Source organism: Leclercia sp. Marseille-Q4284 (assembly GCF_916618945.1).
Classification (GTDB): domain Bacteria; phylum Pseudomonadota; class Gammaproteobacteria; order Enterobacterales; family Enterobacteriaceae; genus Enterobacter; species Enterobacter tamurae.
In genome coordinates, this window is record NZ_CAKAKG010000001.1 from 1,264,134 (window position 1) to 1,320,815 (window position 56,682).

56 protein-coding genes, 1 pseudogene and 1 riboswitch (2 of these 58 running past the window's edge) are annotated in these 56,682 nt (G+C 57.3%); of the genes and pseudogenes, 33 read left to right on the forward strand and 24 right to left on the reverse strand.

Features of this window, described 5'->3' with window-relative positions; translation table 11 throughout:
• Positions 1-1,248 carry the 3' portion of a carboxy terminal-processing peptidase gene (gene prc, locus LG383_RS05850; protein ID WP_106993299.1) on the forward strand. 801 nt of this gene lie to the left of the window's left edge, so the window shows 1,248 of its 2,049 coding nt (coding positions 802-2,049); its start codon lies off the left edge, out of view; the stop codon is at positions 1,246-1,248.
• 194 nt (positions 1,249-1,442) lie between these two features.
• The gene (gene htpX, locus LG383_RS05855) at positions 1,443-2,324 is read left to right on the forward strand and encodes a protease HtpX (RefSeq protein WP_106993298.1); all 882 of its coding nucleotides are present in this window, start codon (positions 1,443-1,445) and stop codon (positions 2,322-2,324) included.
• A 47-nt stretch (positions 2,325-2,371) separates the two neighbouring features.
• On the opposite strand, the gene LG383_RS05860 is transcribed toward htpX, so the two are convergent.
• Positions 2,372-3,745: an MFS transporter gene (locus LG383_RS05860; protein ID WP_225758547.1), complete on the reverse strand. Its 1,374-nt coding sequence runs from the start codon at positions 3,743-3,745 to the stop codon at positions 2,372-2,374.
• A 178-nt stretch (positions 3,746-3,923) separates the two neighbouring features.
• Between LG383_RS05860 and kdgR the strand changes: the two genes are divergently transcribed.
• On the forward strand, positions 3,924-4,715 hold the full coding sequence (gene kdgR, locus LG383_RS05865; protein WP_106993296.1) for a DNA-binding transcriptional regulator KdgR: 792 nt from the start codon (positions 3,924-3,926) through the stop codon (positions 4,713-4,715).
• A 54-nt stretch (positions 4,716-4,769) separates the two neighbouring features.
• Here kdgR and LG383_RS05870 read toward each other — a convergent pair whose 3' ends face one another.
• Positions 4,770-5,009 carry a YobH family protein gene (locus LG383_RS05870; protein WP_106993295.1) on the reverse strand — a complete coding sequence of 80 codons (240 nt, stop codon included), beginning with the start codon at positions 5,007-5,009 and terminating at the stop codon, positions 4,770-4,772.
• A gap of 158 nt (positions 5,010-5,167) precedes the next feature.
• On the opposite strand from LG383_RS05870, the gene mgrB reads away from it, so the two are divergent.
• From mgrB to rlmA, 7 genes and pseudogenes are all read left to right on the forward strand, one after another.
• Entirely contained in the window at positions 5,168-5,311 is a 144-nt protein-coding gene (gene mgrB, locus LG383_RS05875) for a PhoP/PhoQ regulator MgrB (protein WP_103180034.1), read from the forward strand.
• Between the two features lie 73 nt (positions 5,312-5,384).
• Positions 5,385-5,675: a YebO family protein gene (locus LG383_RS05880; RefSeq protein ID WP_106993294.1), complete on the forward strand. Its 291-nt coding sequence runs from the start codon at positions 5,385-5,387 to the stop codon at positions 5,673-5,675.
• A 19-nt stretch (positions 5,676-5,694) separates the two neighbouring features.
• Positions 5,695-6,684: an MBL fold metallo-hydrolase gene (locus tag LG383_RS05885; protein ID WP_225758548.1), complete on the forward strand. Its 990-nt coding sequence runs from the start codon at positions 5,695-5,697 to the stop codon at positions 6,682-6,684.
• 527 nt (positions 6,685-7,211) lie between these two features.
• A pseudogene (locus LG383_RS05890) lies at positions 7,212-7,356 on the forward strand (DUF2627 domain-containing protein).
• Between the two features lie 12 nt (positions 7,357-7,368).
• Positions 7,369-7,578 carry a transcription antiterminator/RNA stability regulator CspE gene (gene cspE, locus LG383_RS05895; protein ID WP_001062678.1) on the forward strand — a complete coding sequence of 70 codons (210 nt, stop codon included), beginning with the start codon at positions 7,369-7,371 and terminating at the stop codon, positions 7,576-7,578.
• A gap of 217 nt (positions 7,579-7,795) precedes the next feature.
• Positions 7,796-9,514, forward strand: a complete 1,719-nt coding sequence (gene ftsI, locus LG383_RS05900) for a peptidoglycan glycosyltransferase FtsI (protein ID WP_225758549.1) — start codon at positions 7,796-7,798, stop codon at positions 9,512-9,514.
• Between the two features lie 63 nt (positions 9,515-9,577).
• Positions 9,578-10,393: a 23S rRNA (guanine(745)-N(1))-methyltransferase gene (gene rlmA / locus LG383_RS05905; protein ID WP_106993290.1), complete on the forward strand. Its 816-nt coding sequence runs from the start codon at positions 9,578-9,580 to the stop codon at positions 10,391-10,393.
• On the opposite strand, the gene mntP is transcribed toward rlmA, so the two are convergent.
• The 5 genes from mntP to manX all read right to left on the reverse strand — a co-directional run bounded on the left by mntP (position 10,390) and on the right by manX (position 14,541).
• Entirely contained in the window at positions 10,390-10,953 is a 564-nt protein-coding gene (mntP, locus tag LG383_RS05910) for a manganese efflux pump MntP (RefSeq protein WP_106993561.1), read from the reverse strand. The genes rlmA and mntP overlap by 4 nt on opposite strands.
• 10 nt (positions 10,954-10,963) lie before the next feature.
• A riboswitch (yybP-ykoY riboswitch) is annotated at positions 10,964-11,146 on the reverse strand.
• Positions 11,147-11,343: 197 nt separating this feature from the next.
• The gene (locus LG383_RS05915) at positions 11,344-11,802 is read right to left on the reverse strand and encodes a DUF986 family protein (RefSeq protein WP_225758550.1); all 459 of its coding nucleotides are present in this window, start codon (positions 11,800-11,802) and stop codon (positions 11,344-11,346) included.
• Between the two features lie 56 nt (positions 11,803-11,858).
• The gene (locus LG383_RS05920; RefSeq protein WP_039030789.1) at positions 11,859-12,710 is read right to left on the reverse strand and encodes a PTS mannose transporter subunit IID; all 852 of its coding nucleotides are present in this window, start codon (positions 12,708-12,710) and stop codon (positions 11,859-11,861) included.
• Between the two features lie 12 nt (positions 12,711-12,722).
• On the reverse strand, positions 12,723-13,520 hold the full coding sequence (locus tag LG383_RS05925) for a PTS mannose/fructose/sorbose transporter subunit IIC (RefSeq protein ID WP_106993287.1): 798 nt from the start codon (positions 13,518-13,520) through the stop codon (positions 12,723-12,725).
• Positions 13,521-13,566: 46 nt separating this feature from the next.
• Positions 13,567-14,541, reverse strand: coding sequence for a PTS mannose transporter subunit IIAB (gene manX / locus LG383_RS05930; protein WP_106993286.1), 975 nt, complete (start codon positions 14,539-14,541; stop codon positions 13,567-13,569).
• Positions 14,542-15,004: 463 nt separating this feature from the next.
• On the opposite strand from manX, the gene yoaE reads away from it, so the two are divergent.
• Complete coding sequence (yoaE, locus tag LG383_RS05935; RefSeq protein WP_225758551.1) at positions 15,005-16,564, forward strand: TerC family protein; 1,560 nt, start codon at positions 15,005-15,007, stop codon at positions 16,562-16,564.
• On the opposite strand, the gene LG383_RS05940 is transcribed toward yoaE, so the two are convergent.
• From LG383_RS05940 to pabB, 4 genes are all read right to left on the reverse strand, one after another.
• Positions 16,565-18,157 carry an EAL domain-containing protein gene (locus LG383_RS05940; protein WP_225758552.1) on the reverse strand — a complete coding sequence of 531 codons (1,593 nt, stop codon included), beginning with the start codon at positions 18,155-18,157 and terminating at the stop codon, positions 16,565-16,567. It abuts the gene before it with no gap.
• A gap of 164 nt (positions 18,158-18,321) precedes the next feature.
• The gene (sdaA, locus tag LG383_RS05945; RefSeq protein ID WP_106993283.1) at positions 18,322-19,686 is read right to left on the reverse strand and encodes an L-serine ammonia-lyase; all 1,365 of its coding nucleotides are present in this window, start codon (positions 19,684-19,686) and stop codon (positions 18,322-18,324) included.
• 183 nt (positions 19,687-19,869) lie between these two features.
• Positions 19,870-20,448 carry a CoA pyrophosphatase gene (locus LG383_RS05950; RefSeq protein WP_106993282.1) on the reverse strand — a complete coding sequence of 193 codons (579 nt, stop codon included), beginning with the start codon at positions 20,446-20,448 and terminating at the stop codon, positions 19,870-19,872.
• 3 nt (positions 20,449-20,451) lie between these two features.
• Entirely contained in the window at positions 20,452-21,804 is a 1,353-nt protein-coding gene (pabB, locus tag LG383_RS05955; protein WP_225758553.1) for an aminodeoxychorismate synthase component 1, read from the reverse strand.
• A 61-nt stretch (positions 21,805-21,865) separates the two neighbouring features.
• Here pabB and LG383_RS05960 point away from each other — a divergent pair, with 61 nt between their 5' ends.
• Positions 21,866-22,051, forward strand: a complete 186-nt coding sequence (locus LG383_RS05960; protein WP_166182766.1) for a YoaH family protein — start codon at positions 21,866-21,868, stop codon at positions 22,049-22,051.
• A 5-nt stretch (positions 22,052-22,056) separates the two neighbouring features.
• Here the strand turns inward: LG383_RS05960 and LG383_RS05965 are convergent, their stop codons facing one another.
• A complete protein-coding gene (locus tag LG383_RS05965; protein WP_225758554.1) occupies positions 22,057-22,401 on the reverse strand; it encodes a RidA family protein in 345 nt (114 codons plus the stop codon).
• Positions 22,402-22,528: 127 nt separating this feature from the next.
• On the opposite strand from LG383_RS05965, the gene LG383_RS05970 reads away from it, so the two are divergent.
• The 5 genes from LG383_RS05970 (at position 22,529) to rnd (ending at position 28,924) form a co-directional block, all read left to right on the forward strand.
• Positions 22,529-24,439 (forward strand): ATP-dependent DNA helicase, encoded by a 1,911-nt coding sequence (locus tag LG383_RS05970; protein ID WP_106993278.1) that lies wholly within the window; start codon positions 22,529-22,531, stop codon positions 24,437-24,439.
• Positions 24,440-24,505: 66 nt separating this feature from the next.
• On the forward strand, positions 24,506-25,201 hold the full coding sequence (gene tsaB / locus LG383_RS05975; protein ID WP_106993277.1) for a tRNA (adenosine(37)-N6)-threonylcarbamoyltransferase complex dimerization subunit type 1 TsaB: 696 nt from the start codon (positions 24,506-24,508) through the stop codon (positions 25,199-25,201).
• Between the two features lie 37 nt (positions 25,202-25,238).
• Entirely contained in the window at positions 25,239-25,832 is a 594-nt protein-coding gene (locus LG383_RS05980; RefSeq protein WP_225758555.1) for a Slp family lipoprotein, read from the forward strand.
• 204 nt (positions 25,833-26,036) lie between these two features.
• Positions 26,037-27,722, forward strand: a complete 1,686-nt coding sequence (gene fadD, locus LG383_RS05985) for a long-chain-fatty-acid--CoA ligase FadD (RefSeq protein ID WP_146145510.1) — start codon at positions 26,037-26,039, stop codon at positions 27,720-27,722.
• Between the two features lie 74 nt (positions 27,723-27,796).
• Entirely contained in the window at positions 27,797-28,924 is a 1,128-nt protein-coding gene (rnd, locus tag LG383_RS05990) for a ribonuclease D (protein ID WP_106993560.1), read from the forward strand.
• 59 nt (positions 28,925-28,983) lie between these two features.
• On the opposite strand, the gene minE is transcribed toward rnd, so the two are convergent.
• Genes minE through minC form a run of 3 tightly spaced genes read right to left on the reverse strand, consistent with a single transcriptional unit; the run spans position 28,984 to position 30,785 of the window.
• Positions 28,984-29,253, reverse strand: coding sequence for a cell division topological specificity factor MinE (gene minE / locus LG383_RS05995; protein WP_032611475.1), 270 nt, complete (start codon positions 29,251-29,253; stop codon positions 28,984-28,986).
• Between the two features lie 3 nt (positions 29,254-29,256).
• Positions 29,257-30,069, reverse strand: coding sequence for a septum site-determining protein MinD (gene minD, locus LG383_RS06000; protein ID WP_106993274.1), 813 nt, complete (start codon positions 30,067-30,069; stop codon positions 29,257-29,259).
• A 23-nt stretch (positions 30,070-30,092) separates the two neighbouring features.
• Positions 30,093-30,785, reverse strand: a complete 693-nt coding sequence (gene minC, locus LG383_RS06005; RefSeq protein WP_106993273.1) for a septum site-determining protein MinC — start codon at positions 30,783-30,785, stop codon at positions 30,093-30,095.
• Between the two features lie 125 nt (positions 30,786-30,910).
• Here minC and LG383_RS06010 point away from each other — a divergent pair, with 125 nt between their 5' ends.
• The 3 genes from LG383_RS06010 (at position 30,911) to LG383_RS06020 (ending at position 32,430) form a co-directional block, all read left to right on the forward strand.
• Entirely contained in the window at positions 30,911-31,186 is a 276-nt protein-coding gene (locus LG383_RS06010) for a YcgL domain-containing protein (RefSeq protein WP_166182762.1), read from the forward strand.
• Positions 31,187-31,233: 47 nt separating this feature from the next.
• Positions 31,234-31,893 (forward strand): fumarylacetoacetate hydrolase family protein, encoded by a 660-nt coding sequence (locus tag LG383_RS06015; protein ID WP_106993271.1) that lies wholly within the window; start codon positions 31,234-31,236, stop codon positions 31,891-31,893.
• 93 nt (positions 31,894-31,986) lie between these two features.
• Positions 31,987-32,430 carry a YcgN family cysteine cluster protein gene (locus tag LG383_RS06020; protein ID WP_106993270.1) on the forward strand — a complete coding sequence of 148 codons (444 nt, stop codon included), beginning with the start codon at positions 31,987-31,989 and terminating at the stop codon, positions 32,428-32,430.
• A 104-nt stretch (positions 32,431-32,534) separates the two neighbouring features.
• On the opposite strand, the gene dsbB is transcribed toward LG383_RS06020, so the two are convergent.
• Together dsbB and nhaB are read right to left on the reverse strand one after the other, a co-directional pair.
• Positions 32,535-33,065 (reverse strand): disulfide bond formation protein DsbB, encoded by a 531-nt coding sequence (gene dsbB / locus LG383_RS06025; protein WP_106993269.1) that lies wholly within the window; start codon positions 33,063-33,065, stop codon positions 32,535-32,537.
• 142 nt (positions 33,066-33,207) lie between these two features.
• The gene (gene nhaB, locus LG383_RS06030; RefSeq protein WP_225758556.1) at positions 33,208-34,746 is read right to left on the reverse strand and encodes a sodium/proton antiporter NhaB; all 1,539 of its coding nucleotides are present in this window, start codon (positions 34,744-34,746) and stop codon (positions 33,208-33,210) included.
• Positions 34,747-34,943: 197 nt separating this feature from the next.
• Between nhaB and fadR the strand changes: the two genes are divergently transcribed.
• Positions 34,944-35,663, forward strand: a complete 720-nt coding sequence (fadR, locus tag LG383_RS06035; protein WP_106993267.1) for a fatty acid metabolism transcriptional regulator FadR — start codon at positions 34,944-34,946, stop codon at positions 35,661-35,663.
• A 119-nt stretch (positions 35,664-35,782) separates the two neighbouring features.
• Here the strand turns inward: fadR and LG383_RS06040 are convergent, their stop codons facing one another.
• Positions 35,783-37,315, reverse strand: a complete 1,533-nt coding sequence (locus LG383_RS06040) for a SpoVR family protein (RefSeq protein WP_106993266.1) — start codon at positions 37,313-37,315, stop codon at positions 35,783-35,785.
• Positions 37,316-37,638: 323 nt separating this feature from the next.
• On the opposite strand from LG383_RS06040, the gene LG383_RS06045 reads away from it, so the two are divergent.
• Together LG383_RS06045 and dadX are read left to right on the forward strand one after the other, a co-directional pair.
• Complete coding sequence (locus LG383_RS06045; protein WP_166182760.1) at positions 37,639-38,937, forward strand: D-amino acid dehydrogenase; 1,299 nt, start codon at positions 37,639-37,641, stop codon at positions 38,935-38,937.
• Positions 38,938-38,949: 12 nt separating this feature from the next.
• Positions 38,950-40,020, forward strand: a complete 1,071-nt coding sequence (dadX, locus tag LG383_RS06050; RefSeq protein WP_225758557.1) for a catabolic alanine racemase DadX — start codon at positions 38,950-38,952, stop codon at positions 40,018-40,020.
• 98 nt (positions 40,021-40,118) lie between these two features.
• Here dadX and LG383_RS06055 read toward each other — a convergent pair whose 3' ends face one another.
• Positions 40,119-41,852 carry a potassium/proton antiporter gene (locus LG383_RS06055; protein WP_166182758.1) on the reverse strand — a complete coding sequence of 578 codons (1,734 nt, stop codon included), beginning with the start codon at positions 41,850-41,852 and terminating at the stop codon, positions 40,119-40,121.
• Between the two features lie 98 nt (positions 41,853-41,950).
• Positions 41,951-42,865 carry a muramoyltetrapeptide carboxypeptidase gene (ldcA, locus tag LG383_RS06060; protein ID WP_106993262.1) on the reverse strand — a complete coding sequence of 305 codons (915 nt, stop codon included), beginning with the start codon at positions 42,863-42,865 and terminating at the stop codon, positions 41,951-41,953.
• 113 nt (positions 42,866-42,978) lie between these two features.
• Here ldcA and emtA point away from each other — a divergent pair, with 113 nt between their 5' ends.
• The gene (gene emtA, locus LG383_RS06065) at positions 42,979-43,590 is read left to right on the forward strand and encodes a membrane-bound lytic murein transglycosylase EmtA (protein ID WP_106993261.1); all 612 of its coding nucleotides are present in this window, start codon (positions 42,979-42,981) and stop codon (positions 43,588-43,590) included.
• A gap of 36 nt (positions 43,591-43,626) precedes the next feature.
• Here emtA and LG383_RS06070 read toward each other — a convergent pair whose 3' ends face one another.
• On the reverse strand, positions 43,627-44,358 hold the full coding sequence (locus LG383_RS06070; RefSeq protein ID WP_106993260.1) for a flagellar brake protein: 732 nt from the start codon (positions 44,356-44,358) through the stop codon (positions 43,627-43,629).
• A gap of 207 nt (positions 44,359-44,565) precedes the next feature.
• Here LG383_RS06070 and LG383_RS06075 point away from each other — a divergent pair, with 207 nt between their 5' ends.
• Positions 44,566-44,820, forward strand: a complete 255-nt coding sequence (locus LG383_RS06075) for a GlsB/YeaQ/YmgE family stress response membrane protein (RefSeq protein ID WP_106993259.1) — start codon at positions 44,566-44,568, stop codon at positions 44,818-44,820.
• Between the two features lie 99 nt (positions 44,821-44,919).
• Here LG383_RS06075 and LG383_RS06080 read toward each other — a convergent pair whose 3' ends face one another.
• Positions 44,920-46,683, reverse strand: a complete 1,764-nt coding sequence (locus LG383_RS06080) for an alpha,alpha-trehalase (protein ID WP_225758558.1) — start codon at positions 46,681-46,683, stop codon at positions 44,920-44,922.
• Positions 46,684-46,911: 228 nt separating this feature from the next.
• On the opposite strand from LG383_RS06080, the gene LG383_RS06085 reads away from it, so the two are divergent.
• The 3 genes from LG383_RS06085 (at position 46,912) to LG383_RS06095 (ending at position 49,436) form a co-directional block, all read left to right on the forward strand.
• Entirely contained in the window at positions 46,912-47,709 is a 798-nt protein-coding gene (locus LG383_RS06085; RefSeq protein WP_106993257.1) for an OBAP family protein, read from the forward strand.
• Between the two features lie 12 nt (positions 47,710-47,721).
• Positions 47,722-48,558 (forward strand): MBL fold metallo-hydrolase, encoded by an 837-nt coding sequence (locus LG383_RS06090; RefSeq protein WP_225758559.1) that lies wholly within the window; start codon positions 47,722-47,724, stop codon positions 48,556-48,558.
• A 128-nt stretch (positions 48,559-48,686) separates the two neighbouring features.
• The gene (locus tag LG383_RS06095; protein WP_225758560.1) at positions 48,687-49,436 is read left to right on the forward strand and encodes a phage antirepressor KilAC domain-containing protein; all 750 of its coding nucleotides are present in this window, start codon (positions 48,687-48,689) and stop codon (positions 49,434-49,436) included.
• An 11-nt stretch (positions 49,437-49,447) separates the two neighbouring features.
• Here LG383_RS06095 and LG383_RS06100 read toward each other — a convergent pair whose 3' ends face one another.
• Entirely contained in the window at positions 49,448-50,404 is a 957-nt protein-coding gene (locus LG383_RS06100; RefSeq protein ID WP_225758561.1) for an AraC family transcriptional regulator, read from the reverse strand.
• 115 nt (positions 50,405-50,519) lie between these two features.
• On the opposite strand from LG383_RS06100, the gene LG383_RS06105 reads away from it, so the two are divergent.
• Positions 50,520-51,716, forward strand: a complete 1,197-nt coding sequence (locus tag LG383_RS06105; RefSeq protein ID WP_106993253.1) for an MFS transporter — start codon at positions 50,520-50,522, stop codon at positions 51,714-51,716.
• Positions 51,717-51,800: 84 nt separating this feature from the next.
• On the opposite strand, the gene hpaX is transcribed toward LG383_RS06105, so the two are convergent.
• Positions 51,801-53,183, reverse strand: a complete 1,383-nt coding sequence (hpaX, locus tag LG383_RS06110) for a 4-hydroxyphenylacetate permease (protein ID WP_225758562.1) — start codon at positions 53,181-53,183, stop codon at positions 51,801-51,803.
• Positions 53,184-53,461: 278 nt separating this feature from the next.
• Here hpaX and LG383_RS06115 point away from each other — a divergent pair, with 278 nt between their 5' ends.
• The 4 genes from LG383_RS06115 to LG383_RS06130 all read left to right on the forward strand — a co-directional run.
• Positions 53,462-53,926: a MarR family winged helix-turn-helix transcriptional regulator gene (locus tag LG383_RS06115; protein WP_166182752.1), complete on the forward strand. Its 465-nt coding sequence runs from the start codon at positions 53,462-53,464 to the stop codon at positions 53,924-53,926.
• 334 nt (positions 53,927-54,260) lie between these two features.
• A complete protein-coding gene (locus LG383_RS06120) occupies positions 54,261-55,385 on the forward strand; it encodes an amidase (protein WP_225758563.1) in 1,125 nt (374 codons plus the stop codon).
• Between the two features lie 106 nt (positions 55,386-55,491).
• Complete coding sequence (locus LG383_RS06125; protein WP_225758564.1) at positions 55,492-56,619, forward strand: acyl-CoA dehydrogenase family protein; 1,128 nt, start codon at positions 55,492-55,494, stop codon at positions 56,617-56,619.
• Between the two features lie 21 nt (positions 56,620-56,640).
• Positions 56,641-56,682 carry the 5' end (the start) of an IacB protein gene (locus tag LG383_RS06130; protein ID WP_225758565.1) on the forward strand. It continues 315 nt past the right edge of the window, so only the first 42 of its 357 coding nucleotides appear in the window; it begins with the start codon at positions 56,641-56,643; the stop codon falls past the right edge of the window.

Genomic DNA, 56,682 nt, shown 5'->3' on the forward strand with positions numbered 1-56,682 from the left:
GGCCCGGCCGCCAAGAGCAAGGCGATAAGCGTCGGCGATCGCATTGTGGGTGTCGGTCAGGTTGGCCAGACGATGGTCGATGTCATCGGCTGGCGTCTGGATGATGTGGTTGCCCTGATCAAGGGGCCGAAAGGCAGCAAAGTCCGTCTGGAAATTCTGCCTGCCGGTAAAGGCACCAAGACCCGTATCGTTACCCTGACCCGCGAGCGTATCCGCCTGGAAGATCGCGCGGTGAAAATGACGGTGAAAACCGTGGGTAAAGACAAGGTCGGCGTGCTGGATATCCCTGGTTTCTACGTTGGCCTGACGGATGACGTCAAGGTTCAGCTGCAGAAGCTGGAAAAACAAAACGTTAAGAGTGTAATTATCGATCTACGTACCAACGGCGGCGGCGCCCTGACTGAAGCGGTTTCGCTTTCAGGCCTGTTTATTCCGTCCGGTCCGGTGGTACAGGTACGCGACAACAACGGTAAAGTGCGTGAAGATGCCGATACCGATGGTGTTGTTTACTATAAAGGTCCGCTGGTGGTGCTGGTCGATCGCTTCAGCGCCTCGGCATCCGAAATCTTTGCCGCCGCGATGCAGGATTACAATCGTGCTCTGGTGGTTGGCGAACCGACCTTTGGTAAAGGTACGGTGCAGCAGTATCGTTCCCTGAACCGCATTTACGATCAGATGCTGCGCCCGGAATGGCCGGCGCTGGGCTCGGTACAGTACACCATTCAGAAGTTCTATCGTGTGAATGGCGGCAGTACCCAGCGTAAAGGCGTGACCCCGGATATCATCATGCCGACCGGGACCGAAGAGACGGAAACGGGTGAGAAGTTCGAAGATAACGCGTTGCCGTGGGATAGCGTTAACGCTGCCACCTACGTGAAGTCAGGCGATATTACCCAGTTTGGTCCGGCGCTGTTGAAACAGCACGACGAACGCATCGCCAAAGATCCTGAGTTCCAGTACATCATGAAGGATATTGCCCGTTTCAACGCCCTGAAAGCGAAACGCAATATCGTCTCTCTGAACTACGCTCAGCGTCTGAAGGAGAACGAAGAGGATGATGCAACACGTCTGGCGCGTATCAATGACCGCTTCAAACGTGAAGGTAAGCCACTTCTGAAAAAACTGGATGACCTGCCGAAGGATTACCAGGAGCCCGATCCGTATCTTGATGAGACGGTGAAGATCGCCATTGACCTGGCGCAACTGGAAAAAGACCATCCTGCCGGAAACCCCGCCCCGGCGAAATAATCCCCCAGACAGGCACAAGAAATTGTGCCTGTTTTTTTGTTAACAGCATTCTGCCGTCAGCCAGTCATTTCATTATGTAAAGTTGTGTCTTTCTGGTGACTTACGCCCTTCCAACGCTTGAAAATACGCTGAATACCCATACGATGTGGGTAATCGCATAGTGCGTTTTGTTAAATCGAGGTTAAAAGAATATTATGATGCGAATCGGGCTCTTCCTGCTCACCAACCTTGCGGTGATGGTGGTGTTCGGGCTGGTACTTAGCCTGACAGGAATTCAGTCGAGCAGCATTCAGGGCTTGCTGATCATGGCGCTGCTGTTTGGTTTTGGTGGCTCATTTGTCTCGCTGCTGATGTCCAAGTGGATGGCGCTCAAGTCCGTGGGTGGCGAGGTTATTGAACAGCCGCGTAACGATATGGAACACTGGCTGATGACCACCGTGGCGAATCAGTCTCGCCAGGCGGGCATTAAAATGCCACAGGTGGCGATTTATCACGCTCCGGATATCAACGCTTTTGCTACCGGTGCGCGTCGCGACGCCTCTCTGGTTGCGGTCAGTACCGGCCTGTTGCAAAACATGAGCCGCGACGAAGCCGAGGCGGTTATTGCCCATGAGATCAGCCACATCGCTAACGGCGATATGGTAACCATGACCCTGGTGCAGGGCGTGGTGAACACCTTCGTTATCTTTATCTCACGTATTATCGCGCAGATTGCCGCAGGCTTTATGGGCGGGGATCGTGAGGAAGGCGAAGCAAGTAACGGCAACCCGCTGATCTACTTTGCGGTCTCAATGGTGCTGGAACTGGTGTTTGGTATTCTGGCGAGCATTATCACCATGTGGTTCTCCCGTCACCGTGAGTTCCATGCGGATGCGGGCTCTGCCAAACTGGTGGGCCGCGAGAAGATGATTGCCGCGCTGCAGCGTCTGAAAACCAGCTATGAGCCGCAGGAGGCTTCCAGCATGATGGCGTTCTGCATCAACGGTAAATCGAAATCGCTGAGCGAACTGTTCATGTCTCACCCACCGCTGGACAAGCGTATCGAAGCGCTGCGTAGCGGCGATTACCTGAAGTAACGGCTTCGGCCACGAATAAAAAAGCGCGTCTTCGGACGCGCTTTTTTTTATGCCTGCGAACGTGGCTGCGTCACCCGCAATCCGCTGATGATGGCCGCGACGGTAGCCAGCGTGCCGGCGGTCAGCAGCGCCAGGTGCGTGCCGCTTTGCCCGGCCAGATTAAACATTAAGGCTACCAGCGCCGCACCGGTACTTTGTCCCAGCAGGCGCGCCGTGCCCAGCATTCCGCTGGCCCCGCCGCTGCGATGACGGGGGGCGGCGGTAATAATGGTATGGTTGTTCGGCGACTGGAACAGACCAAAACCCGCCCCGCACAGCATCATCCGCCAGATGATATCCAGATCCTGTGGTGCTGCGGGCAGCAGGGCGAGAGCAAAAAGCCCGGTTGCCATTATCACCATCCCCAGCGCGCCCAGTAGTCCCGCATGCACACGCTCAATCAGATAGCCTGCCAATGGGGCCATCACCATGGTGGCCAGCGGCCAGGGGGTTAACAGCAGACCGGTTTCCACTTCCGAGCGGCCAATCACGCTCTGCAGAAAGAAGGGCAGAGAGACCATGGCCAGCATCTGCGCGCAGAAGGAGCAGATCGAGGTGCCGATGGAGAGCGAAAAGAGCGGGATTCGCAGCAGATCCACCGGCAACAACGGCACCGGCAGGGCCAGCTGACGGCGCACGAACAAGAAACCCACCACCAGCAGCGCCACCACCTCGCCAGCGATCAACCTCAGGGATTGCCCCTGGGCGAAACCGCTCAGGGCGGTGATCAGCAGGCCAAAGGTAAGGGCGTTCATTATCGCGCTCGGCAGGTCGAATTTAGGCATGCTGCTTTTTGGGCCGTTGGCGGGTAAGTAGCGCAGGGCGAACAGCAGGGCCACGATCCCCAGCGGGACGTTGATTAAGAACAGCCACTGCCAGGAGGCCACCGAGAGGATCGCTGCGGCAATGGTCGGGCCCGCTGCCGAGGAGACGGCGACAATAAAGGAGTTGATCCCCATTCCCCGGCCCAGATGTCGCTGCGGGTAGATAAGCCGAATCAGCGCGGTATTAACGCTCATCAGCGCCGCGCCGCCAAATCCCTGAGCGATGCGTGCCAGAGTCAGGGTGTGCAATGTGTCCGAAAGGGCGCAGAACAGGGAGGTCAGGGTAAAGACCGCCAGTCCGCACTGATAAACCCGGCGGTAGCCAAACATGTCCCCCAGAAACGAGAACGACAGCAGGGAGATGACAATCGCTATCTGGTAGGCGTTAACGATCCAGATCGAACTGGCAGGGGAAGCATTCAGGTCGCTGGCGATAGTCGGCAGGGCGACGTTGGCAATGGCACCATCCAGTACGGCCATTGAAATACCGATGATAATGGTCGCAATCGCACCATAGCGCTGCGGTAACGGCAGGCCATCTGTGAGGGTTTTTATCATGAGAATGAATGAGCAATAGGGGTTATTATTAACAGGGTAACGATATTAACACTGTTATTTCGGTTATATGTCGCAGATTTGTAACCAGGTTCGCCAGGATTGATTGCAGCAATGCGGCGGCGAATTTATAATAAAAACCGGTTCTGAATTTTATAAAACACTTGCGTTGAGGTGATTAATGGCAATCGCGGATTTGGATAAACAGCCAGATTCTGTTTCTTCTGTGTTAAAGGTGTTCGGCATCTTGCAGGCGCTTGGCGAAGAGCGCGAAATTGGTATTACTGAGCTGTCCCAGCGTGTGATGATGTCAAAAAGCACCGTTTACCGCTTTTTGCAGACCATGAAATCACTGGGTTATGTTGCACAGGAAGGCGAGTCTGAAAAATACTCCCTGACCCTGAAGCTTTTTGAACTGGGCGCACGCGCGCTGCAGAACGTCGATCTGATCCGTAGCGCTGATATTCAGATGCGCGAACTCTCTCGTCTGACGAAAGAGACGGTGCACCTCGGTGCGCTGGATGAAGACAGCATTGTCTACATCCATAAGATCGACTCCATGTATAACCTGCGCATGTATTCACGCATTGGTCGCCGCAACCCGCTGTACAGTACCGCTATCGGTAAAGTCCTGCTGGCCTGGCGCGACCGTGAAGAAGTGAAGCAGATCCTCGAGAACGTCGAGTATAAACGCAGCACTGAACGCACCATCACCACCACCGACGAGCTGTTAGCGGTGCTGGATAAAGTGCGTGAGCAGGGTTATGGCGAAGATAACCAGGAGCAGGAAGAAGGCTTGCGCTGCATCGGCGTACCGGTATTCGACCGCTTCGGTGTGGTGATCGCTGGCCTGAGTATCTCCTTCCCGACGCTGCGTTTCTCTGAAGAGCATCTGCACGAATATGTGGAAATGCTGCACACGGCGGCGCGGAAGATTTCTGAGCAGATGGGTTACAACGACTATCCGTTCTGAGTTGTTCCTGCATAAAAAAACGCTGCCATCTGGCAGCGTTTTTTATGCTTTGCGTTAGCCGTTATCGACCACGATTTCGCTCTTTCGCAGCAGCGGGCAGCGGGAGAGACCGATGATACCGCTATCAGAGTGAATATACTGCGCGGTGCTGAACCCGCGCGCGGTGAGGTACTGGCATTGAATCCCCAGCCCGGCAGCATTCTCTTTACTGCCTGTCAGCACGCCGTAGCCTGCGAGCAGTAAACCTGTCCAGATCAATGCTATAACAATCAGTGTGCGAATAAAAAAGCGCATTATTGCCTCATTTTTTTAATGACTGCCGCCCAGCCTAACCCATACTTTCACGTTAACAAGTCTATGATTCCGAAAGGCTCGTCTTCACGTTACAGTTAGGCATGGTTTAAGTTGTGCATGATAACCTGGCATCAGGCAGTTATGGGACGGAGAGTGGAGTGAAAAAAATACGCTGGGTGATTCTGGTGCTGGTATTGGTGGCCTGTGTGTTGCTCTGGACGCAGACCATCAACGTGATGTGTGACCAGGATGTACAGTTCTTTAGCGGTATTTGTTCTATCAATAAGTTTATCCCCTGGTAACAGGCATTTTTATCGCAAATGATTTCCTTCCTTAACGCGAGTGGTAATATGAGCGTTTTTATTGGGGGGTGAAATGGGTGAGTTAGTGAATTCCGGGATGCTTAATGTGGTATCTCTGGCGATCTCGGTGGTATTGCTGGTAGTGGGGCTGGTGGTGTGGTTTTTCGTCAACCGTGCAAGCTCCCGTACCAATGAGCAAATTGAACTGCTGGAAACATTAGTCGATTTGCAGAAACGACAGAACGCGCTGCTGCGCCGCCTGTGCGAAGCCAATGAACCGGAAGAGAAAGAAGCACCAAAAGCGGCAGAAGAGACGGCTAACAGCCAGGACGATGACTTTATTCGTCTGGTAGCTGAACGCTAACCAGTCAGGGGAGGTGAGTATGGCCTGGAGCAATCCTTGGTATAACGCCTCCCTCGCGCATCATACCCCGCAGGGTTTTCGCAATACTGATGGATCTGAGCACCAGCCCGGCGATGTCGAACGCTGGCAGAAAGAACGCAAAGCCGCCGGCCTGCCGAAACCGCCCGAACAGGGCTACGATCGGTTTATCCGCCAGTGGTGGCAACCTGTCACCCTGAATACCCATGAAGAAGACGGCGTCTGGTGGTTGGGTCATGCCAGCCTGCTGCTGCGTCTGAACGGGAAGTATATTCTCACCGATCCGGTTTTTTCCCGTCGCGCCTCCCCGGTCTCCTTTGCCGGACCTGTCAGAAAAACGCCGTCGGTGATGAGCGTCAAGGCACTCCCGCCGCTCGATGCGTTGGTCATCTCCCATAATCATTTTGATCACCTGGACTCGGCCACGATCCGCCAGCTTCTGCGACGTTTTCCGCAGCTCACCTTTTTTGTGCCATTGGGCCTGGGGGAGTGGTGCCGTCGGCGCGGGGCCAGGCAGGTCGTCGAGCTGGACTGGTGGCAAAGCTACGTCTTTGAGGGGATGGTGTTCACCGCCGTCCCGGCACAGCACTGGAGTATGCGCACCCTGTGGGATCGCAACCGCTCGCTATGGTGTGGCTGGGTCTTTGAGGGGCAAAAACAGCGTTTCTGGTTCAGCGGCGATACCGGCTACACCCCGGAGCTGCTGACCATACCGCAACGGCTGGGAAAACTGGATACCATTGCGATACCCATTGGCGCATATGCACCACGCTGGTTCATGGCGGTTCATCATATGGATCCGCAGTCGGCGGTGGCGCTCTGGCAAAAGCTGGGCATGCCGAAGGCGATCCCGATCCACTGGGGCGTATTTGAGCTGACGGACGAATCGCTGGATGAACCGGTGAGAGAGCTCTCTCAGGCCCTGAGGGATTTATCGCTGCCGGACGATAACTTTCAGCCCTTACGAATTGGTCAATATTTATCCATATAAACTATTATGTGTTCGGTTAGTACATATTCCGTATTAAACCGACGCGGATCATATTTTATTTTAATCGAAACGTTTTGATTGCCTTTTTTTGAAGCAGGTTCATAAAAATATCATTATTTTGGTGCATAGCGACAATCAACGTTGCGGTGTATATAAGTTAAACAAGCGAAGCGCTCGATGCTGTTTTTTTTGACGTAAACAAATGCCTGCCGTTACGATTAAATGAGCATAACTTCGTACCAAATGTTCTAACGTAAATAACCGCATCACGAAATCGGCCTCGCTTGCTGGACGATATGAAGTTAATGGTCTAAGGTAAAAAAGTCTTTGATAACAGCGTCTACCCTGACGGTTACTGATCGAGCAACATACGGGCTATGTATACACGTAAGTGCATTACTGTGCAGATTGTGGCAAATCAGTCCCTGAATTTGTGCGGCTGATCGAGACACGTTTAAAAATGGCTTGCCATTATTTAAGTTGTGTGTGATAACACGGTTTGGGTCAAACGAGGTACAGTTCTGTTTATGTGTGGCATTTTCAGTAAAGAAGTCCTGAGTAAACACGTTGTCGTTGAATACCGCTTCTCTGCCGAACCTTATATTAGTGCCTCATGCAGTAATGTCTCAGTTTTATCTCAGTGAATGCCCGCGGGCGAAGAAAACATTCTAAGGAATTTTGCAAATGGCAAAGATTAAAGGTCAAGTTAAGTGGTTCAACGAGTCTAAAGGTTTTGGTTTCATTACTCCTGCTGACGGCAGCAAAGATGTGTTCGTACACTTCTCTGCAATCCAGGGTAACGGCTTCAAAACTCTGGCTGAAGGCCAGAACGTTGAGTTCGAAATTCAGGACGGCCAGAAAGGTCCGGCTGCTGTTAACGTAACCGCTATCTGATCGAACACCTGCCTAATCTGAAGCGTTTCGACGTTTCAGTTGCAGAGATAAAGCCTCGCCTGTGCGGGGCTTTTTAATGCATTTTTTTCAAAGTGTTACCACCTGCGTCTCTGTTTGCAGTTTGTTGCAAAGCTGCGAGAGTATTAGCATTGTTTTCCCCATCAGGGTGCAAATTTGCCGTTAAATCAGGGCGTTGTTATTCAGCCCTGGAGCTCTGGTGAAAAAGAAACCCTTCAATCCCGCAGCAAACTTCACCCCAATACGTTTTGCCCTTCTCTGTCTGGCCATCTTTGGCAGCCTGGTCTTCCTGCTGGGGCGCGTCGCCTGGTTGCAGATTGTTAAACCGGACCCGCTGGTCAAGCAGGAGGATATGCGCTCACTGCGGGAAGTCGCTATTAACGCCCCGAGAGGGATGATTGTCGACAGGGAAGGGCGGCCGCTGGCGGTGAGCGTGCCGGTGCAGGCGGTATGGGCCGATCCGCAAACGGTACTGGCGAAAGGCGGGGTCGGGTATGACGATCGCTGGCAGGCGTTGGCCAGTGCGCTGCATTTGTCGCTCAGCAACCTTGCCGCGCGGATCAACAGCAATCCTCATGGACGTTTTATCTATCTGGCTCGCCAGGTGGATCCCGCTCAGGCCCAGTGGATCGAAAAACTGCATCTGCCGGGTATCAGCCTGCGCGATGAGTCCCGACGGTTTTACCCGGCCGGACACGTGGCGGCCAACCTGATCGGCTTTACCAACATCGACGGGCAGGGAATCGAAGGGATCGAGAAAAGTTTCAACACGCAGCTCACCGGCAAGCCCGGCCTGCGCCGCGTCCGCGAAGATCGCTTTGGTCATGTGATCGAGAATATTACTGAAGTCCCGCCAGTTCCGGCCCATAACATTCAGCTGAGCATTGACGAGCGGTTACAGACTATCACCGAAGATGCGCTGGATAATGCCGTGGCGTGGAACAAGGCGGAGTCGGGCGCGGCAGTGCTGATCAACGTCCAGACCGGGGAGATCCTCGCTATGGCCAGCTTTCCGGACTTCAATCCCAATAACCGTGACGGCGCGACGCTGAATGATTTTCGTAATCGCGCCATCAGCGACACCTTCGAGCCGGGCTCCACCGTCAAGCCGCTGGTGCTGATGACCGCGCTGCAGCAAGGGCTGGTGCAGCCGGACAGCGTTATCGACACCCATCCCTACACCCTGGCCGGACACCGCATCCGCGATGTTGGTTATTACCCGGAGCTGACGCTGACCGGCATCCTGCAAAAATCGAGCGATACCGGCGTGTCCCGCCTCTCGCTGGCGATGCCGATCCAGCGGCTGCTGGATACCTATCATGGGTTCGGCTTTGGTCGCTCTACCGGCCTCGGTTTAACTGGGGAGAGCAGCGGCCTGCTGCCTGAGCGTAAATTCTGGAGTCAGCTCGATCGCGCTACCTTTGCCTTTGGCTATGGCCTGATGGTCACTCCGCTCCAGCTGGCCCACGTCTACGCCACCATTGGCAGCAATGGCCTGGAACGTCCGCTCTCCATCACCCGTATCGATCCGCCGGTTATCGGCACTCAGGTGATGCCCGCATCCATTGTGCAGGAGGTGGAGCACATGATGGAGAGCGTGGCGCTGCCCGGCGGCGGTGGGGTTAAAGCGGCGGTGCGTGATTACCGGGTGGCGGTGAAAACCGGTACCGCGAAGAAAATTGATGACGGTGGCAACTATGTTGATAAATACGTGGCCTATACCACCGGCGTGGCCCCGGCCAGCCGTCCGGTGTTTGCCCTCGCGGTGGTGATCAACGATCCGCAAAACGGGGCCTATTATGGCGGGGCAGTCTCGGCACCGGTGTTCAGCCAGATAATGGGTGACGTGCTGCGCATCGAAAACATCAAACCTGACGGCTTACCGGCCGATTCCAGCCATCTCATCGTAATGCGTTAAGGCCGTTTTATAGCGGGGCGATTAGCGGTACACTTTCGCCCTTTATGATTGCCCGGAGTTCCCATGACATTCTGCTGTCCTCTTTGCCACGCGCCGCTGGCGCAAACGGATAAAAGTTACGCCTGCCCGCAGGGGCATCGGTACGATATGGCGAAAGAGGGCTATGTCAATCTGCTCCCGGTGCAGCACAAGCGTTCCCGCGATCCGGGCGACAGCGCAGAGATGATGCAGGCGCGCAGAGCCTTTCTCGACGCTGGTCATTATCAGCCCCTGCGCGATGCAGTCGCCGGTAAGCTGGCGACCTTACTGCCCGATAGCGCAACGTCGATTCTTGATATCGGCTGTGGGGAAGGGTATTACACCGCCGCTTTTGCCGATACTGCAGCGACAAAGGGTGCCGGAACCTTTGGTCTGGACGTCTCTAAATCCGCCATTCGTGCCGCAGCTAAACGCTATTCGCAGGTCACCTTTTGCGTGGCGTCCAGCCACCGTCTGCCGTTTGAAGAGAGCAGCATGGATGCGGTAATCCGCATTTACGCCCCCTGCAAAGGGGAAGAGCTGGCCCGGGTGGTGAAAGAGGGCGGCTGGGTGATTACCGTTACGCCGGGTCCGCGTCACCTGATGGAGCTGAAAGGGCTGATTTACAGCGACGTTCTGCTGCATGCCCCGCACTCAGAACAGCTGGCAGGTTTTGCGCTCCGGGAGGAGCAGTCGCTGGCGTATAACATGTCGTTGAGCGGAACAGAGGCGGTGGCGCTGTTACAGATGACGCCGTTTGCGTGGCGGGCAAAACCGGAGGTGTGGGAGACGCTGGCAAAACAGGAACTATTTAGCTGCCAGACCGATTTTAGCATCCACTGCTGGCAGCGCGTCTGTTAACCGGCGAAGTGGCTCCACATGATTTGAGCCCCAATACCCATTAACACCACACCGCCGAGGATCTCGGCGCGTTTGCCTAACAGCGGGCCGATAAAGCGGCCGATCATCATCCCCAGGGTGGACATGATTAAGGTCGCGCAGCCAATCGCCAGCGCGGTAGCGATGATGTTCACCTGCAAAAACGCCAGCCCCACGCCAACCGCCATTGCATCAAGACTGGTGGCGATTGCCGTCGTCACCAGCAGCCAGAAGCCGTGGCGGTGAACGGGCTGGTCTTCATCGACATCATTACGAATGCCTTCGATAACCATACGCCCGCCGAGAAAGGTCAGCAGGATAAAGGCGATCCAGTGGTTCCACTCCAGCACGAACTGGCTGGCGAGCATCCCCAGACCCCAGCCGATCAGCGGCGTCAGGGTTTCAATCGCACCGAAGATAAGGCCGGTACGCAGGGCTTCAGAGAATTTGGGTTTGTGGAGCGTGGCACCTTTCCCCATGGAAGCAGCAAATGCATCCATAGACATACCAAAGGCCAGAAGAAGGGTTGCAGAGAGGTTCATCAGCGCGTCCAGACCGGGAATATCCATATGACACATCACTGCCCCCAGTAAACAGCAGTTGATGCATCTATGGTCTCGCCTGATCCCTCTGCCTGACGCAGAAACAATCCGTACGTGCCACGTTTTGCAACGAGTATGTTGACACGTACATTTCCGGTATACCGGAAATCGGCTACTCCCCAACGACGGGCGCAACCTTAACATATTTTGAGAAGTTAAAACAACAGCCGGAAAGTATTATTCGTCAGGCTTGATGATAACGATTTTCATTTAGATTTTGATGTGAAAATAACGTTAATAATATGACGTGTATTACATCATCGAATATAGCTTTGGCTATATGACTGGATAAATTCATCGTCAAAATATAGCCAGTGCTATTATTTTATCTCATTGAATTTTAACGATTAATTTGTATATTTTCTCCAGGTCGTCAATATTCTTGACCCGAACGAGCAGGCGCCGCTGCTCTAATTGCATCACCAGCACGCCGTCTTCCGATAAATTCATCTCTTTAATACGGTTATATTCTATCCAGACATTGGCGAAAAAGAATCCAGTGGATTTGAAGATTATTTTCGGCACCCGCATCCAGAACAGATAAAACGCCATTAATGCCAGAGCGCATAATAACCATGTGGTTAATAAAGCCCCCTGGCTCATCACGTTGTTATAAATCAGGATCATCAGCAGGCCGGCAAAGATGACGGCATCAACGCGGCCGCGACGCAGCAGGGGGATGGTCAGCAGGGTCGCGCCGTGGCGGCGGGGCATGATCAATTCGTCGTAGATGGCATACGCCAGAAGGGCAACAATAAAGACAACCAGTACGATGTCCGTGACCGTCATTCATCCTCCGGATAAAAAAACGGGGGCGTACATGCCCCCGGTGTATTCAGTAAAACTTACAGACCCAGCAGACCGATAGCGTAACCCACGATACCGATAACGAAGAAGCCGACGATGATCCACAGCGCATTGACTTTCTTACGCAGCAGCCACATACAGGCGAAGGTTAACAGCAGCGGAACCAGGCCCGGCATCAGCTGGTCAAGGATGGTCTGCACGGTGGTGACGCGAGTCTGGCCATCCTGGCCGGTGATGGTTGACACCACCAGCGGGATGTTGACGTGCGTCCACTTGTTCACCAGCGCCCCCATGACAAACAGGCCGAGGATTGACGCCCCCTCAGTCAGTTTCTGCAGGAAGCCGCCGCCCATATCCTGAACGATATCCACCCCTTTACGGTAGCCGTAGGCCACGCCGTAGTAACGGGTCGCCAGACGCACCACGTTGAACAGGATAAAGAACAGCAGAGGACCGAGCAGGCTACCGCTCATGGCAATACCGGCACCCAACGCCGCGAAGACCGGACGCACGGTACCCCAGAAGATGGGGTCGCCTACGCCCGCCAGCGGCCCCATCAGACCCACTTTGATACCGTTGATGGCACCATCGTCGATCTCGGCCCCGTTTGCGCGCTGCTCTTCCATCGCCAGGGTTACGCCCAGTACCGGGGCTGCAACGTAAGGATGGGTGTTAAAGAATTCCAGGTGACGCTTAATCGCCTGACGACGCGCTTCGTTATTTTCCGGATACAGACGTTTAATCGCCGGCACCATCGAGAAGCAGAAGCCCAGCGCCTGCATACGTTCGAAGTTCCATGAACCCTGGAACAGGTTAGAACGGATGAACACGCCACGAATATCCCCTGGAGTCAGTTTTTTCTGAGGGGTAGTTTTAGTCATATCAACCATGTCGCTCACCTGCTAGTCCAGTTCGTTATCAAGATCGTTATTACCAGCAACCTGTGCACCACCGGCTACGCGGTTATATTTCGGGCTCAGCTGGATATAGAGGATAGCCATGACCGCACCAATCACACCCAGTGCCACCAGGTTGAAGTTGGTAAATGCCGCGGTAACAAAGCCGAGGTAGAAGAACGGCATCAGGTAGCCTGCGCGCATCATGTTGATGACCATCGCATAACCCACCACCACGATCATGCCGCCGGCAATGTTCAGACCGCCGGTCACCACCTCAGGAATGGCGTTCAGCATGCTCTGGACTTCGCTGGTACCCACAGAAATCGCCACGATAACCGCCGGGATAGCGATACGCATCGCCTGCAGGAACAGGGACGAGACGTGGATCCAGGAGAGTGCCGTCAGGTTGCCATTCTCCGCCGCCTTATCAGCCGCATGCTGGAACGCAACGGTGATGGTACGCACGATGATGGTCAGAACCTGGCCTGCCGCCGCCAGCGGGATAGCCAGCGCGATACCGGCACCGATATTTTGATGGCCGGCGATAACCAGAACGGTAGAGATGATGGAGGCGAGGGCCGCATCCGGTGCCACTGCCGCACCGATGTTCATCCAGCCAAGGGCGATCATTTCCAGGGTACCACCGATGATGATACCGGTTTTCATATCCCCGAGAACGGCGCCGATTAAGGTACAGGCAACCAGCGGACGGTGAAACTGAAATTCATCAAGTACGGATTCCATACCCGCTATACACGCGACGATGAACACCAGCACAATCTGAAGAGTGGTAATCTCCATTGTACTTCTCCTATGACATAAGCTTTATGTGAAAATCAGCGCAGGGTTATTTCCCGACTTTGCCGATCAAATCCATCATTTTCAGTTTCTGATCGGTGGAAACTTTACGGGCCTCAAGTTCAATACCGCGGGCATTGAGTTTCTTAAAGGCTTCGATATCTTTCTCATCGACTGAAATCGCGTTGTTCACCTGGGTTTTACCCTGACGGAACGCCATACCCCCAATGTTGACAGACGTAATATTTACGCCGCCTTCGACAACGCGTTCAACGTCGGTCGGATTGGTAAACAGCAGCATGATGCGCTCGCCCGCATATTTCGGGTTGTTATAGACGCGGATCATTTTGGCGACGTCCACCACATGGGCGGTCACGCCCGGCGGCGCCACCTGGGTGAGGAGGGTTTTACGCACCGTATCAGCGGCCACTTCATCGCTGACCACGATGATACGCTGGACGTTGGTCTCTTTGGTCCAGCGTGTCGCAACCTGACCATGAATCAGTCGGTCGTCGATACGCGCAAGGCCTATCTGCATGTAATCGTTCGGGCCCATGGGCTTCAGCGGGGCGGCGGCTTTAGGGGCAGCAGTGGCGGCAACCGGTGCAGCTTTCGCAACCTCAACCGGTTTCGCTTTCAGCGCTTTCACGCCTTCGCGACCGGTTTCGACCGCCAGCGCCACCAGCTCGTCAAAGCTCGGGTTGTCGTCGCGTGCCATCAGGGTCTCAACCAGCATCGGAATATTGACCCCGGCGACCACTTCATACTGGTCTTTATCGACAACAATGCGGCTGGCGGCGTTAAACGGGCTACCACCCCATGTGTCAACAAGGAACAATACGCCGCTGCTGGTATCCAGTCTGGAGAGTTGAGCCGTGTATTTCTCTATCAGTGTCTCGGCGTTTTCACCGGGAACGAAATCGATCCAGCCGACGTTTTCCTGTTCGCCTAAAAGCATTTCTGCGGTTTTAAGTAACTGCTCTGCAGCCCAACCATGTGTGCCTATAACAATAGCAATAGTCACTTGCTACCTCCTTTTATTATCGTTAATGCCCATCATGAGTCAGGACATTAGAGATCATCTTCGAAAGAACGAATCGATTCAGATAAGGGTTAGAGTTCAATTTACTAAGACTTACGCGATTTATTTTAGACAGTGAAAAAATAATTTATGTGATGAAGATCCGTAATTTAGCCTAAGCCAATGAGATATTTCTGCGATCAAAAAAAGCGCTGAAACATCTGTTTGCAAAGGAAAGTAAATCTTTGCCATAAAGCCCATGTCTCTGATATGTTTAGCGTCCGTTTACTTGTCAGGAGTATTGGGCAGTAGCCCACTGTATGGACCGTCACCGACGCCAGTCACACATCCGGCCAACTCTGGCCAGCCTTACCGGCGACTCTCGCCACTCACTGTTTACGCCTTCTACCGTTTCGCCCGCATCTGTCGCGGCGCCGTTTTGCCATTCCTTTAGCAGGAGCTTGTCATGGAATTCTTAATGGACCCGCAAATCTGGGTGGGATTGCTCACGCTGGTGGTACTTGAGATCGTTCTCGGCATCGATAACCTGGTGTTTATTGCCATCCTTGCGGATAAACTGCCGCCTAAACAACGGGATAAAGCACGTTTAATCGGCCTTTCTTTAGCGCTGATCATGCGTCTTGCGCTGCTGTCGGTCATCTCGTGGATGGTAACGCTGACCAAACCCCTGTTCACTGTCTTCGATTTCACCTTCTCAGGGCGTGACCTGATCATGCTGGTGGGGGGGCTATTCTTGCTCTTCAAAGCCACAACCGAACTTCATGAACGGCTGGAAAACCGCCAGCATGACGACGGACACGGCAAAGGCTACGCCAGTTTCTGGGTGGTGGTCATGCAAATCGTGGTGCTGGATGCCGTCTTCTCCCTCGACGCGGTGATTACCGCTGTCGGTATGGTGAACCACCTGCCGGTGATGATGGCTGCTGTGATCATTGCGATGGCGGTGATGCTGCTCGCCTCGAAGCCGTTGACACGATTCGTGAACGAGCATCCGACCGTGGTGGTGCTCTGTCTGAGCTTCCTGCTGATGATTGGTCTGAGCCTGGTGGCAGAAGGTTTCGGCTTCCATATTCCGAAAGGCTATCTGTACGCCGCAATTGGTTTCTCGATCATTATAGAGATGTTTAACCAGATTGCCCGCCGCAACTTTATTCGCCAGCAGTCGAATCAGCCGCTGCGTGCCCGTACCGCTGATGCGATTCTGCGTCTGATGGGCGGCCGCCGTGAAGCCAAAGCGCAGCAGGACAACGATAACCATGCTCCGGTGCCGGTGCCTGAAGGCGCCTTTGTGGAAGAAGAACGCTATATGATCAACGGCGTGCTGTCGCTGGCCTCGCGCTCCCTGCGCGGGATCATGACCCCGCGCGGTGAGATCAGCTGGGTTGATGCCAGCCTGAGCGTGGAAGAAATCCGCCAGCAGCTGCTCTCCTCCCCGCACAGCCTGTTCCCGGTGTGTCGCGGTGAGCTGGATGAGATCATCGGTATTGTGCGTGCTAAAGAGATGCTGGTGGCGCTGGAAGAGGGGGCGAACGTTGAAGCCATTGCGGCCGCCTCGCCTGCCATCGTGGTGCCGGAGACCCTCGACCCGATCAATCTGCTGGGCGTGCTGCGTCGTGCCCGGGGTAGCTTTGTGATCGTGACCAACGAGTTTGGCGTGGTGCAGGGTCTGGTGACGCCGCTGGACGTCCTGGAAGCGATTGCCGGTGAGTTCCCGGATGCTGACGAAACGCCGGAAATCATCAACGACAATGATGGCTGGCTGGTAAAAGGCACCACCGACCTGCATGCGCTGCAACATACGCTGGGTCTGGAACATCTGACCAACAACGATGATGATATCGCGACGGTGGCGGGTCTGGTGATTGCCGTTAACGGTCAGATCCCGCGTGCCGGTGATGTGCTCGAATTGCCGCCGCTGAAGATAACCATCGTGACCGCCAATGATTACCGCGTTGACCTGGTGCGCATTGTTAAAGAGCAGTCTGGCCACGACGAAGACGAGTAATCAGGGTAACGACGGCATCATGTTCCCGTTGTGAGAGGCTGGCGGAGGTGAACTCTCCGCCAGCCACTGCGGGAAATCCCGCAGCGGCATTGGCCGCGCATACAGGAATCCCTGCAGAATTTCGACGCCGTGCAGGCGTAGATGCTTCGCCTGGTCGCAGGTCTCCACCCCTTCCGCCACCAGCTCAATGTTCAGACGCTGGGCCAGGGCAATAATAATATCCGTCACCGTCGAGTTAACGGCATCGGTGCCAATCGCGGCGGTGAAGGATTTATCTATTTTCAGCACTTCCGGATTGAGTTTTTCCAGCCACGACAGCGAGCTGTTGCCGGTGCCGAAATCATCGATCGCCAGCTTGACCCCTTTCTGATGCAGGGCCTCCACAATGTTGTAATCCATCTCCAGCAGGGTATCGCGCTCGGTGAGCTCAATCACCAGCTGCTGCGCGGGCTCGGCGCTGAACCAGACGCTGTTAAGATCGTGGAGAAGCACCCCGTCGCGAAAATGTTTGGCCGCCACGTTGATGCCAATATGAAACCCCGACGCGGTGGGAAACATCGCCAGATGGCTGACGGTTTCGATCAGCACGTAGCGGGTCAGGGGGACAATCAGGTTATGCTCCTCCGCCAGCGGGATAAAAATATCCGGGGCGATCCACCCCTGCCGCGGGTTATTCCAGCGCAGAAGAATTTCTACCCCCACGCAGTCCTGCTTTTTGGCATCGATCAGCGGCTGGCAGAACAGCTCAAACTCTCCGGCAGCCAGCCCATAATTAATCTCCCGGGTGAAACTCATGCGGCTGGCGGTGGCAAGCCAGGCGATATAGCCCACCAGCATGGTGAATATCACTGCCAGGGGCAGCTGTGAGGGCAGGTTTCTCAGGGCCAGATCCGTCGGGCCAGGGCCGTTCACCGTGATGGTGAACGGGAAATTGCTGGAGGCCTGCTGAAACACCGTCTCGTCGCTGTCAAACACCAGCGCATCCGAGAGCTGGCGGTCATAGTTCAGATGCTTACCGCCGACGCTGAGGTTAACGTCGTTGATAATGGGCAGCTGGGGCTCCAGCAGCAGTCTGGCAATAAGATCGATATTCACAATCTCTATCACCCCATCATCGACCTGGCCCGGCACCGGATACCACTGGATAAGCACCGGACTGCCCTGCAGCAGGGCATGGTCGGTGGTAAGGAGCAGTAAAGGCTGAGAAGCGGGCAGCCGGGGCTGGAACTGGCTGATGGGGATATCGCGGTTTCCGAACATGCTGGAGCAGTAGAGAATACCGTCCTTGATCAGACCAATCGAGCGCACGGTTTGCAGGGAGGCGGCCTGTTTACGCAGTAAAAAATTGACCTCCACGCAGGGCAGGCCGATCAGCGGCTGCACCACGTCGCGCCCGGTCTCCAGCGGCAGCAGGATCTTATCCAGGGTCTCAACTGCATGCGACACGAAAGCGGCGGTAGACTGTTGATTTAAATTACGCTGCGAAATAAAGCCGATGATGAGTGAGCAGATGAGAGTGGAGAAGGACAGCACCAGGCAGACGATAATCCGTTTGCGGCGATAATTTTTAATTATCCTGTGAGCTGTTTGCATGCCACGGCCACCCGAAAAGCCACTGGCGCCAATGCCCGTGGCAACTCAGCTAGTGTAGTGGTCATTATTTCAGGTAACGAGAAAAGTGCATGAAATTCGCCCATCTGTATCAGATGGGCGAAGGGGGTATGAAAGACGAAAGTTGCAGCAGGGCAGTCAGAGGATTAGTCGCACTGCACCTTAATCGCCAGGCCGCCGCGGGAGGTTTCGCGGTATTTGGCGTTCATGTCTTTGCCGGTTTCGTACATGGTTTCGATTACCTTATCCAGCGAGACGCGCGGTTCGCTGGTGCGGCGCATCGCCATGCGGGAGGCGTTAATCGCTTTCACCGAGGCAATCGCGTTACGTTCGATACACGGCACCTGCACCTGACCGGCAACCGGGTCGCAGGTCAGACCGAGGTTATGCTCCATGCCGATCTCTGCCGCCACGCACACCTGTTCCGGGCTGGCGCCCAGCAGCTCAGCCAGACCGGCAGCCGCCATTGAGCAGGCCACGCCGACTTCACCCTGACAGCCGACTTCGGCGCCGGAGATGGAGGCGTTCATCTTATACAGCGCACCCACCGCGCCGGCGGCGAGGAAGTAGCGAATGTAGATATCCGGGCTCACCGATTCGATAAAGTGATCGTAGTAGGCCAGTACCGCCGGAACGATCCCGCAGGCACCGTTGGTCGGGGCCGTGACCACACGTCCGCCAGCGGCATTCTCTTCGTTTACCGCCAGGGCAAACATGTTCACCCAGTCGATGACGTTCATCGGATCGTTGGAATACTTGTCGGTGGTGACCAGCATCCGGCGCAGGGCAGAGGCGCGACGCGGTACGCGCAGCGGACCCGGCAACACGCCTTCGGTATTGATGCCGCGATCGATACAGGCGCGCATGGTCTGCCAGACGTTAGCAAAATAGTCTTCAATCTCTTTCTTGCTGTGCAGCGCCAGTTCGTTCTGCATCACCATGCCGGAGAGGGACAGGCCGGTCTCGTGGCAGTAATCCAGCATCTCTTTCGCTGACTTGAACGGGTAAGGCACGTTCACGTCGCCCGCCGTGTCTTTGCCAAAATGCTCTTCGTCGACAATAAAGCCGCCGCCGATGGAGTAATAGGTTTTGCTGTAGACCACTTTGTCGCCGCTGAAGGCGTGGATCTGCATCCCGTTCTCATGCAACGAGAGGTTGTCGCTGCGAAAACGCATGCCGTCGTCCTGCGGGAAATCCACTTCCTGCCGGCCATTCGCCAGCAACAGACGACCGCGCGTTTCCACGTCGCGGATAAACGCCGGAATGGCGTCAATATCTACGGTGTCCGGCATATTTCCGGCCAGACCCATAATAATGGCGATATCGGTGTGGTGGCCTTTACCCGTTAACGACAGTGAACCGTATACGTCCACCGCCACGCGGGTAATGCTGTCCAGTAATCCTTTTTCGACCAGGTCATCGACGAACTGTTTACCGGCCTTCATCGGCCCTACAGTGTGGGAAGAAGAGGGACCAATCCCCACTTTGAACATGTCGAATATACTAATCACTTTAACACTCCTGACAGGGTTACCGGGTTTCCAGTAACGATGTAATAACTTCGCATAGTGTAAGAGGGAAGCCCGTCGTCAGCTCAACTATTCACATGAATTAAACTAATGGCCAACGCGGAATTAACTAATAGCGGGAGGCGGATCGCAAAGGTGCAAAAAAGAGGCGAATGTAAAGTATAGTCAAGGTTTCAGGCCGATCTGCAGCGCCAGCTCGCGAATAATTCCCGCGGTCATGCCCCAGACAAAATAATGCTGATACCAGGAGAGCCATACCCGATGATCGTGGCCACGACGATGAATATCCAGGGGATGATAACGGCTCAGACGCAGGGCTTCGGCGAGCGGCATTTCGAACACCGACTCCACTTCATCGACGCTGGCATGATAGGGCAGGTTGGGAGGAATAATGCCCACCACCGGCGTCACCTGAAAACCGGTCACGCTGTCCACCGGCGGCAGGACGCCAATCACTTCGACCTTGTGCGGCGGAATAGCCACTTCTTCCTCGGCTTCACGCAGAGCAGCGGCAATTAACGAGGCGTCGGTGCTGTCCACCGCGCCGCCAGGAAACGCCACCTGACCGGCATGTTTGCGCATCTGCGCGGAACGTCGGGTCAGCAACAGGCCCGGCTGCTCCCGACGCACCACCGGGATCAGCACCGCCGCCTGACGCTGGTTTAACGACGTGCTGTTCACCTGTGGACGCAAAAGCTGAAAACGCGATAAAAAATTGTCGAGAGTCAGATCGTGGGTATTCACCAGTTAGCGCTCCAGTTGTTGCAGAATACGATTCACTTTATCAAAGGTTTCCTGATATTCCGCTGCGGCCTGGCTGTCAGCCACGATCCCGCCGCCTGCGGAACAGTAAATTTGTCCATCCACTGCCGTCAGGGTACGAATGGTAATGCTGGTATCCATGCCGCCGCACAGACTGAGATAGCCGATGCTGCCGCACCAGGCGTTACGGCGGTGAGGCTCCAGCTCGTCGATGATCTCCATCGCCCGCACCTTAGGCGCGCCGGTGATCGATCCGCCGGGGAAGGCGGCGCGCAGCAGATCGCAGGCGGTCTGCGTTGGCGGCAGCCGGGCGGTAATGGTGCTTACCAGGTGATGAACGGCCGGGAAGGGCTCGACCACGAACAGCTCCGGCACCCGCACGCTTCCCGGCTCCGCCACCCGGCCAATGTCATTGCGCATCAGATCGACAATCATCAGGTTCTCGGCTCTGTCTTTCGGCGAGGCGGCGAGTTTCTCCGCCTGCTGACGATCGGCGTCCGCATCCGCGAGGCGCGGCAGGGTGCCTTTGATCGGGCGGGTCTGGATGACGCCCTCCGCCAGATGGATAAACCGCTCCGGTGAGAGGCTCAGGATAGCTCCCTCTTCGAGACGCAAAAAGGCACTAAACGGGGCGCGGTTGTTGGCATTCAGCCGGGTAAAGGCCTGCCACTCGTCGCCCTCATAGCGGGCCTGAAAACGCTGGGCCAGATTGACCTGATAACAGTCGCCGCTGTGCAAAAAGGCCTGCACGCGATCGAATTTTTGATGGTACTCCGCCGCGGACATATTGGCCTGCCAGCCGGAGGTCAGCCGGAACGCGGGCGCATTAGCGGGCACGCGTTGTGATTCGAGCCACGCCAGCCGGGCTTCTGCGTCGCCATGACAGACCAGCGACACCTGCTGTTTGCGATGATCGACAACGATCGCCCAGTCGTACAGGCCGACGGCCATGTCCGCCAGGGTAATATCACGCCCGGCTCGTTCCGGCAGCTGTTCGAAGCGGCGACCGAGGTCGTAGCCGAACAACCCCAGCGCGCCGCCCTGGAAGGGCAGGTCCCGGTTCGGCGAGCAGGGCAGGCCCATCTCATCCATAGCCTGCTGAAGCAAACTCAACGGGCAGGCGTCCGAGTGAACACCGTCAATCAGCGTATCCGCCCCGTGAGTTACCAGGGTGGTGCGCGGGTCGGCCACCAGAATGTCAAAGCGGCTGTAGGGATGATCCGCATGGCCGGAATGCAGCAGCATCGCCCACGGCAGAGAGCTTAGCGGCGCAAACCAGAATTCTGCGGCATCCGGGTGCCAGGGTAATGTCAAAACAGTGGGGGATAACGGGTTCATGGGTGGTAGACTACCGGGCAGCGTGAAATAATTAGCGCTGATAATTTAGCAGGAGTTGACGATGTTTGCAGGTTTACCTTCACTGAGCCACGACCAGCAGCAAAAGGCCGTCGAGCGTATTCAGGAGCTGATGTCCCAGGGGATGAGCAGCGGGCAGGCCATTACCCAGGTGGCAAACGAGTTGCGCGCCACCCATACCGGCGAGCGGATCGTGGCGCGTTTTGAAGATGAGGATGAAGAAGAGTAACGCCCTTACACTGCGGCGATAATCTTAATCTCCACCTTATACTGCGGTTTCATCAGTGTCGCCTGTACCGTGCAACGTACAGGCGCGTGACCTGCCACCACCCACTCATCCCAGGCTTTGTTCATCGCCGCGAAATCATCTTTGTTCGCCAGGAAAATCGTCGCATCCAGAATGTGCGATTTGTCGCTGCCCTGTTTTTCCAGTACCGCGTCGATCTGCGCCAGGGTATTGGCGGTCTGCTCATAAGCCTCGGCATCCAGATTGGCCGGGACGCCGGTGTAGTACAGGGTCTGGTTGTGGATCACCACATCTGACCAGCGGGCTTCGGCATCAATGCGCACAATTGTCATTTACGTTTCCTCGTGAGTGTCTGTTTCAGCAGGCAAGACTGCCATATTGTTTTGCCTGCGTCACTCTCGACTGGCGCCAGGGCGAGTGGCCTGACATAATCCCCTGTGCAAAAATACAGGGGGCAGAGTGGCAGACGATTTCGCAGCAGACGGACAGTTAGCAAAGGCAATTCCCGGCTTTAAGCCGCGCGAACCGCAGCGTCAGATGGCGCACGCGGTAGCCGAGGCAATCGACAGCGCCCGGCCGCTGGTGGTAGAAGCGGGCACCGGCACCGGTAAAACCTATGCCTACCTCGCGCCCGCGCTGCGTGCCAAAAAGAAAGTGATCATCTCCACCGGATCAAAGGCGTTGCAGGATCAGCTCTACAGCCGCGACCTGCCTACCGTGGCTAAAGCCCTGAAGTATAAAGGTCGTCTGGCCCTGCTGAAAGGGCGCTCCAACTACCTCTGTATTGAACGACTCGACCAGCAGGCGCTGGCCGGGGGCGATCTGCCGGTGCAGACGCTCAGCGATGTGATCATCCTGCGCACCTGGGCTAACCAGACCCTCGACGGAGACATCAGCACCTGCGCCAGCGTGGCCGAAGACTCCGCCGTCTGGCCACTGGTCACCAGCACCAATGACAACTGTCTCGGCAGCGACTGCCCGCTCTACAAAGACTGTTTTGTGGTCAAAGCGCGTAAAACGGCGATGGATGCCGACGTGGTGGTGGTCAACCACCACCTGTTCCTCGCGGATATGGTGGTGAAGGAGAGCGGCTTTGGTGAGCTGATCCCCGAGGCTGACGTATTGATCTTCGATGAAGCCCATCAGCTCCCGGATATCGCCAGCCAGTATTTCGGTCAGTCCCTCTCCAGCCGCCAGCTGCTGGACCTGGCGAAAGATTTCACTATCGCCTACCGCACCGAACTGAAAGATACCCAGCAGCTGCAGAAGTGCGCCGACCGGCTGGCGCAAAGCACTCAGGATTTCCGTATGCAGCTCGGCGATCCGGGCTATCGCGGCAACCTGCGCGAACTGCTGGCCGATCAGCATATTCAGCGGGCGCTGCTGCTGCTCGACGACGCCCTCGAGCTCTGCTACGACGTGGCGAAGCTCTCCCTTGGCCGTTCCGCACTGCTGGATGCCGCCTTCGAGCGCGCCACGCTCTACCGCACCCGCCTGAAACGGCTGAAAGAGTTTAACCAGCCAGGCTACAGCTACTGGTACGAATGCAACTCGCGCCATTTCACCCTCGCCCTGACGCCGCTCACCGTGGCCGATAAATTCCAGGAGGTGATGGCGCAAAAACCGGGCAGCTGGATCTTTACCTCCGCTACGCTGTCGGTGAACGACGATCTGCACCACTTCACCGAACGTCTCGGCATCGCAGAGGCCAAATCCCTGCTGCTGCCGAGCCCGTTTGATTACGCCACCCAGGCGCTGCTCTGCGTACCGCGTAATCTGCCGCTGCCTAATCAGCCCGGCGCCGCCCGCCATCTGGCGGCGATGCTCAAGCCGATGATCGAGGCCAACAACGGCCGCTGCTTTATGCTCTGTACCTCCCACGCCATGATGCGCGATCTGGCGGAGCAGTTCCGCGCCACCATGACCCTGCCGGTGCTGTTGCAGGGTGAAACCAGCAAAGGCCAGCTGCTCCAGCAGTTTGTCACCGCCGGCAACGCTCTGCTGGTGGCGACCAGCAGCTTCTGGGAAGGGGTGGACGTGCGCGGTGACGCCCTGTCGCTGGTGATCATCGACAAACTGCCTTTCACCTCGCCGGACGATCCGCTCCTGAAGGCGCGAATGGAAGATTGCCGTCTGCGCGGGGGCGATCCCTTTGATGAGGTGCAGCTTCCGGACGCGGTGATCACCCTCAAGCAGGGGGTGGGGCGCCTGATCCGCGACGTGGACGATCGCGGGGTGCTGGTGATCTGCGATAACCGGCTGGTGATGCGCCCGTACGGGGCCACTTTTATCGCCAGCCTGCCGCCGGCGCCGCGTACCCGGGATATCGATCGCGCAGTGCGTTTCCTGGCGGCGTCTGAGGCGGAGTAATTTACTGGCGGATGTGTTAAAATGCGCGCCTTTTTGTGACTGACCCTTGCGAGAGCGCGACAACACATGCGAATTCTGGCTATTGATACCGCCACAGAGGCCTGCTCTGTTGCCCTGTGGAACGACGGTAAACTCTGTGCTCATTTCGAAGAGTGCCCCCGGGAACATACCCAACGTATCCTGCCTTTGGTGAAGATGATCCTCACCGAGGGCAACACCTCCCTGAATAACCTCGATGCCCTGGCCTATGGCCGTGGCCCGGGCAGCTTTACCGGTGTGCGCATCGGGATTGGCATTGCCCAGGGACTGGCACTGGGTGCCGAACTGCCGATGATTGGCGTGTCGACCCTTGCTACCATGGCCGAGGGTGCCTGGCGCAATACCGGTGCTACCCGCGTGCTGGCCGCCATCGACGCCCGGATGGGCGAAGTTTACTGGGCCGAGTACACCCGCGATGAGCAGGGCGTCTGGCACGGGGAAGAGAGTGAAGCGGTGCTCACCCCGGACGCAGCAGGCGAACGCATGAAGCAGCTTTCCGGTGAGTGGGCAACCGTCGGCACCGGCTGGCCGGCCTGGCCGGATATGGCCAACGACAGCGGTCTGACCCTGGTGGACGGTAACGTGTTGTTGCCTGCCGCGGAAGATATGCTGCCTATCGCCCGTCAGCTGCTGGCCGCAGGAAACACCGTGGCGGTCGAGAAGGCCGAGCCGGTTTATTTGCGAAACACCGTAGCGTGGAAGAAACTTCCGGGCCGGGAGTGAATCTCAGTATCAGAGCCTGAGAAAAAGGAGTCGCATCATGGCGGTTCAAAAATATGTTGTTCGTCTGCTGACCGTCGGGGCCTTTGCCCTGGCATTAACAGGATGTGTCTCTGTCCCTGATGCGATCAAGGGCAGCAGCCCGACGCCGCAGCAGGATCTGGTCCGGGTGATGAACGCGCCGGAGCTGTATGTCGGCCAGGAAGCACGCTTCGGCGGTAAAGTGGTGGAGGTGTTGAACCAGCAGGGGAAAACCCGTCTGGAAATCGCCACCGTTCCGCTGGACAGCGGCGCGCGACCGGTGCTGGGTGAAGCCTCGCGCGGGCGTATCTATGCCGATGTGAACGGTTTCCTCGACCCGGTGGATTTCCGTGGTCAGCTGATCACCGTCGTCGGTACGATCACCGGCACGGAGCAGGGCAAAGTTGGCAACACGCCGTATAAATTTATGACCCTGCAGGCCAACGGCTATAAACGCTGGCGGGTAGTGCAGCAGGTGGTGATGCCGCCGCAGCCGATCGATCCCTTCTACTGGGGCCCGCATCCGTGGCGCTATGGATATGGCTACGGCTATGGCGGCTGGCCAGGTTACGGTCCCGGACCGGCTCAGGTTCGGACGGTAGTAACAGAGTAACTCCCTGTTAAGACTGAAGAAGAAACAGCGGCCTGGCCGCTGTTTCGTTTTTTTTATGTCCATAACAAAAATAAATAGTGACGCGCTTCGCAACCTTAAATCCGGGCAATAAATAAACTGGTACGCTGAGTTAATATTATGTTAACGACTTGTTTATTAACCGGGGCTGTGATGACGACGAACACGCATTTCAGAGGTGATGTAGTGAAGAAGGTTTGGCTTAACCGTTATCCTGCGGATGTGCCTGCAGAGATAAATCCTGACCGTTATCAATCCCTGGTTGAACTGTTTGAAAACTCCGTGACGCGCTACGCCGATCAGCCTGCGTTTGTGAACATGGGTGAGGTGATGACCTTCCGTAAGCTGGAAGAGCGCAGCCGGGCATTTGCGGCCTACCTGCAACAGGGTTTAGGCCTGAAGAAAGGTGACCGGGTAGCGCTGATGATGCCTAACCTGCTGCAGTATCCGGTGGCGCTGTTTGGTATCCTGCGCGCCGGGATGATCGTGGTTAACGTCAACCCGCTCTATACCCCGCGCGAGCTGGAGCACCAGCTGAACGACAGCGGTGCGGCGGCGATTGTGATTGTCTCCAACTTCGCGCACACCCTGGAAAAAGTGGTCGACAAGACCCAGGTCAAACACGTCATTCTGACGCGGATGGGCGATCAGCTCTCCACCGCCAAAGGGACGCTGGTTAACTTTGTTGTTAAATACGTCAAACGTCTGGTGCCGAAATATCACCTGCCGGACGCCATCTCCTTCCGCCGGGCGCTGCACAACGGCTACCGGATGCAGTACGTTAAACCGGAAGTGGTGCCGCAGGATCTGGCCTTCCTGCAGTACACCGGTGGCACCACCGGGGTGGCGAAAGGGGCGATGCTCACCCACCGCAACATGCTGGCGAACCTCGAACAGGTCAATGCCACCTACGGCCCGCTGCTGCATCGCGGCAAAGAGCTGGTGATCACCGCGCTGCCGCTCTACCACATCTTCGCCCTCACCATGAACTGCCTGCTGTTTATCGAGCTTGGTGGCCAGAACGTGCTCATCACCAACCCGCGGGATATTCCCGGCCTGGTGAAAGAGCTGGCGAAATATCCGTTTACCGCCATGACCGGGGTGAACACCCTGTTCAATGCCCTGCTGAACAACAAAGAGTTCCAGCAGCTCGACTTCTCGACCCTGCATCTGTCGGCGGGCGGTGGGATGCCGGTACAGCAGGCGGTGGCCGAGCGCTGGGTCAAACTCACCGGGCAGTATCTGCTGGAGGGCTATGGCCTGACCGAGTGCGCTCCGCTGGTGAGCGTCAACCCGCACGACATCGACTACCACAGCGGCAGCATCGGCCTGCCGGTGCCCTCCACCGAAGCCAAACTGGTGGATGACAACGATAACGAAGTGCCGCATGGCGAACCGGGCGAACTGTGCGTGAGAGGGCCGCAGGTGATGCTGGGCTACTGGCAGCGTCCGGATGCCACCGACGAAATCATCAAAGATGGCTGGCTGCACACCGGTGACATTGCGGTGATGGATGACGAAGGTTTCCTGCGCATCGTCGATCGTAAAAAAGACATGATCCTGGTCTCCGGGTTCAACGTCTATCCGAACGAGATTGAAGACGTGGTAATGCAGCACAACGGCGTGCTGGAAGTAGCCGCGGTAGGCGTTCCGGCTGGCAGCAGCGGTGAAACGGTCAAAATCTTTGTGGTGAAAAAAGATCCTGACCTCAGCGAAGAGGCGCTGATTACCTTCTGTCGTCGCCAGCTGACCGGCTACAAAGTGCCGAAACTGGTGGAGTTTCGCGACGAACTGCCAAAATCGAACGTCGGGAAGATATTACGACGAGAATTACGTGACGAAGCGCGCGCCAAAGTAGACAATAAAGCCTGAGCTTCGTGTTAGTCACCCCAAAACGCTGGCCTGGCCGGCGTTTTTTTATGGGCGCAAACCAAAGAGAATATGATTTGAATTACCAGATGATCACCACCAACGACGAGCTGGCTTCGCTGTGCGATGTCACCCGTGACGCACCCGCCATCGCGCTGGATACCGAATTTGTCCGTACCCGCACCTATTACCCGCAGCTGGGTCTGATCCAGATGTATGACGGAAAAAATGTGTCGCTTATCGACCCGCTGGGGATCACCGACTGGGCGCCAATGCGTGCGCTGCTGCTGAATACCGCCATCACTAAATATCTGCATGCCGGAAGTGAAGATCTGGAAGTTTTCCTCAATACCTTCGGCATCATGCCGGAGCCGCTGATCGACACCCAGATCCTCGCTGCCTTTGCCGGTCGCCCGCTGTCATGGGGTTTTGCCGCCATGGTGGAAGAGTACACCGGGCTGGCGATCGACAAGAGCGAATCCCGCACCGACTGGCTGGCGCGCCCGCTGACCGAACGCCAGCTCGACTACGCGGCGGCGGATGTGTTCTACCTGCTGCCGATTGCCGGTCAGCTGATGAAAGAGGCTGAAGCTTCCGGCTGGCTGCCTGCTGCCCTCAATGAGTGCCGGATGACGCAGCTGCGTCGTCAGGAGACCACCGATCCGAAAGAGGCATGGCGCGACATCAGCAACGCCTGGCAGCTGCGCACCCGCCAGCTGGCCTGTCTGCAGCTGCTGGCGGACTGGCGTCTGCGTAAGGCGCGCGAGCGCGACCTGGCGGTGAACTTTGTAGTGCGTGAAGAGCATCTGTGGGCCGTGGCGCGTTACATGCCGGGTAGCCTGGGCGAGCTGGACAGCATTGGCCTTTCCGGCTCGGAGATCCGCTTCCATGGTAAAACCCTGCTGGCGCTGGTGGAGAAGGCGCAGGCGTTGCCGGAAGAGGCATTGCCGCAGCCGCTGTTGAACCTGATGGATATGCCGGGTTATCGCAAAGCGTTTAAGGCGATTAAAGCCCTGGTGCAGGAAGTGGCAGCGGAGAGCAAAGTCAGCGCCGAGCTGCTGGCCTCACGTCGTCAGATCAACCAGCTGCTGAACGCGCACTGGAAGCTGAAGCCGCAGAACGGTACGCCGGAACTGATGGCAGGCTGGCGCGGGGAACTGATGGCCGATCGCCTGAATACGCTACTGGAAGCGTATCCGCAGTAATCGCCCCGGTGGGGAACCGTAGGCCGGGCAAGCGCAGCGCCGCCCGGCATCAGGCACGGTTATGAACGTGACTCTTCCGCTTCCGGCAGGGTCACGTTGAGCTCCAGAATCGAGATATCCCCGTCCTTTTGCTCCAGCTGTACGGTCACCATTTCCGGGTCAATCTGCACGTACTTACAGATCACTTCCAGAATATCTTTGCGCAGCTGCGGCAGGTAATGCGGTTCTGCGTCGCTGCGGCGGCGTTCTGCCACGATGATCTGCAGACGCTCTTTTGCGATGTTAGCGGTGCTTTTTTTCCGCGAGAGAAAAAAGTCCAGTAATGCCATAACTTATCCTCCGAACAGGCGTTTGAGGAAACCTTTCTTCTCTTCTTCGATGAAGCGGAAAGGACGTTCTTCTCCGAGCAGACGATCTACCGTGTCCGCATACGCTTTACCGGCGTCTGCGTTAGCGTCGAGGATAACCGGTTCACCCTGGTTAGAGGCACGCAGCACGGATTGATCTTCCGGGATGACGCCAACCAGTTTGATACGCAGGATCTCGAGCACGTCTTCCATACTCAGCATATCACCTTTATTAACCCGACCCGGATTATAACGGGTCAGCAGCAGGTGCTCTTTAATCGGTTCCTGGCCATTTTCCGCACGGCGGGATTTTGAGGCGAGGATCCCTAAAATTCGGTCGGAGTCGCGCACGGACGACACTTCCGGGTTGGTGGTGATGATCGCTTCATCGGCGAAGTAGAGCGCCATCAGCGCGCCGGTTTCGATGCCTGCCGGTGAATCGCAGACCACGAAATCGAACTCCATCTTTTTCAGCTCATCGAGCACCTTTTCCACACCTTCACGGGTCAGCGCATCCTTGTCGCGCGTCTGTGAAGCGGGAAGAATATAGAGATTGTCGGTACGTTTATCTTTAATCATCGCCTGATTCAGCGTGGCGTCACCCTGAATCACGTTCACAAAATCGTACACCACGCGGCGTTCACAACCCATAATCAGGTCAAGGTTACGCAGGCCGATATCGAAATCAATAACGACGGTTTTCTTTCCCTTCTGGGCCAAACCTGTAGCGATGGCCGCGCTGGAGGTGGTCTTGCCAACGCCTCCTTTACCCGAAGTAACAACAATAATGCGTGCCATAGAAATTCCTTGTTAAAAAGGGATCAATTCAACGGTTGAACGGTCAAAGCGTTGTCTGCCAGCCGCAGACGTGCCGCTTTGCCAGAAAATTCGGCCGGGATGTTATCACTCAGCCAGTAAACACCTGCGATGGAGACCAGCTCCGCCTCCAGGTGGGTACAAAAAATTTGCGCATCGCGATCGCCGCTGGCACCCGCCAGCGCACGGCCTCGCATTGAGCCATAAATATGGATATTGCCATCCGCAATCAGCTCCGCCCCTGCGCTGACGTGGTTGGTCACAATCAGGTCACAGTTTGGCGCATAAATGCGCTGACCGGAACGCACCGGAAGATCAATCAATCGCGTTTTTGTGACAGGGGTAACAGGGAGTTCTGGCGGGGCAGGGGGCTCTGCGCGCGGGGCTTTGTCTTTGCCTTCGTTCAGCAGCGGAAGACCCGCCCGATCGATTTCGGCTTTCAGCTCAGCGTCTTTGCAGCCACTGATGCCCACAATCCGCAGGCCGGTGGCGGTGACCGCCTGTTGCAAATGGTGCCAGTTAACCGGCGCTTCGAGGCCGCTTACGTTAATGACCACCGGCGCATGGGTAAGAAATGCGGGCGCCTGCGCGATTTTGTCTTCTAACGCCTGACGAATAACCTCGGGTTTTGCTTCATGCAAATGAACCACTGATAAGGTGAAGCTACTGCCTTTAAGCTCGATGGGCGTGTTTGACATCCTGGCCTTACTCAATTTGCTTTTACCACGACGTGTGCGCCGTGATATTCCGAAGAGTATCAGGCATGTTATAGTCACAATTATATTGAGGCAAGTCACCCTCCCGCTTAATTCAGAGTAAATATATGTTTTGTGTGATCTACAGAAGTACCCAGCGCGACCAGACCTACCTGTATGTCGAAAAAAAGGACGATTTTTCCCGCGTGCCTGAGGCCCTGATGAAGAGCTTCGGTAAGCCGCAGCTGGTGATGCTGATGCCCCTCGACGGGCGCAAGCAGCTGAGCAACGCCGATCTGGAAAAAGTAAAAACCGCGCTGGCCGAACAGGGCTATTATTTACAACTCCCTCCACCGCAAGAAAATTTACTCAAACAGCATCTTGAGGCGCAGGGGAAAAAATAGTTTAAGAATTATCTGTCAGCGTCACATTAACCGTTCAGGGGACGTCTATGTATCAACATCATAACTGGCAAGGAGCCTTACTGGATTATCCGGTAAGTAAAGTCGTCTGCGTAGGAAGTAATTACGCTAAGCATATTCAGGAAATGGGAAGTGCGGTTCCGGACGAGCCGGTGCTGTTCATTAAACCGGAAACGGCACTCTGTGATATTCGCCAGCCGCTGGCGTTACCGCAGGGACTGGGCTCGGTTCACCACGAAGTGGAGCTGGCGGTGCTTATTGGTGCTACGCTGCGCCAGGCCTCTGAAGATCATGTGCAGAAGGCGATTGCCGGTTATGGTGTGGCGCTGGATCTGACCCTGCGCGACGTGCAGGGCAAAATGAAGAAAGCGGGCCAGCCGTGGGAAAAAGCCAAAGGCTTTGATAACTCCTGCCCGATCTCCGGGTTTGTACCGGTATCGGAATTTCAGGACGATCCGCAGAACACCACCCTGAGCCTGAAGGTGAACGGCGAGGTGCGTCAGCAGGGCTCCACCGCCGACATGATCCACAAGATTGTCCCGCTGATTGCCTATATGAGCCGTTACTTCACCCTGAAACCGGGGGATGTGATCCTCACCGGCACCCCGGAAGGGGTGGGTCCGCTCTCAGGCGGCGACGAGCTGGAAGTGGCCGTTAACGGCCTGTCACTGAAAACCCGCGTGCTGTAATCCCCGCTTGCCGCCCCTTTTGGGCGGCAAAACTTGCATCGAGGTGCCAGACTGGTTATAAGGTGCGCTTTATTTTGACGTGTGGACATCCTTATGAGCGACATTCCTTTCTGGCAAAGCAAAACTCTCGACAACATGACCGACGCCGAGTGGGAATCGCTGTGTGACGGCTGCGGGCAGTGCTGCCTGCATAAGCTGATGGATGAAGACTCGGATGAAATCTACTTCACCAACGTCGCCTGCAACCAGCTGAATATCAAAACCTGCCAGTGCCGTAATTACGAGCGCCGGTTCGAGTTAGAGCCGGACTGCATCAAGCTGACCCGTGACAACCTGCCAACCTTTGAGTGGTTGCCACCGACCTGCGCCTATCGTCTGCTGGCGGAAGGGAAGGAATTGCCGAAGTGGCACCCGCTGCTGGCCGGTTCGAAAGCGGCGATGCACGGCGAGCGGATTTCGGTGCGCCATATTGCGGTGCGAGAATCTGAGGTGCGCGACTGGGAAGACCATATTATGAATCATCCCAACCGCAGCTAATAAAAAAACCCGCCGCGGCGGGTTTTTTAATGCCCGGCGGCGCTTCGCTTGCGCGGGCCTACGAGCCTGTAGGTCGGGTAAGCGCAGCGCCACCCGACGTTTTTTTATCTGCCAAACAAATCGCGTTTTTTCGGTTTAAACGGCTGGGCAATCAGTACCAGCAGCGCCACGACCAGGTAAGCGGCAAAAATGCCTACCAGCCACTGCGGCATCTCGAGGGTCAGGAACTCCCACTGACGCACGGAGCAGTCACCGCTGGCCACGAACACCTGTGGCAGCCACTTGTCCAGCGGCAGCCAGCTCGGGAAGCTGGCGGCAAAATCACAGGTCTGAAACGGCGACGGGTGCAGCTGGATCATGGTGTGCTCCCAGGCCAGCTGAAGCCCTTTTCCGGCGCTGTACAGCCAGATAGCAATCGCACCATAGCGAAGCGGGCTTTTTGGGGCGATGGCGCCCACCAGGCCTGCGCCCATCACGCCAAACAGCGCGCAACGTTCATAGATACACAGCACGCAGGGCTTCAGCAACATTACATGCTGGAACCACAATGCCACCATTTCGAGTGCGAAGGCGGTCAGGGCCAACAGCAACCAGGCTCCGCGTCCACGCGAGCACTGATTTAAAAATTTCAACATAATCATTTCCCTGGAACAGGTATAGAAAGCGCAGTGTAAACGAAAACAATTTGCGTGCCAGCCTCGGCGCGCAAAATATAACGTAATCGGATATTTATCATTCGTCAGCGCAGCCGGGTAATAAATTACCCGGCTGACTCACTTAATGCGTCGCCAGTATACCCGCCTGCAGCATCCATTGGGTAACAGGAATGAGGGTAATTTTGACGCACAACAAACCGACGCTGGTTAATACCACCGTATAGGGCAGCGCCATCCACACCATCCGGCCATAAGAGAGTCTTATCAGGGGGGCCAGCGCCGAGGTGAGCAGGAACAGGAACGCCGCCTGGCCGTTCGGCGTGGCGACGGAGGGCAGGTTGGTACCGGTGTTAATCGCCACCGCCAGCAGTTCAAACTGTTGCTGGTTTATCGCGCCGCTCTGCAGCGCAGTTTTGGCCTCATTGATATAGACCGAGCCGACAAACACATTGTCGGAGATGGCCGACAGCAGGCCGTTAAACAGATAAAACAGCGACAGCTGGGCATCCGCCTCGGCCTGCAGCACATAGCGAATGATTGGCGCAAACAGCTGCTGGTCGACAATCACCGCCACCACCGCAAAAAACACCGCCAGCAGAGCGGTAAACGGCAGCGCTTCGGTAAAGGCCTTGCCGATAGCATGCTCATCCGTCACGCCGGTAAAGGAGGTCGCCAGGATGATCACCGACAGGCCGATTAACCCCACCTCCGCCAGATGAAACGCCAGGGCGATAATCAGCCAGACGCCAATGATGCTCTGAAAAATCAGCGCCAGCTTCTGTTGACGGGTACGCTGGCTGCGGCTCTCATCGTCATAACGCTGTAATACCTCGCGAACCTGGGCCGGCAGCAGGGTGCCGTAACCAAACCATTTACACTTCTCCACCAGCCAGCAGGTGAACAGACCGCATATCAGCACCGGCACGCTGACCGGGGCCACGCGCAGGAAAAAGTCGGTAAAGTTCCAGCCAACGGCTTTGGCGATGATCAGGTTCTGCGGCTCGCCGACCATGGTCATCACCCCGCCCAGCGCGGTGCCGACGCTGGCGTGCATCATCAGACTGCGCAGGAACGCGCGGAACTGCTCCAGCACCTCGCGCTGTTGGGCATCGACCTGGCTGTCATCGTGCAGGCCATCTTCCGGCTGTGCGGAGGCCACCCGGTGATAGATCCCATAGAAACCGACGGCGACGCTGATCACCACCGCCACCACGGTCAGGGCATCGAGGAAGGCCGACAGAAACGCAGCCGCTACGCAGAAGGCCAGCGACAACAGCGTTTTCGAGGGGATGCTCAGCAGCAGGCGGGTAAAGATAAACAGCAGCAGCTGCTTCATAAAGTAGATCCCGGCCACCATAAACATCAGCAGCAGGAGCACTTCCAGATTATTTGCCAGCTCCTCTTTGACATGTTCCGCGCTGGTCATGCCGATCGCCACCGCCTCGAAGGCCAGCAGGCCGCCCGGCAGCAGGGGGTAACATTTCAGCGCCATTGCCAGGGTAAAGATGAACTCTGCCACCAGCAACCAGCCGGCAATAAAGGGATCGATAACAAAGATAAGCGGGTTAAGAACCAGAAAAACAACCAGGGTCACTTTATACCAGTCGGGGGACTGGCCTAAAAAATTGCGCCACAGGGCGCGGCTATACGACATTTCCACAACAGATTTCCTTGCCCGTCACATAATTACGGCTTAAGTATACGCAAACCGGGCCGGGCAAGGGGCGCGGGCCGGAATTTTAAATGATAAAAATAAAACGGCGATCCCTTTTTTCTCGCCTCGCTGCGCTATCTGCCTCTGTCTGCCTCTGGTATGATGAGTGAATTTTGTAAAAAGCAGTTAATGGAAAACTCACTATGGTCATAAAGGCGCAAAGCCCGGCGGGTTTCGCGGAAGAGTACATTATCGAGAGCATCTGGAATAACCGTTTTCCCCCTGGCTCGATCCTTCCCGCAGAACGCGAACTCTCTGAACTGATTGGCGTCACACGTACCACCTTACGTGAAGTGTTGCAGCGACTGGCCCGTGATGGCTGGCTGACGATCCAACACGGCAAACCGACCAAAGTGAATAACTTCTGGGAAACGTCGGGTCTGAATATTCTTGAAACGCTGGCGCGCCTCGATCACGAGAGCGTTCCGCAGTTGATCGATAATCTGCTCTCCGTGCGTACCAACATCGCCACCATCTTTATCCGCACGGCATTCCGCCAGCACCCGGATAAGGCCCTGGAAGTGCTGAACCGCGCCACCGCGGTGGAAGATCACGCCGATGCCTTTGCCCTGCTGGATTACAATGTCTTCCGCGGCCTGGCCTTTGCCTCCGGTAACCCGATCTACGGCCTGATCCTCAACGGGATGAAAGGGCTCTATACCCGCATTGGCCGTCACTACTTCGCCAATCCGGAAGCCCGCAGCCTGGCGCTTGGCTTCTACCATAAGCTGAGCGAACTCTGCTCTGAAGGGATGCACGACCAGGTGTACGACACCGTGCGTCGCTACGGTCGTGAAAGCGGCGAGATCTGGCACCGGATGCAGAAATCCCTGCCGGGCGACCTGGTCATCCAGGGGCGCTAAAACAAAAAACCTCTCAAACGAGAGGTTTTTTTTCGCCGGGTGGCGGCTGCGCCTTACCCGGCCTACAACATCTGCAACACGCGTAGGCCGGGTAAGCGAAGCGCCACCCGGCAAACAGGCTACAACATATTACCCTTAACCGGGCACCGTTCCAGCAGCTCCACGCTGCCGTCTTCGTTCTGCTGCTCAAGCATAATGTCAAAGCCCCACAGGCGATGGACGTGCTTCAGCACTTCCTTGCGCCCTTTGTCCAGCGGGGCGCGGTTATGCGGTATATAGCGCAGCGTTAGGGAGCGATCCCCGCGCAGATCCACATTCCAGACCTGGATATTCGGCTCCAGATTGCTCAAATTGTACTGAGCCGAGAGGCGGGAGCGGATCTCACGATACCCCTCCTCATTGTGGATCGCCGAAATCTCCAGGAAGTTGTTGTGATCGTCATCCAGCACCGTAAACAGGCGGAAGTCACGCATCACTTTCGGCGACAGGAACTGGCTGATAAAGCTCTCATCCTTGAAGTCACGCATCGCGAAATGCAGCGTCTCAAGCCAGTCGGACCCGGCGATATCCGGGAACCAGTATTTATCCTCTTCCGTCGGGTTCTGACAGATACGCTTGATGTCCTGGAACATGGCAAAGCCCAGCGCATACGGGTTAATACCGCTGTACCACGGGCTGTTGTACGGCGGCTGGAACACCACGTTGGTGTGGCTGTGCAGGAACTCCAGCATAAAGCGCTCAGTCACTTTGCCTTCGTCATACAGGTGGTTAAGGATGGTGTAGTGCCAGAATGTCGCCCAGCCTTCGTTCATCACCTGGGTCTGTTTTTGCGGATAGAAATACTGACTCACCTTGCGCACGATACGCAGGATCTCACGCTGCCACGGCTCCAGCAGCGGGGCGTTCTTCTCCATAAAGTAGAGCAGGTTCTCCTGCGGCTCGGAAGGATAGCGGCGCGCTTCCACTACCGTCTTCTCCTCCTCGCGTTTCGGCAGGGTACGCCAGAGGGTATTCACCTGGCTCTGCAGATACTCTTCCCGGCTTTTCTGCCGGGCTTTCTCCTCCTGCAGGGAGATCTTCTGCGGACGTTTATAGCGATCCACACCGTAGTTCATCAGCGCATGGCAGGAGTCGAGCAGCTTCTCAACCTCGTCCACCCCGTAGCGCTCTTCGCACTGGGTAATGTAGTTACGGGCAAAGATCAGATAGTCGACAATCGAACTGGCGTCGGTCCAGCTGCGGAACAGGTAGTTATTTTTGAAAAACGAGTTGTGTCCGTAGCAGGCGTGCGCCATCACCAGGGCCTGCATGGTGATGGTGTTCTCTTCCATCAGGTAGGCGATGCAGGGGTTGGAGTTGATGACGATCTCATAGGCCAGCCCCTGCTGACCATGCTTGTACAGCCGTTCGGTTTCAATGAATTTTTTGCCAAACGACCAGTGGGTATAGTTAATGGGCATCCCGACGCTGGAGTAAGCGTCCATCATCTGTTCGGAGGTGATCACTTCGATTTGATGGGGATAGGCGTCCAGACGGTAGAGTTTTGCTACCCGGTCAATTTCTGCCAGATAGGTATCCAACAGCTCGAATGTCCAGTCGGGTCCATCGCTCAGACGTGTGGTGTCCTTATTCATGGAATCAATAGTAGCCATTAGCGCGCCCTCATTGTTGGTAGCTCTCTCTGTCTGGAGAACCTCTTTTCAAGCATAGAACACGCCATTCAAAAGCGTGCTGGGACGCTATTTTTTTCTTTGCGATTTCCCGTTTTTTCCATGACGAAAAGGGGGTGTCCGGCAGAATAATATTCTGGTTAAAAATGCCGCGCAGCAGGAGATGCCAAAACCGTGCTACCCCCGTCAACAGGGGAAGGTGTGAGGTAAGTCACCATAAAAAAGGCCTATGTTGAATAATATTTTCGGCTGGGTTATCAATATGTAATCAGAAGATTGTTCTTTTGCTTATTAAGGGAGTGGCTATGCGTGTTGTCATACTGGGAAGTGGCGTCGTTGGCGTAACCAGCGCCTGGTACCTGAGTCAGGCCGGGCACGACGTGACGGTAATTGATCGTGAGCCGGGTCCGGCTCTGGAGACCAGCGCCGCCAACGCCGGGCAGATTTCGCCGGGCTACGCGGCGCCCTGGGCGGCACCGGGTGTGCCCCTGAAGGCGATTAAATGGATGTTCCAGCGCCATGCGCCGCTGGCGATCAGCCTCGACGGCACGCAGTTCCAGCTCAAGTGGATGTGGCAGATGCTGCGCAACTGCGACACCTCACACTACATGGAAAACAAAGGGCGAATGGTGCGCCTGGCGGAGTACAGCCGCGACTGCCTGAAAGCGCTGCGTGCCTCCACCGGCATTCAGTATGAAGGCCGTCAGGGAGGCACCCTGCAGCTGTTCCGCACCGCCCAGCAGTATGAAAACGCCACCCGGGATATCGCGGTTCTCGAGGATGCTGGAGTCCCGTATCAACTGCTGGAAGCCAGCCAGCTGGCGCAGGTCGAACCGGCGCTGGCCGAGGTGGCGCACAAGCTCACCGGCGGTTTGCGTCTGCCCAATGACGAAACCGGCGACTGCCAGCTCTTTACCCAGAATCTGGCGCAGATGGCAGAGCAGGCGGGGGTTAAATTCCGCTACAACACGTCGGTGGATAAGCTTCTGTACGAAGGGGACAATATCTACGGCGTGCTGTGCGGCGACGAGGTGGTGAAAGCTGACGCCTACGTAATGGCCTTTGGCTCTTACTCCACCGCCATGCTGAAAGGGATTGTGGATATTCCGGTCTACCCCCTTAAGGGTTACTCGCTCACTATCCCGGTGAAAGAGGAGAGTGGTGCCCCGGTTTCAACTATCCTTGATGAAACATACAAAATCGCGATCACCCGTTTTGATAACCGGATCCGCGTGGGAGGAATGGCGGAAATCGTCGGCTTTAACACCGAGTTGCTGCAACCGCGTCGGGAAACGCTGGAGATGGTCGTGGGCGATCTCTTCCCGCGCGGCGGCTTTATCGAACAGGCGACCTTCTGGACCGGGCTGCGCCCGATGACCCCGGACGGCACGCCCGTCGTGGGCCGTACCCCGTTTAAGAACCTGTGGCTCAACACCGGTCACGGTACGCTGGGCTGGACGATGGCCTGCGGATCGGGGCAGCTCCTCAGTGATTTGATCTCCGGGCGCACACCGGCCATTCCGTTTGATGATTTAAGCGTCGCGCGCTACCGGCCCGGGTTCACTCCGTCACGTCCACAGCATTTACACGGCGCGCATAACTAACAAGGAGTCGTCATGTCCCGTCCTGTTGTGGCTCAGCTGGATCTGCAGGCTATGAAAGATAACCTGCAAATTGTCCGGCGCGCTGCGCCCGATTCACGCGTCTGGGCGGTGGTCAAAGCCAATGCTTATGGTCACGGTCTGGATCGCATCTGGAGCGCGTTAAGCGCCGCCGATGGCTTTGCAATGCTCAATCTGGAGGAGGCGATCCTGCTGCGCGAGCGTGGCTGGAAAGGGCCGATCCTGATGCTCGAAGGCTTCTTCAGCAGCGATGAACTGCCGCTGTTTGATAAGTACCGCCTGACCACCAGCGTGCACAGTAACTGGCAGGTGAAGGCGTTGCAGAACGCGAAGCTGCATGCCCCGCTCGATATCTACCTGAAGGTGAACAGCGGCATGAACCGCCTCGGTTTCCAGCCGGATCGGGTCCACAGCGTCTGGCAGCAGCTGCGGGCGTTGAAGAACATCGGCGGGATGACGCTGATGGCCCATTTTGCCGATGCGGAAAAGCCGGACGGCATTGCTGAGCCCATGATGCGCATAGAGCAGGCGGCGGAGGGGCTGGACTGCCCGCGCTCGCTCTCTAACTCGGCGGCGACCCTCTGGCACCCGGAAGCGCATTTCGACTGGGTGCGCCCGGGGATCGTGCTCTACGGCGCGTCACCGTCCGGGCAGTGGCAGGATATCGCCAACAGTGGCCTCAAGCCGGTAATGTCCCTGCGCAGTGAGATTATCGGGGTTCAGACCCTGAAAGCGGGGGATACCGTGGGCTACGGCAGTCGCTATCGCGCCTCGGGCGAGCAGCGGATCGGGATTGTCGCTGGTGGCTATGCCGACGGTTATCCGCGTATCGCCCCAAACGGCACTCCGGTATGGGTGGATGGCGTGCGCACCGGCACGGTCGGTACCGTGTCGATGGATATGCTGGCGATTGATCTTACCCCTTGCCCGCAGGCCGGGATCGGCACGCCGGTTGAGCTGTGGGGGAATGAGGTGAAAGTGGACGACGTCGCGGCTGCGGCGGGCACCATCGGGTACGAATTGCTAACCGCGTTAGCCCCGCGGGTACCCGTGATTACGGTGTGAAGAGACGCCCGGCGGCGCTACGCTTGCCGGGCCTACAAAACCGTGCCTTGTAGGCCGGGTAAGGCATAGCCGCCACCCGGCAAACCGACCGTACAGAATTACTCCTCGGCATCCTCCGCCACGCGCACGCCCACTTTCCGCACCCTGTTATCTTCTTTCTCCGCCACCGTCCAGATCATCCCGGCAAACTCCACCTGGTCACCCACCACCGGCGCGGCACCGAGCAGTTTCTGGATAATCTCGCCCAGCGTCTGCTGGTTGTCACGATACTCCAGCCCTTCCTCCAGGCCGTAGATCAACGCCACGTCGGCAAATTTGGCGCTGGCTTCGAGAATAAAATCACCAAAGAAGCGCTGATCCAGCGCCACCGGCGGCGACTGGCTGAACAGCTTGCCGAGAGCAGGGAGGTCGCGCTCGCGGCCAATCACGCAGAGAATATCCCCCTCACGCAGCCGGGTGCTCCCGGTCGGGTGCAGCAGGGCGTTATCGCGGAACAGGGCGGCAATGCGCGTCTCCTCAGGCATATGCAGATCCCGCAGGGAGGCACCCACGCACCACTTGTCGGCGCTGAGCTGGTAGACAAACTGCTCCCACGGGTTTTCCGGATGAAGGTCCAGCCCCACGCGGGAGACCGGCCAGCCCACCGGTGGGATCACCACTTTGGCCTTTTTCGCCGCCCACGACAGGGACGTGCCCTGGAACAGCAGCGACACCAGCACCACGAAGAAGGCCACGTTAAAGAACAGGCGGGCGTTATCCAGCCCGGCCATCATCGGGAATACCGCGAGGATGATCGGCACCGCGCCGCGCAGTCCCACCCAACTGATAAACACCCGCTCGCGCAGGTTAAACCCTCTGAACGGCAGCAGGCCAGCAAATACCGACAGCGGACGGGCAAAGAAGATCATCCATATTGACAGCAGCAGGGCCGGAATGGCAATCGGCAGCAGGTCCGACGGAGTGACCAGCAGCCCCAGCACCAGGAACATGCCGATCTGTGCCAGCCAGGCCAGGCCGTCAAAGTTCTGCAGAATGCCAAAGCGGTTGCGGATCGGGCGATTCCCCAGCAGGAAGCCGCACAGGTAGACCGCCAGAATGCCGCTGCCGTCCATCGCGGTGGTCAGGGCGAAAATCAAAATCCCGCCGCTCAGGGCCAGCAGCGGGTAGAGCCCGGCCGGCAGCGAGATACGGTTAATCATCTGTTGCAGCAGATAGCCACCGGCGAGGCCGATGATGATCCCAAGACCGAACTGCTGAATGATGTGCCAGGCGAACATCCAGCTCAGGCTGGTCTCATGCTGCTGGATCATCTCTATCAGGGTGATGGTCAGAAACACCGCCATCGGGTCGTTACTGCCGGATTCGATTTCCAGCGTCGAGCCGACACGTTCGTTCAGCCCTTTGCCGCCCAGCAGGGAGAAGACCGCCGCGGCGTCGGTGGAGCCGACGATGGCGCCAATCAGCAGCCCTTCCATGATATCCAGATTAAACAGCCAGGCTGCCATCATCCCGGTCAGGCCGGAGGTGATCAGTACCCCAACCGTTGCCAGCGACAGGGCCGGGCCCAGCGCCACGCGAAACGAACTGGCCTGGGTGCGCATCCCGCCGTCCAGCAGGATCACCGCCAGCGCGAGGTTACTCACCATGTAGGCAAACGGGTAGTTATCGAAGGGGATCCCGCCGACACCATCAACCCCCGCCAGCATGCCGATGGCGAGGAAAATAACCAGAATGGGGATGCCGAGACGAGACGAGAATGAACTCAATAAAATACTGCAGGTTACAAGAACTGAACCCAGGATAAAAAGACTGATTATTGCTGCGGCATCCAATGTGTGCGTACTCCCTGCGTGACGCGGTGACTATTATTAAAACCCTAACATATTAATGCCCCTTACAGCGTGCTAATCCGGCGCTTAAGGGGCTTTTTTTATGCCTTCAGCACCGGATGACCGCTCAGGGTCAAACAGGTCTTACCTGCGGCGTGAACAAGCGAAGCCTGCGCGCCGAGCGGCAGGGTGACGGTCTGTTGTTCATGACCAAAATCGAGCCCGCTGATAATCGGCACCGACACCCGGGAGCGCAGGTAATCGATCATAGTCGCCAGATCGTATCCGGCGTCGTAATCATTGGCGGCCGCACCGCTAAAACTGCCGAGGACGATCGCCTGCTGGCGGTCGAGGATCCCCGCGTGGTGCAGCTGGAGCAGCATGCGCTCAACCCGGAACGGATGCTCGTTGATATCCTCCAGCACCAGAATGCCGTTCTCAATGGCGGGCAGCCAGCGGGTGCCGATCAGCGACACCACCATTGCCAGATTGCCGCCCCACAGCTGGCCTGCGCGTTCACACGCCGGACCTTCGCCCTGCCACTCCACGGAGTAGGTTTTGTTTTGCAGCGCGCGCCAGAAATGATCCAGGGTAAAGGCGTCCAGCTCGGGGGCGCCAAAGTTGCCCGCCAGCATCGGGCCGCTAAAGGTGATGACGTTATGCAGCGCCAGCAGGCCCAGCTGGATAACGGTGAAATCGCTGTGACCGCAAATCAGCAGTGGATCCTGCTGCTGGCGTATAGCCAGACCCTGCCAGTCGATCTGCTCCAGCAGGCGGCTGGCGCCGTATCCTCCGCGCACCGCCAGCACTATCTGGTTGGCCCCCTCGAGGCGGGTGAGGGCGTTAATGTCGTTCAGCCGCTGCGCCTCGGTCCCGGCAAATCGCTGCTGGCGGCGGGGTATAATTATCTGATTTTGCACCTGATGCCCGTCGTCCAGTAAACGCGCAACGCCCCGTTGGGCCGCCTCCTGATTAATGCAGTAACCTGATGGTGCGATGAGATGAAACTGAGACATGGCATTTCCTTGCTGACTTATAAATCTAAATGTATATATCATGCCGCCTGAGCGCATCCTTCATCAAGCGGAGGATAGGGTAACAGCGATGAATGACCATAAGGACAGATGACGTGAAATTGAGATGGTTTGCTTTTTTGATTGTGTTGCTTGCAGGATGCAGTTCAAAGCAGGATTACAACAAAACCGAATGGAACCCGGAAGTGCCGGTCAAACGGGCGATGCAGTGGATGCCGATCAGCGAAAAAGCCGGTGAAGCCTGGGGCGTCAGCCCGCGTCTGGTGACCGCCATCATTGCGGTGGAGTCAGGCGGGAATCCAAATCTGGTCAGTAAATCGAACGCGGTGGGCCTGATGCAGCTGAAAGCCTCCACTGCCGGGCGAGAGGTCTACCGGCATATGGGCTGGAGCGGACAGCCCTCCACCAGCGAGCTGAAGAACCCGGAGCGCAATATCTCGATGGGCACCGCCTATCTGAGCATTCTGGAGCATGGGATCCTGAAGGGAATTGAGGATCCGGAAGTGATGCAGTATGCGCTGGTGGTGTCGTACGTTAACGGGGCAGGCGCGCTGCTGCGCACCTTCTCCTCGGATCGCAAAAAGGCGATTGCCGAGATCAACGATCTGGACAAAGACGAGTTCTTTGAGCACGTCGTGAATAATCACCCGGCCCCGCAGGCGCCGCGCTATATCTGGAAAGTACAGAAGGCGATGGACGCCATGTAATCCGTTGCCGGGCAGCCACGCGCTGCCCGGTCGCGATCAACGCACCTTGTTGGCGCGCTCCCGCGCTTCACGTTCCAGCGAGTAGATAATCCGCTGCAGTTCACGCTCCGGGCCTGGCCCGACATTGAGAAAACGGAAGCTCAGACGCGGCGTGGTGATGGTTTCGTTTTTGCTGTCCACGACCTTACGTTCACTCACCGTGATCAGCTGCGCATCGAAGAAGAAGCGACCCCAGCCGCCCATATCCAGTTCGATTTGCGAGAAGCGCATCCCCTCCACCAGTGCCTCAGGTTTTGCGCTATCCATCAGCGCCCCCATGCCGCCCAGCGAGAGATCGTGCAGACGAAAACGGATCACGCTCTTGTCCGGCATTTTGGCTTTGCAGAAGTAGGCCGGATGCAGGGGGGCATTGATACGGAAAAACTCCCGTCGCTGGATACACCATACCGAGGCCGGCAGGGAGGTAATAAAGGCCGGTAGTCCTTGCCAGGTTCCCTGTTCCAGTTGCGGCAGGTCAAACTCCACCTTCGCCCCCTGGGTGTCGGCGGCCACGGTGATGATTTCTGCGCGCAGCACCGAGCGGTTTTCGTACTCCTGACTACCCAAATCCATCACCAGCCGCTCTGGCGTGGCATCCAGGATTTTGCTGATGAACTGGTTGTTCCCCCAGCTGATACGCACGGGAACGCCCTGTTTTTGCAGATCGCGTAATACCCCTAATACAGCCAGCGGATTAGTTTTCAGGAACTGCTCACTGTAATTACTCACGCCCGAGGGCTCCTCGATAGATGACAGTCTGTGGTTGCGTTATCGGCATCTGTGCGCGGAACTTAATACAAACCAGCAATTATTTTTTTCGTCAGAGCCGCAATTAAGTCAGTGTACTCAAAATGGTTTTCTGGCTATTGCCTATACTTAATTGACCTGCGCAGACGGGTGTTCTGCGTAAGCTTAACTCTGCAAGAGGGCATCGCTATGGGTATCATCGCCTGGATTATTTTTGGTCTTATTGCTGGTGTTATCGCAAAATTCATCATGCCTGGACGGGATGGTGGTGGCTTTATTGTGACCTGTATCCTTGGGGTCGTAGGTGCGGTTGTCGGCGGCTGGCTGGCAACGATGTTTGGCATCGGCGGCAATGTATCCGGATTTAACCTGCAAAGTTTTCTGGTGGCCGTGGTTGGCGCTATTCTCGTGCTGCTTATCTACAGGATGGTACGACGCGCCTGACCCACGTAAAAACGGCTCTTATATAAGAGCCGTTTTTTTGTGCGAATTTCCCTGCAACACTGCCGGGTGGCGGCTACGCCTTACCCGGCCTGGAACAGCTTACTGCCCGACACTCTTCTGCGTTTGTGTCGATTCATCATTCGCGGCTGGCTGTGAGGTGGACGGGGTACTGGCCGCCGGTTGAGTACTGGTGGCCGCTGGGGTGGTGGTCACCGGTTCATCATTCGCCGCAGGCTGCTGGGCGGGCAGTTTGTCGCAAGGGTTGGCCTGCGGGCAAACCAGATCCAGCATCTTCAGCGTCACGCCGTTGGTCCAGCCGAAGCCGTCCTGCAGCGGATATTCACCGCCACCGCCACCCGTGCCGGTAGTGGACACATCATATTTCTCCACCAGCTTCTGCTCGCGATCGTAGGTGTGCTGCACGTTGGTGAGGAAGCGCCAGGTAACGTCCATCGCCACTTTTTTATGCCCGTAGTTCTGCAAGCCTTCGGTGGCCACCCACTGCAACGGTGCCCAGCCGTTTGGCGCATCCCACTGCTGACCGCTGTTGACGTTGGTCGTCGCAATCCCACCGGCTTTCAGCAGCTGAGCCTCGGCGGCCGAGGCCGTTTTGTCCGCACGCTCCTGTGAGGCTGCCTGCACGTACAGTGGGAACAGCGCCGCGGCGGTCAGCTGATCGCGCACCTGTTTGGTTTTCAGATCGTAATCCGCATACCAGCCCTGTTTGTCGTTCCACAGATAGCGCTCCATCGCTTTCTGACGATCGGCTGCCAGACCTTCATAACGGCTGGCGGCTGCACTGTCGCCCCCATCCTGACTGGCTTTCGCCAGCAGTTTTTCCATCTTGAACATCAGGGCGTTCAGATCCACCGGCACGATACTGGTGGTGCGGATCGTCCCCAGCTGCTGCGGATCGTCCATCCAGCGCGAGCTAAAGTCCCACCCGGAAGCGGCGGCGGAACGCAGATCGCGGTAGATCTCGGTCGCCGGGCGGTTCGGGTATTTTTTCGCGGTGTTGATGTCATCCAGCCAGGATTCCGGGCGCGGCGTATCGCGGTTGTCCCAGTAGCGGTTCAGCACCGCACCATCGTCCAGCTTCACCACCCGCTGGCTGGCCTGACCCGGCTGAAGGGCATCCACCCCCTCCATCCAGTAGGCGTACTCTTTTTCCATCTGCGGACGGTATTTTTTCAGCGCCTCGCTGTCGTGGGTCGCCAGCAGTTCAACCATCAGGGAGAAGAACGGCGGCTGGGAGCGGCTCAGGTAGTAGCTGCGGTTGCCGTTGGGGATGTGGCCCCAGCTATCCAGTTCGTAAGCGAAGTTAGCCACCATATCGGCGACTTTGTCCCAGTGACCGCTCTCGGCCAGCCCCAGCATGGTGAAGTAGCTGTCCCAGTAGTAAATCTCGCGGAAACGTCCCCCTGGCACCACATAAGGTTTTGGCAGCGGCAACAGTGAATCCCACTTCCCGGCGCTGGAGGTGGTGCGGGTCAGCACCGGCCACAGGCCGTCGATATGCGCACGCAGGCTCTGCCCGGCTGGCGGAACGTATTTTTCATTTTCAGTCGGCAGGGTGAAGTTCATGTCGACAAAATGCCGCAGGTCGAAGCCGGACTGTTTTCGCTGCATGTGGTAATCAGCAAGGATCGCCTGGGGATCGTTTTTTGGCACCGCATCGGCAAAGGTTTTCTGGTCGGGGAAGAGTTTGGCGCTTTGCACATCGTTAAACAGAGGACCAAACAGAATGTCCGGAGGCTGTTTCAGGGTGCTGGACGAGTCGTCCGCATAGCTGAAGGCGGTGATCCCAAGCAGGATGCCGCCAATCGCCAGCCGCAGTGTAGGGTGGCGTTGAGGTCTCATCATGGTTGTTCTCCTAAGTTCGCTGGGCAGCGTGACCGCTGTCATCAATCACCTGAAAACCTTAGACGAATCTTAGCCACTTAGCGTGTCGGATAGCGCATTTTGCGTATAACCAGACAATTTACCGTTGCGGACAAACCACAGCGAAGCCGCTGTTTTTTCTGATATATGCCGGATCAATCCCGACATCTGCACTACCTTCATAACCAGGTTAAGCAAAAGGGAGTGCCAATGAAATCGTTACCTTTGATCGTGCCAGCCATCCTGCTTCTTGTCGGCTGTGGGGCGAACAACTCCCCGCCGCAGGCACCCATCCCAGGTGAAAGCACCTCCGCCAAAATGCGCACTCTGGAAACGGGCGCCCAGGTTATTCAGTCCCGCCCGCCAGTGGAGGCCATCAGCGCTTATCTTGACGGCTTTCATTTTTACAGCGGGGATAAAAACGGCCAGATGGAGGCCCATCACTACGTGACCGTGCTTAACGAAGAGGTTATGCAGGCGGTCATCTATGACGGCAATACGAAGGATGCCCGGCTGATGGGGGTCGAATACATCATCAGCGAGCGCCTGTTTAACACCCTGCCGCCGGAGGAGAAAAAGCTCTGGCACAGCCATCAGTACGAAGTGAAGTCGGGCAGTCTGGTAGCACCCGGCCTGCCTGCGGTGGCCGACAAGGCACTGATGAGCAAGATCGTCAACACCTACGGCAAAACCTGGCACACCTGGCATACGGATCGCGACAAAACCCTGCCGCTCGGCATCCCGGCCCTGATGATGGGCTTTACCGGGGAAGGGCAGCTCGACCGGGCCCTGCTGGCGGATCGCGATCGGCGTCTTGATATTGATACCCAGGAGATTAAACGCCAGCGCGCCGATATCGTCGCCCACCCGGTGGCGAAAGGCGCCAATGCCTGGCAGCAGGGCGAGGTGATTCAGCTTCGGCGAGTGCAGGGGAGCGGGGAACACGGTCACGGCGACACCGCGCATTTTGGCACCGCCGAGCAGAGCCAGCAGACGCATTCACATTGATGAGGAGGCGATATGAAGATCCATCACCTTAACTGCGGGTGTATGTGCCCGCTGGGCGGCGCGTTTTACGATGGTTTCAGCAAGGGGCTGCATGCGCATCTGGTCTGCCACTGCCTGCTGATTGAAACCGAGCGCGACGGGCTGGTGCTGGTGGATACCGGCTTCGGGCAGGGAGACGTGCGCGAGCCCTCCCGGCTGTCGGGCTTTTTCCGGGCGCTGAATAACATCCAGCGCCGGGAGTCGCTCACGGCACGCGCCCAGGTTGAGGCGCTGGGCTTCAGCGTGGCGGACGTCCGCCATATCATCCTGACGCACCTGGATTTCGACCACGCGGGTGGCCTGACGGACTTCCCGCATGCGCGCATCCATTTAATGCAGCAGGAGATCGACACCGCCCAGCGACGCCACAGCTGGCTGCAGCGGGAGCGCTATCGCCCCGGGCAGTGGAGCGCCACCTCAGGCTGGGAGGGCTATCAGGTGCAGGGCGAGCGCTGGTTTGGCTTCGACGCGGTAACGGCGCTGAACGGCCTGCCGCCGGAGATTCTGCTGGTGCCGCTGGCCGGGCACACGCCGGGTCACGCCGGGATTGCCATCCAGCAGCCGCAGGGGTGGCTGCTGCACGGTGGCGACGCCTGGTTTTACCGGGATGAGATGCGCCAGCCGCAGCGCCACTGTACCCCCGGGCTGCGCTTTTACCAGTGGATGATGGCGATGGACAACGCTACCCGGCGGCGCAATCAGCAGCGGCTGCGCGAGCTCTCCTGTTCGCACGCCCACGACATCACTTTTTTCTGTAGCCATGACGCACGGGAACTGGAAAGCCTGGCGACGCAGCCAAAACCGTCCTGATTACCGGAACTTAGGCGTGGCCTGCTTTCCGGGGGAGACGCCTAAAAATTATACTGGATATTTGAACAGGTATTTGTATACTATTAGAGCAAATTACCCATGTAATGTATGAGTGAGGGGTGAAACCTATGTTAATTCCTGTTGAAAATTTCCAGTCCAACGATCGGCTTGCCACCATCAGCAGCCGCGAAATCGCCAAAATGACCGGTATCGCCCATACCGAGGTGAAACGCATGGTGACGAGTCTGGAAACAGCGCAGCGTCTTTCGCAGCCGGTAACGGCCAGTCTGTACGAGCGCGAAGGTGAAACGCGGCAGGAGTTTTTGCTGAATAAACGAGACTCCCTGCTGACGGTTTCGCGTATCTCTCCGGGCTTCACGGCTGCCATGCTGGATCGCTGGCAGGAGCGGGAACGAAACGCCAATATCCCGGACTTCACTAACCCGGCAGCGGCGGCACGCGCCTGGGCCGAGCAGTATGAAAAATGCCATCGGGCGGAGGAGCAGCTGGCACTCTGGGCCCCAAAGGCGGCGTTTTTTGACCAGTTCGTTAAGGTGAAAGAGGCGATGGGGTTCCGTCAGCTCTGTAAAATGCTCAAAGCCAAAGAGCCGCAGTTCCGCGAGTTCCTGCTGGAGCGCAATATCATGCAGCGCGTCGGCGGCAATCTGGTTCCGCCGCAGCACCATATCGACGCGGGCTATTTTACCCTGCACAGCGGCGTGGGCGAGAACCAGCACACCTGGTCCCAGGCGCGCTTTACCGCCCGCGGCGTGAAATGGGTGGCGGATCTGTGGTCGAAACATCTCTCCACCCTGGCCATCGAACTGCCGCGCGAGGATCGCACCGAAGGGAAAATGACCCAGCAGAGCTGGCTTTAACTGTTACCCGGTCAGATCTCCTGTGGGATCTGACTGGCTTCGCGTAACGCCCCTGGCGACTGGCCGACAATTCGCTTAAACGCCCGGCTAAAGGCGGCCAGCGATCCGTAGCCCAGCCGCAATGCCACGGTTTCAATCGCCTGATTCTCCTGACTGATATACTGGATCGCCAGCCGCATTCGCAGCTCGGTCAGGTATTTCGCCGGGGTAGTGCCGGTGGCGGTGAGAAACCGCTCGGCAAATACCGACCGTGACGTTCCCGCCTGTTTTGCCAGTTCCGCCACGCTCCAGTTGACCCCCGGCTGCTGGTGCATGGCGTAGATCGCCCGGCTGAGGCGCGGATCGCGTAGCACCTGGATCCAACCGGTGGCTTTCCCGCATCCGGATTCGACCCAGCCGCGGACAATTAGCGCTGCCACCACGTCCGCCAGCCGGGCGAGGATCCCGGCAAAGCCTACCTGGCGCGCCATCGACTCGCGCTCCATCGCTTCCAGCAGGGGATGGATCTCCGGCCAGGTGGTCATCAGGCGACTGACCATCATCACTTCCGGCATCGCTTTGATCAGCGGCTGCATCCCACCGAGATCGAAATCCATACATCCGCTGAATATCATTACGTTATCGCTGTCCGGGCAGGGCTCGCAGTGGATGTCGCATACCGTGTTGCAGATGGGCTCGCTGGGAAAGGCCGACACCGGCGTCACCGTCGCGTCATCCCCGGAGAGCAGGGCGTGGGCATCACCGTTGGGGATAAACACCGCATCGCCGCTGTTCAGCGCGAACCGCGCCCCGCTGTGCATCTGCAGAACCGCCGGGCCGCGGCTGATAAAGTGAAATTGTGCTTTGCCCGGCGCATAACCAAAGGCCACGCCAAAGGGCGTGCTGGCTTCAATCCGACGGTATTTCACCCCTGACAGGCGCATGCCGCGCAGCAATTCACTGATCAAATCAGGCGACTGGATGGTCATTTCTCTATTCCCGGACGATTAATCAATAAGTGGAGATTATATGTCATAGATCGTCCACGGTGAACTGCCTATGCTTTGCGACATACATCACATTTTTATAACCGGAGAGTAACAGATGCATTCATCCATCGTCGCAAACGAGGCCAGTGCCCCGGCCCGACCCGCCTGGCGCGCGGTCTGGTCGCTGGGGCTGGGGGTATTCGGCTTAATTATTGCCGAGTTTTTACCTGCCAGCCTGCTGACGCCAATGGCGGCCAGCCTGGGGGTCAGCGAAGGGGTGGCGGGGCAATCCGTTACCGCCACCGCGCTGGTAGCGCTGGTCACCGGTCTGCTGATCACTCCCGCCACCAAAAGCATCGACCGCCGCTGGGTGCTGATGTTCTTCTCGGTACTGCAGATTATCTCCAGCCTGATGGTGGCCTTCGCGCCCTCGCTGCATGTCCTGCTGATGGGACGCTTGCTGCTGGGGGTGGCGATCGGCGGCTTCTGGGCGATGTCCACCGCCACCGCGATGCGCCTCGTGCCTGCCAGCGACGTGCCGAAAGCGCTGGCCATTATCTTCTCCGGGGTGTCGATCGCTACCGTGGTAGCCGCGCCACTGGGCAGCTATCTCGGAAGTCTGATCGGCTGGCGCAACGTTTTTCTCCTCTGCGTGGTGCCAAGCCTGCTGGCGCTGCTGTGGCAGCTGTGGGTGCTGCCCTCCATGCGTCCGGAGAATAGCGCCAGCCTGAGCACTCTGATGCGGGTCCTGCGTCGTCCGGGGATGATGGGCGGCCTGCTGGCGACCATCCTGATCTTCAGCGGCCATTTCGCCTTCTTTACCTACCTGCGACCGTTCCTCGAGACGGTAGGGCAGGCGAGCGTTGAAACGATTTCGCTGATCCTGCTCGGCTTTGGCGTGGCGAACTTTGTCGGTACTTCCATTGCCGGACATCTGCTGGCGCGCAACCTGCGCCTGACCCTGGCGCTGGTGCCGTTCGCGATGGGGATCCTGGCCTGGCTGATGGTGGCGTTTGGACATCTGGCGCTGGTGGACGGTCTGCTGGTGAGCCTGTGGGGCTTCGCCTTCGGCTTAGTGCCGGTGGGCTGGTCAACCTGGCTGGCAACCACCGTTACCGACGAGGCCGAGAGTGCAGGTGGCCTGATGGTCGCCTCGATTCAGCTGGCGATCAGTGCCGGTGCGGCAGGCGGCGGGGCGGTATTCGATCTCAACGGGGCGAGCGGAGTGTTTACCGCCAGCGGCGTGCTGCTGGTGGCGGCGATGGTAATGGTCTTTGCCGGGGTAAGGGTCAAACCGGTGGCAGCGGAGTAAGTTTGCATGCCCGGCGGCGCTGCGCTTGCCGGGCCTACAAAAACCGTAGGCCGGGTAAGACGTAGCCGCCACCCGGCAATGTCACTATTGTTGCGCTACTTTCTTCATTGGAATAAACGAAATCACCAACGCACCCAGCACCAGGAAACCGGCCACCATAAAGATCCCGGCGTTGAAGTTGCCGGTGACATCCTTCATCCAGCCCATCAGCAGCGGCCCCAGCGCGGCGCCGGTCATCCCGGTGGCGTTGATCACCGCGATCCCCAATGCCCGTGCGCGGAGTGAAATAGCGCGGTCTGGCGTCGTCCAGAAGATCACCATCGCGGCAAAGGCACCGGAAGAGGCCATCACGATCCCGGTGAACTGCAGCATCGGATCGCTGCTGGTGGCGGTCAGGATCCAGCCTGCGGCGGCAAACAGATACGGCAGCAGGGTGTGGACTTTACGCTCGTTATGCTTGTCGGAACGCTTACTCCACCAGATCATCGCCACGATAGTACAGACCTGCGGGATGGCGCTGAGGATCCCGATGGTCACGTTACTGCTCTCCTGGCTGATGCTGCGCAGGATCAGCGGCGTCCAGACGCTGAGGGCGCTCAGGGTGTTGGTCAGGCAGAAATAGGCGAGGGTATAAAGCATGATCGTTGGGGTGAACAGCTCCCGGAACATGCTGCGTTGCGTTGGCACCAGCGCGGCCTTTTCCCGCTGCTGGGCGCTCAGTGCATTGACGCGATCCGCCTCCAGCATCTCTTTCAGGCAGGCCTTGTCATCGCTGGTGAGCCAGCGGGCTTTATCCGGGCTGTCGTCCAGCCAGAACCAGACCACAAAGCCCAGAATTACCGACGGGAAACCTTCCAGCAGGAACAGCCACTGCCAGCCCTTCAGGTTCATCACCCCATCGAGGTTGAGAATATACCCCGAGGCCACCGAGCCCAGCGCCATCGTCACCGGCATGGCAATCATAAACAGGGCATTGGCGCGGGCGCGGTAGTGCGCCGGGAACCAGAAGGTTAAATAGAGCAGCAGGCCCGGCAGGAAGCCAGCTTCGGCGATCCCCACCAGCATACGCAGCACATACAGGCTACCAGGGCCGGTGGCGAACATGGTGGCGGTGGACGCAATCCCCCAGACCACCATCAGAATGGCGATCCAGCGCCGGGCACCCACGATACTCAGCATCACGTTGCTGGGGATCCCGCAGATAACGTACATCACGTAAAACAGGGTTGTCGCCAGGCCAAACATGGTGCTGGTCAGCCCCAGATCCTTGCCCATCGTCAGCCCGGCAAAGCCGATGTTGATACGATCCAGATACGAAAAGACGAACAGAATGAACAAAAAAGTGATGAGTCTGCGGAATAACTTTTTAATCACCCGCTGTTGACGCGGATCGAGCGTGGCGTCAGCAGGGGAAGGTGGAGCCAGCACGTCAGTGCGTGTCTGTTCCAGCGATGGACTCTCATTCATGAAAAGCTCCACATGGCGGTTATTGGTATTGTTGTGTCGTGCAACCTGAACACGTGCGCTAACGTATAGGAAATCGCACATATAAACGTCAATGTTATGTTTGAAAAATGATACGCAATTGTTAATCTCGTAGCGTTTTCGAATCATATTGCGATATCGATCGCCTTTCGTGGCGCGCAGGTAATAACAGAAGGCATTGCCGGGCGTGAAGAGGCTATAGCGGGCGGACAATAGCGGGTATAATTGCCGCCATTGCATCACTGCCGGAACCTCATTGCATGAGTCAAACCAACACATCGTCAGACACCGGGGCCGCTTTTCATCGCGAAGAGTTCCCGTTCTACTGGATCGTTAATGTCTATGCGCGCTACACGCAAGTTATGGAAATCACGCTAAAAAAGGTGCAGCTCGATGTTTCCCGCTTTCGGGTGCTGATGATTACCGAACAGTACGGTAAAGCCAGCATCTCGCAGATCTCCGAATATGCGATGACCAAAATGCCTACCGTCACCAAAATCGTCGGTCGCCTGCGTGATGACGGCCTGGTGACCACCGCCAGCAGCGTGCAGGATGCCAGAGTCACCGAGGTGATGCTCACCGAGACCGGCCGTGAAAAAGTGGCTGAAGCCCACCGCCTGGCCAGCAAGGTTTTTGAGAAGGGTTTTAAGGGCATGACCGCCGCCCAGATGGAAAAAATGAACCTTTCGCTGTCGAAGGTGCTTGATAACCTGAACGAGCTTTGAAGGCGCCGCAGAGAGAATTGCGGTTTTGTGACAGCCTTAAAAATTCCAGATAATCCACATTAAAACAATCACTTAAACAAGAGTCGCGCTACGCCCTGGTGCGGCTCTTTTTTCATTTCCGCGCAGTTTTTATTGTTATTTATCATCGTCATAACCCTCCCTCTCGAAAGTGTTATAAAAATGTTTCCATGTTATTTTTGCGTAAAATTAACGTGAAAAATTACTTGAATATTCATCTAAATCTTCCATGATTGACCTGAGTTCAGGTAGGTCGAATCGCAGCGAAGACTGCCCGGCCGAATATGATTCGTTTTTTCTGGTTGAGGTGTGAATGATGCAGCCCGTTACTGAGAGCAATGGTTACGTAGAACGGTTTACCCTCGGCGAAGGCGATCTCTGCTTCGCTGTGAAAGACACCCTCGACATCGCAGGCTACCCGACCCGTGCCGGCTGCCCGGCGCTGGCTGCCAACCCGGCGGCACCGCAGCATGCGGAGGTGGTGAAAACCCTGCTCGGACAGGGCTGCGTCCTGAGCGGAAAAACGACCCTGCATGAACTTGCGTTTGGCGTCACCGGGATTAACCCCTGGAGCGGCACGCCGGTTAACCCCGAATTTCCTGACCTGATCCCCGGCGGCTCCTCCAGCGGCTCTGCTGCGGTGGTCGCCGCCGGTGAGGTGGATTTCGCCCTCGGCACCGACACCGGCGGCTCGGTGCGAATGCCCGCCGCCTGCTGCGGGATCCTCGGCTTAAAACCGACTTACGGCCGCCTTAGCCGGGTAGGAGTGATGCCCGCGTACAGCTCGCTGGACTGCGTGGGCATCTTCGCCCGCGATGCTGATGTTCTGCGCCAGGTGCTGACCCGGCTGGCCATTCCGGTCGGCGCACCGCTGACAACCCTGCCTGCCATCGGCTTCATCCCAACCGCCACCCGCGACATTGACGCGCTGCTGCTGAAGGGTCTGGCGCAGTGGGGCCTGCGCCCACAGCAGGTTGATCTCCCCCTGTTGGGCGATGCTCATCGTGCCGGGCTGACCCTCATCAGCCACGAAAACTGGCAGGCTTTTAGCCCGTTACTGAGCGATGACCGGGTCTCCGCCGATGTGGCAACCCGCATTCGCGCCGGGGAAAGCGTTGATGCCGATGCCCTGAACACCGCAGAGCACATCCGCGAGACGTTTACCGCCCAGGTCGATGCTCAATTGAAGACGACCCCATTGCTGGCGCTGGCAACCCTGCCGGAACTGCCCCCGACCCTGGAAGAGGCGAAAGATCCGCTGAGCGTGGTCAACCTGACCCGGCTGGTGCGCCCGTTCAACCTCAGCGGCCACCCGGCGCTGACCCTGCCGATGGGTGACCTTCATGGCCGTCCGGTAGCCCTGCAGCTGATCGCCGCCAAAGGCCAGGAGGGCCTGCTGGTGCAGGCCGCCGAATGGCTGGCTGAACGACGACGCCGCTAACCATCCCGTTTTACCGAACACCGTTCCAACAATAACTCAGTGAGTACCACTCATTGCGGCAGCGCTCGTCTCTCTGCGGGCCGCACACTCTTTTCGGGAGGAAGCTATGTCAGCCGTTCATGTTCGTGAGGAGCTCGTTCCACTGCTGAATGACGTTGCGGCCCGCAGCGCCGATTTTGAGCAACAGCGTCATATCTCTGACGACATCATCGCCCGGTTTAAGCAGATCGGCGTCTATCGCGCGCTGGTCCCCAAAATCTACGGCGGCGAGGAGTGCTCCCCGGCGCAGTTCTGCGAGCTGATCGAGCAGATCGCCACCGCCGATGGCTCCGCGGGCTGGGTCGCCAGCTTCGGCATGAGCCCGTTTTATCTCGGCGCGCTGCCGCCGGACACCCTGAAAGCACTCTACCGCGACGGCCCGGACGTGGTCTTCGCCGGGGGCATCTTCCCGCCGCAGAAAGCGGTGCTGGCCGACGGCGGCTACCGCGTCAGCGGGCGCTGGGGTTTTGCCAGCGGCAGTATGGGCGCGTCGGTGTTTGGCGTCGGCATCCTGCCGGAAAGTGGTGAAACCCTGCCACGGATGGCGGTCCTGCCGCGCGACAGCGTGCAGATTGACCCGGTGTGGAACACCGTCGGGCTGGCCGGAACCGGCAGCCACGATCTGGTGGTTAACGATGCCTTCGTGCCCCGGGAGTGGACCTTCGTGCGCGGCGGCGCCCTGAACCTCGACGGGGCGCTCTATCGCTATCCGGTGCTCTCCCTTGCCACCCAGGTGCTGTCAGTGGTGGCCCTCGGCGTGGCACGCGCCGCCCTGAATGAGATCTATGCCATTGCCCATCGTCAGCAGTCGGTGACCGGCGCGCCACGGCTGGCCGACCGACCGCAGGCGCAGATGCAGATTGCCCACTGTGAAGCGGATCTGCGCTCCGCCCGGGCCTGGTTCTACGACGCCATCGACGATGTCTGGCAGGACATTCTTGCCGGGAACGAGCCTGACTGTGAGCAGATCAACGCCCTGCGGCTGTCGTCCACCCACGTCACCCGCGTGGCCGCCGAGGTCACCCGTCAGGCGCTGGCGCTGAACGGCATGGGCGGCATCACCATGAAAAGCCCGCTGCAACGCTACGTGCGCGACACCATGGTGATCACCCAGCACGCCTTTATGGGCGACCTCTCTTATCTCAATGCCGGTACGGTCTATTTCGGTGGCCAGCCTCTGCCGGGTTATTTGTAATTTTGACCAAAGGAGCAACAGATGAGCCAGACAACAACCTTACGCGTGCTGTTTTGCATCGGC

What these genes read in the sequence shown, in the direction of transcription:
- LG383_RS05915 (WP_225758550.1), bottom strand. Translation starts at nt 11,802, where the DNA reads ATGACGGTCACGGACATCGTACTGGTTGTCTTTATTGTTGCCCTTCTG.
- LG383_RS05920 (WP_039030789.1), bottom strand. Translation starts at nt 12,710, where the DNA reads ATGGTTGATATGACTAAAACTACCCCTCAGAAAAAACTGACTCCAGGG.
- LG383_RS06045 (WP_166182760.1), top strand. Translation starts at nt 37,639, where the DNA reads ATGCGTGTTGTCATACTGGGAAGTGGCGTCGTTGGCGTAACCAGCGCC.
- LG383_RS05925 (WP_106993287.1), bottom strand. Translation starts at nt 13,520, where the DNA reads ATGGAGATTACCACTCTTCAGATTGTGCTGGTGTTCATCGTCGCGTGT.
- LG383_RS06115 (WP_166182752.1), top strand. Translation starts at nt 53,462, where the DNA reads ATGAGTCAAACCAACACATCGTCAGACACCGGGGCCGCTTTTCATCGC.
- LG383_RS05965 (WP_225758554.1), bottom strand. Translation starts at nt 22,401, where the DNA reads ATGACAATTGTGCGCATTGATGCCGAAGCCCGCTGGTCAGATGTGGTG.
- LG383_RS06010 (WP_166182762.1), top strand. Translation starts at nt 30,911, where the DNA reads ATGTTTTGTGTGATCTACAGAAGTACCCAGCGCGACCAGACCTACCTG.
- LG383_RS06075 (WP_106993259.1), top strand. Translation starts at nt 44,566, where the DNA reads ATGGGTATCATCGCCTGGATTATTTTTGGTCTTATTGCTGGTGTTATC.
- mntP (WP_106993561.1), bottom strand. Translation starts at nt 10,953, where the DNA reads ATGAACCTCTCTGCAACCCTTCTTCTGGCCTTTGGTATGTCTATGGAT.
- LG383_RS06040 (WP_106993266.1), bottom strand. Translation starts at nt 37,315, where the DNA reads ATGGCTACTATTGATTCCATGAATAAGGACACCACACGTCTGAGCGAT.
- LG383_RS06020 (WP_106993270.1), top strand. Translation starts at nt 31,987, where the DNA reads ATGAGCGACATTCCTTTCTGGCAAAGCAAAACTCTCGACAACATGACC.
- LG383_RS06085 (WP_106993257.1), top strand. Translation starts at nt 46,912, where the DNA reads ATGAAATCGTTACCTTTGATCGTGCCAGCCATCCTGCTTCTTGTCGGC.
- LG383_RS05980 (WP_225758555.1), top strand. Translation starts at nt 25,239, where the DNA reads ATGGCGGTTCAAAAATATGTTGTTCGTCTGCTGACCGTCGGGGCCTTT.
- fadR (WP_106993267.1), top strand. Translation starts at nt 34,944, where the DNA reads ATGGTCATAAAGGCGCAAAGCCCGGCGGGTTTCGCGGAAGAGTACATT.
- hpaX (WP_225758562.1), bottom strand. Translation starts at nt 53,183, where the DNA reads ATGAATGAGAGTCCATCGCTGGAACAGACACGCACTGACGTGCTGGCT.
- LG383_RS06080 (WP_225758558.1), bottom strand. Translation starts at nt 46,683, where the DNA reads ATGATGAGACCTCAACGCCACCCTACACTGCGGCTGGCGATTGGCGGC.
- LG383_RS05880 (WP_106993294.1), top strand. Translation starts at nt 5,385, where the DNA reads ATGGGTGAGTTAGTGAATTCCGGGATGCTTAATGTGGTATCTCTGGCG.
- tsaB (WP_106993277.1), top strand. Translation starts at nt 24,506, where the DNA reads ATGCGAATTCTGGCTATTGATACCGCCACAGAGGCCTGCTCTGTTGCC.
- minC (WP_106993273.1), bottom strand. Translation starts at nt 30,785, where the DNA reads ATGTCAAACACGCCCATCGAGCTTAAAGGCAGTAGCTTCACCTTATCA.
- LG383_RS05960 (WP_166182766.1), top strand. Translation starts at nt 21,866, where the DNA reads ATGTTTGCAGGTTTACCTTCACTGAGCCACGACCAGCAGCAAAAGGCC.
- yoaE (WP_225758551.1), top strand. Translation starts at nt 15,005, where the DNA reads ATGGAATTCTTAATGGACCCGCAAATCTGGGTGGGATTGCTCACGCTG.
- minD (WP_106993274.1), bottom strand. Translation starts at nt 30,069, where the DNA reads ATGGCACGCATTATTGTTGTTACTTCGGGTAAAGGAGGCGTTGGCAAG.
- pabB (WP_225758553.1), bottom strand. Translation starts at nt 21,804, where the DNA reads ATGAACCCGTTATCCCCCACTGTTTTGACATTACCCTGGCACCCGGAT.
- htpX (WP_106993298.1), top strand. Translation starts at nt 1,443, where the DNA reads ATGATGCGAATCGGGCTCTTCCTGCTCACCAACCTTGCGGTGATGGTG.
- minE (WP_032611475.1), bottom strand. Translation starts at nt 29,253, where the DNA reads ATGGCATTACTGGACTTTTTTCTCTCGCGGAAAAAAAGCACCGCTAAC.
- LG383_RS05870 (WP_106993295.1), bottom strand. Translation starts at nt 5,009, where the DNA reads ATGCGCTTTTTTATTCGCACACTGATTGTTATAGCATTGATCTGGACA.
- LG383_RS06095 (WP_225758560.1), top strand. Translation starts at nt 48,687, where the DNA reads ATGTTAATTCCTGTTGAAAATTTCCAGTCCAACGATCGGCTTGCCACC.
- dsbB (WP_106993269.1), bottom strand. Translation starts at nt 33,065, where the DNA reads ATGTTGAAATTTTTAAATCAGTGCTCGCGTGGACGCGGAGCCTGGTTG.
- LG383_RS05885 (WP_225758548.1), top strand. Translation starts at nt 5,695, where the DNA reads ATGGCCTGGAGCAATCCTTGGTATAACGCCTCCCTCGCGCATCATACC.
- LG383_RS05940 (WP_225758552.1), bottom strand. Translation starts at nt 18,157, where the DNA reads ATGCAAACAGCTCACAGGATAATTAAAAATTATCGCCGCAAACGGATT.
- LG383_RS06015 (WP_106993271.1), top strand. Translation starts at nt 31,234, where the DNA reads ATGTATCAACATCATAACTGGCAAGGAGCCTTACTGGATTATCCGGTA.
- LG383_RS06125 (WP_225758564.1), top strand. Translation starts at nt 55,492, where the DNA reads ATGTCAGCCGTTCATGTTCGTGAGGAGCTCGTTCCACTGCTGAATGAC.
- rlmA (WP_106993290.1), top strand. Translation starts at nt 9,578, where the DNA reads ATGACATTCTGCTGTCCTCTTTGCCACGCGCCGCTGGCGCAAACGGAT.
- LG383_RS06120 (WP_225758563.1), top strand. Translation starts at nt 54,261, where the DNA reads ATGCAGCCCGTTACTGAGAGCAATGGTTACGTAGAACGGTTTACCCTC.
- cspE (WP_001062678.1), top strand. Translation starts at nt 7,369, where the DNA reads ATGGCAAAGATTAAAGGTCAAGTTAAGTGGTTCAACGAGTCTAAAGGT.
- LG383_RS06105 (WP_106993253.1), top strand. Translation starts at nt 50,520, where the DNA reads ATGCATTCATCCATCGTCGCAAACGAGGCCAGTGCCCCGGCCCGACCC.
- dadX (WP_225758557.1), top strand. Translation starts at nt 38,950, where the DNA reads ATGTCCCGTCCTGTTGTGGCTCAGCTGGATCTGCAGGCTATGAAAGAT.
- LG383_RS06100 (WP_225758561.1), bottom strand. Translation starts at nt 50,404, where the DNA reads ATGACCATCCAGTCGCCTGATTTGATCAGTGAATTGCTGCGCGGCATG.
- LG383_RS05860 (WP_225758547.1), bottom strand. Translation starts at nt 3,745, where the DNA reads ATGATAAAAACCCTCACAGATGGCCTGCCGTTACCGCAGCGCTATGGT.
- kdgR (WP_106993296.1), top strand. Translation starts at nt 3,924, where the DNA reads ATGGCAATCGCGGATTTGGATAAACAGCCAGATTCTGTTTCTTCTGTG.
- LG383_RS06090 (WP_225758559.1), top strand. Translation starts at nt 47,722, where the DNA reads ATGAAGATCCATCACCTTAACTGCGGGTGTATGTGCCCGCTGGGCGGC.
- ldcA (WP_106993262.1), bottom strand. Translation starts at nt 42,865, where the DNA reads ATGTCTCAGTTTCATCTCATCGCACCATCAGGTTACTGCATTAATCAG.